General features: G+C 65.9%; 50 protein-coding genes (1 of these 50 running past the window's edge). 33 read left to right on the top strand and 17 right to left on the bottom strand.

What is annotated here, in order from left to right; translation table 11 throughout:
- The 3 genes in view from RPC_RS00250 to RPC_RS00240 are tightly spaced (at most 56 nt apart) and all read right to left on the bottom strand, a layout consistent with a single transcriptional unit that may run on beyond the window.
- Positions 1–547, bottom strand: the start of a protein-coding gene (locus RPC_RS00250) for a heme biosynthesis protein HemY (RefSeq protein ID WP_011470536.1). Its footprint begins 1,139 nt before the window's first position; the window shows 547 of its 1,686 coding nt (coding positions 1–547); its start codon is at positions 545–547; its stop codon lies beyond the left edge, outside the window.
- A 7-nt stretch (positions 548–554) separates the two neighbouring features.
- Positions 555–1,946, bottom strand: a complete 1,392-nt coding sequence (locus RPC_RS00245) for a COG4223 family protein (protein ID WP_011470535.1) — start codon at positions 1,944–1,946, stop codon at positions 555–557.
- Positions 1,947–2,002: 56 nt separating this feature from the next.
- Positions 2,003–2,749: a uroporphyrinogen-III synthase gene (locus tag RPC_RS00240; RefSeq protein WP_011470534.1), complete on the bottom strand. Its 747-nt coding sequence runs from the start codon at positions 2,747–2,749 to the stop codon at positions 2,003–2,005.
- A 127-nt stretch (positions 2,750–2,876) separates the two neighbouring features.
- Here RPC_RS00240 and tsaD point away from each other — a divergent pair, with 127 nt between their 5' ends.
- The 5 genes from tsaD to acs all read left to right on the top strand — a co-directional run bounded on the left by tsaD (position 2,877) and on the right by acs (position 9,007).
- A complete protein-coding gene (gene tsaD / locus RPC_RS00235; protein WP_011470533.1) occupies positions 2,877–4,022 on the top strand; it encodes a tRNA (adenosine(37)-N6)-threonylcarbamoyltransferase complex transferase subunit TsaD in 1,146 nt (381 codons plus the stop codon).
- A gap of 295 nt (positions 4,023–4,317) precedes the next feature.
- Complete coding sequence (locus RPC_RS00230) at positions 4,318–5,307, top strand: NAD(P)H-dependent glycerol-3-phosphate dehydrogenase (RefSeq protein WP_011470532.1); 990 nt, start codon at positions 4,318–4,320, stop codon at positions 5,305–5,307.
- 3 nt (positions 5,308–5,310) lie between these two features.
- Complete coding sequence (locus RPC_RS00225) at positions 5,311–5,724, top strand: EVE domain-containing protein (RefSeq protein ID WP_011470531.1); 414 nt, start codon at positions 5,311–5,313, stop codon at positions 5,722–5,724.
- Positions 5,725–5,802: 78 nt separating this feature from the next.
- Entirely contained in the window at positions 5,803–6,465 is a 663-nt protein-coding gene (locus tag RPC_RS00220; RefSeq protein WP_041802259.1) for a class I SAM-dependent methyltransferase, read from the top strand.
- Positions 6,466–7,063: 598 nt separating this feature from the next.
- Positions 7,064–9,007 (top strand): acetate--CoA ligase, encoded by a 1,944-nt coding sequence (gene acs / locus RPC_RS00215; RefSeq protein ID WP_011470529.1) that lies wholly within the window; start codon positions 7,064–7,066, stop codon positions 9,005–9,007.
- Between the two features lie 375 nt (positions 9,008–9,382).
- On the opposite strand, the gene RPC_RS00210 is transcribed toward acs, so the two are convergent.
- From RPC_RS00210 to RPC_RS00190, 5 genes are all read right to left on the bottom strand, one after another.
- Positions 9,383–10,864, bottom strand: a complete 1,482-nt coding sequence (locus RPC_RS00210; RefSeq protein WP_011470528.1) for a M20 family peptidase — start codon at positions 10,862–10,864, stop codon at positions 9,383–9,385.
- A gap of 39 nt (positions 10,865–10,903) precedes the next feature.
- Positions 10,904–11,449, bottom strand: coding sequence for an inorganic diphosphatase (gene ppa, locus RPC_RS00205; protein WP_011470527.1), 546 nt, complete (start codon positions 11,447–11,449; stop codon positions 10,904–10,906).
- Positions 11,450–11,529: 80 nt separating this feature from the next.
- On the bottom strand, positions 11,530–12,039 hold the full coding sequence (locus RPC_RS00200) for a GNAT family N-acetyltransferase (protein ID WP_041802258.1): 510 nt from the start codon (positions 12,037–12,039) through the stop codon (positions 11,530–11,532).
- Between the two features lie 168 nt (positions 12,040–12,207).
- Positions 12,208–13,449 carry a flavin monoamine oxidase family protein gene (locus RPC_RS00195; RefSeq protein ID WP_011470525.1) on the bottom strand — a complete coding sequence of 414 codons (1,242 nt, stop codon included), beginning with the start codon at positions 13,447–13,449 and terminating at the stop codon, positions 12,208–12,210.
- Positions 13,450–13,549: 100 nt separating this feature from the next.
- Positions 13,550–14,524 carry an NADPH:quinone oxidoreductase family protein gene (locus RPC_RS00190; protein WP_011470524.1) on the bottom strand — a complete coding sequence of 325 codons (975 nt, stop codon included), beginning with the start codon at positions 14,522–14,524 and terminating at the stop codon, positions 13,550–13,552.
- A 323-nt stretch (positions 14,525–14,847) separates the two neighbouring features.
- Between RPC_RS00190 and RPC_RS00185 the strand changes: the two genes are divergently transcribed.
- From RPC_RS00185 to RPC_RS00155, 7 genes are all read left to right on the top strand, one after another.
- Positions 14,848–15,477: an invasion associated locus B family protein gene (locus tag RPC_RS00185; RefSeq protein ID WP_011470523.1), complete on the top strand. Its 630-nt coding sequence runs from the start codon at positions 14,848–14,850 to the stop codon at positions 15,475–15,477.
- Between the two features lie 200 nt (positions 15,478–15,677).
- Positions 15,678–16,877, top strand: coding sequence for a 23S rRNA (adenine(2503)-C(2))-methyltransferase RlmN (rlmN, locus tag RPC_RS00180; protein WP_011470522.1), 1,200 nt, complete (start codon positions 15,678–15,680; stop codon positions 16,875–16,877).
- Positions 16,878–16,887: 10 nt separating this feature from the next.
- On the top strand, positions 16,888–17,481 hold the full coding sequence (locus RPC_RS00175) for an HD domain-containing protein (RefSeq protein ID WP_041802257.1): 594 nt from the start codon (positions 16,888–16,890) through the stop codon (positions 17,479–17,481).
- Complete coding sequence (locus tag RPC_RS00170; protein WP_011470520.1) at positions 17,481–17,954, top strand: hypothetical protein; 474 nt, start codon at positions 17,481–17,483, stop codon at positions 17,952–17,954. Before RPC_RS00175 ends, RPC_RS00170 begins: the two co-directional genes overlap by 1 nt.
- Positions 17,955–18,103: 149 nt before the next feature.
- The gene (locus RPC_RS00165; protein WP_011470519.1) at positions 18,104–18,886 is read left to right on the top strand and encodes a phosphatase PAP2 family protein; all 783 of its coding nucleotides are present in this window, start codon (positions 18,104–18,106) and stop codon (positions 18,884–18,886) included.
- Positions 18,887–18,990: 104 nt separating this feature from the next.
- Entirely contained in the window at positions 18,991–20,328 is a 1,338-nt protein-coding gene (gene argG / locus RPC_RS00160) for an argininosuccinate synthase (RefSeq protein ID WP_011470518.1), read from the top strand.
- Between the two features lie 275 nt (positions 20,329–20,603).
- Positions 20,604–22,352 carry an alkaline phosphatase gene (locus RPC_RS00155; RefSeq protein WP_011470517.1) on the top strand — a complete coding sequence of 583 codons (1,749 nt, stop codon included), beginning with the start codon at positions 20,604–20,606 and terminating at the stop codon, positions 22,350–22,352.
- A 2-nt stretch (positions 22,353–22,354) separates the two neighbouring features.
- Here the strand turns inward: RPC_RS00155 and RPC_RS00150 are convergent, their stop codons facing one another.
- Positions 22,355–22,945, bottom strand: a complete 591-nt coding sequence (locus tag RPC_RS00150; RefSeq protein ID WP_011470516.1) for a thermonuclease family protein — start codon at positions 22,943–22,945, stop codon at positions 22,355–22,357.
- 120 nt (positions 22,946–23,065) lie between these two features.
- Between RPC_RS00150 and RPC_RS00145 the strand changes: the two genes are divergently transcribed.
- The gene (locus tag RPC_RS00145; RefSeq protein WP_011470515.1) at positions 23,066–23,326 is read left to right on the top strand and encodes a type II toxin-antitoxin system Phd/YefM family antitoxin; all 261 of its coding nucleotides are present in this window, start codon (positions 23,066–23,068) and stop codon (positions 23,324–23,326) included.
- Between the two features lie 10 nt (positions 23,327–23,336).
- Positions 23,337–23,603 (top strand): Txe/YoeB family addiction module toxin, encoded by a 267-nt coding sequence (locus RPC_RS00140; protein ID WP_011470514.1) that lies wholly within the window; start codon positions 23,337–23,339, stop codon positions 23,601–23,603.
- 18 nt (positions 23,604–23,621) lie between these two features.
- On the opposite strand, the gene RPC_RS00135 is transcribed toward RPC_RS00140, so the two are convergent.
- The gene (locus RPC_RS00135; protein WP_011470513.1) at positions 23,622–23,855 is read right to left on the bottom strand and encodes a succinate dehydrogenase assembly factor 4; all 234 of its coding nucleotides are present in this window, start codon (positions 23,853–23,855) and stop codon (positions 23,622–23,624) included.
- A 289-nt stretch (positions 23,856–24,144) separates the two neighbouring features.
- On the opposite strand from RPC_RS00135, the gene RPC_RS00130 reads away from it, so the two are divergent.
- The 3 genes from RPC_RS00130 (at position 24,145) to purH (ending at position 29,305) form a co-directional block, all read left to right on the top strand.
- Positions 24,145–25,497, top strand: a complete 1,353-nt coding sequence (locus RPC_RS00130) for an RsmB/NOP family class I SAM-dependent RNA methyltransferase (protein WP_011470512.1) — start codon at positions 24,145–24,147, stop codon at positions 25,495–25,497.
- A 277-nt stretch (positions 25,498–25,774) separates the two neighbouring features.
- Positions 25,775–27,553: a heparinase II/III family protein gene (locus tag RPC_RS00125; RefSeq protein ID WP_011470511.1), complete on the top strand. Its 1,779-nt coding sequence runs from the start codon at positions 25,775–25,777 to the stop codon at positions 27,551–27,553.
- 159 nt (positions 27,554–27,712) lie between these two features.
- On the top strand, positions 27,713–29,305 hold the full coding sequence (gene purH, locus RPC_RS00120) for a bifunctional phosphoribosylaminoimidazolecarboxamide formyltransferase/IMP cyclohydrolase (protein WP_011470510.1): 1,593 nt from the start codon (positions 27,713–27,715) through the stop codon (positions 29,303–29,305).
- Between the two features lie 137 nt (positions 29,306–29,442).
- On the opposite strand, the gene RPC_RS00115 is transcribed toward purH, so the two are convergent.
- Complete coding sequence (locus tag RPC_RS00115; protein WP_011470509.1) at positions 29,443–30,834, bottom strand: MFS transporter; 1,392 nt, start codon at positions 30,832–30,834, stop codon at positions 29,443–29,445.
- An 84-nt stretch (positions 30,835–30,918) separates the two neighbouring features.
- Between RPC_RS00115 and ggt the strand changes: the two genes are divergently transcribed.
- Both ggt and RPC_RS00105 read left to right on the top strand, forming a co-directional pair.
- On the top strand, positions 30,919–32,682 hold the full coding sequence (gene ggt / locus RPC_RS00110; protein WP_041801207.1) for a gamma-glutamyltransferase: 1,764 nt from the start codon (positions 30,919–30,921) through the stop codon (positions 32,680–32,682).
- A 118-nt stretch (positions 32,683–32,800) separates the two neighbouring features.
- A complete protein-coding gene (locus tag RPC_RS00105; RefSeq protein ID WP_011470507.1) occupies positions 32,801–33,697 on the top strand; it encodes an SDR family oxidoreductase in 897 nt (298 codons plus the stop codon).
- A gap of 233 nt (positions 33,698–33,930) precedes the next feature.
- On the opposite strand, the gene RPC_RS00100 is transcribed toward RPC_RS00105, so the two are convergent.
- Positions 33,931–34,599, bottom strand: a complete 669-nt coding sequence (locus RPC_RS00100; protein WP_011470506.1) for a glutathione S-transferase — start codon at positions 34,597–34,599, stop codon at positions 33,931–33,933.
- Between the two features lie 212 nt (positions 34,600–34,811).
- Between RPC_RS00100 and RPC_RS00095 the strand changes: the two genes are divergently transcribed.
- The 14 genes from RPC_RS00095 (at position 34,812) to RPC_RS00030 (ending at position 47,904) form a co-directional block, all read left to right on the top strand.
- Positions 34,812–35,423: a 2-hydroxychromene-2-carboxylate isomerase gene (locus RPC_RS00095; RefSeq protein WP_011470505.1), complete on the top strand. Its 612-nt coding sequence runs from the start codon at positions 34,812–34,814 to the stop codon at positions 35,421–35,423.
- 233 nt (positions 35,424–35,656) lie between these two features.
- Positions 35,657–36,394: an SDR family oxidoreductase gene (locus tag RPC_RS00090; protein WP_011470504.1), complete on the top strand. Its 738-nt coding sequence runs from the start codon at positions 35,657–35,659 to the stop codon at positions 36,392–36,394.
- Positions 36,395–36,469: 75 nt separating this feature from the next.
- The gene (gene panE / locus RPC_RS00085; RefSeq protein WP_011470503.1) at positions 36,470–37,393 is read left to right on the top strand and encodes a 2-dehydropantoate 2-reductase; all 924 of its coding nucleotides are present in this window, start codon (positions 36,470–36,472) and stop codon (positions 37,391–37,393) included.
- Positions 37,394–37,646: 253 nt separating this feature from the next.
- Positions 37,647–39,299 carry a cytochrome-c oxidase, cbb3-type subunit I gene (gene ccoN, locus RPC_RS00080; protein ID WP_011470502.1) on the top strand — a complete coding sequence of 551 codons (1,653 nt, stop codon included), beginning with the start codon at positions 37,647–37,649 and terminating at the stop codon, positions 39,297–39,299.
- 11 nt (positions 39,300–39,310) lie between these two features.
- Positions 39,311–40,048 (top strand): cytochrome-c oxidase, cbb3-type subunit II, encoded by a 738-nt coding sequence (ccoO, locus tag RPC_RS00075; RefSeq protein ID WP_011470501.1) that lies wholly within the window; start codon positions 39,311–39,313, stop codon positions 40,046–40,048.
- Between the two features lie 9 nt (positions 40,049–40,057).
- Complete coding sequence (locus tag RPC_RS00070; RefSeq protein ID WP_011470500.1) at positions 40,058–40,222, top strand: cbb3-type cytochrome c oxidase subunit 3; 165 nt, start codon at positions 40,058–40,060, stop codon at positions 40,220–40,222.
- 6 nt (positions 40,223–40,228) lie between these two features.
- On the top strand, positions 40,229–41,110 hold the full coding sequence (gene ccoP / locus RPC_RS00065) for a cytochrome-c oxidase, cbb3-type subunit III (RefSeq protein WP_011470499.1): 882 nt from the start codon (positions 40,229–40,231) through the stop codon (positions 41,108–41,110).
- Between the two features lie 116 nt (positions 41,111–41,226).
- Positions 41,227–42,684 carry a cytochrome c oxidase accessory protein CcoG gene (ccoG, locus tag RPC_RS00060; protein WP_011470498.1) on the top strand — a complete coding sequence of 486 codons (1,458 nt, stop codon included), beginning with the start codon at positions 41,227–41,229 and terminating at the stop codon, positions 42,682–42,684.
- A gap of 21 nt (positions 42,685–42,705) precedes the next feature.
- Positions 42,706–43,206: a FixH family protein gene (locus RPC_RS00055; RefSeq protein WP_011470497.1), complete on the top strand. Its 501-nt coding sequence runs from the start codon at positions 42,706–42,708 to the stop codon at positions 43,204–43,206.
- Between the two features lie 9 nt (positions 43,207–43,215).
- Positions 43,216–45,423: a heavy metal translocating P-type ATPase gene (locus tag RPC_RS00050; RefSeq protein WP_011470496.1), complete on the top strand. Its 2,208-nt coding sequence runs from the start codon at positions 43,216–43,218 to the stop codon at positions 45,421–45,423.
- Complete coding sequence (gene ccoS / locus RPC_RS00045; protein ID WP_011470495.1) at positions 45,414–45,593, top strand: cbb3-type cytochrome oxidase assembly protein CcoS; 180 nt, start codon at positions 45,414–45,416, stop codon at positions 45,591–45,593. Before RPC_RS00050 ends, ccoS begins: the two co-directional genes overlap by 10 nt.
- A gap of 480 nt (positions 45,594–46,073) precedes the next feature.
- Positions 46,074–46,298 carry a hypothetical protein gene (locus RPC_RS00040; RefSeq protein ID WP_041801205.1) on the top strand — a complete coding sequence of 75 codons (225 nt, stop codon included), beginning with the start codon at positions 46,074–46,076 and terminating at the stop codon, positions 46,296–46,298.
- A gap of 211 nt (positions 46,299–46,509) precedes the next feature.
- Positions 46,510–47,019: an Lrp/AsnC family transcriptional regulator gene (locus RPC_RS00035; protein ID WP_011470494.1), complete on the top strand. Its 510-nt coding sequence runs from the start codon at positions 46,510–46,512 to the stop codon at positions 47,017–47,019.
- Between the two features lie 264 nt (positions 47,020–47,283).
- Positions 47,284–47,904: a Uma2 family endonuclease gene (locus RPC_RS00030; RefSeq protein WP_011470493.1), complete on the top strand. Its 621-nt coding sequence runs from the start codon at positions 47,284–47,286 to the stop codon at positions 47,902–47,904.
- 31 nt (positions 47,905–47,935) lie between these two features.
- On the opposite strand, the gene gyrB is transcribed toward RPC_RS00030, so the two are convergent.
- The 5 genes from gyrB to dnaA form a co-directional block, all read right to left on the bottom strand.
- Positions 47,936–50,377, bottom strand: a complete 2,442-nt coding sequence (gene gyrB, locus RPC_RS00025) for a DNA topoisomerase (ATP-hydrolyzing) subunit B (RefSeq protein WP_011470492.1) — start codon at positions 50,375–50,377, stop codon at positions 47,936–47,938.
- A 251-nt stretch (positions 50,378–50,628) separates the two neighbouring features.
- On the bottom strand, positions 50,629–51,873 hold the full coding sequence (locus RPC_RS00020; RefSeq protein WP_011470491.1) for a hypothetical protein: 1,245 nt from the start codon (positions 51,871–51,873) through the stop codon (positions 50,629–50,631).
- A 198-nt stretch (positions 51,874–52,071) separates the two neighbouring features.
- Positions 52,072–53,211, bottom strand: coding sequence for a DNA replication/repair protein RecF (gene recF / locus RPC_RS00015; RefSeq protein ID WP_011470490.1), 1,140 nt, complete (start codon positions 53,209–53,211; stop codon positions 52,072–52,074).
- A 174-nt stretch (positions 53,212–53,385) separates the two neighbouring features.
- Positions 53,386–54,504 (bottom strand): DNA polymerase III subunit beta, encoded by a 1,119-nt coding sequence (gene dnaN, locus RPC_RS00010; RefSeq protein ID WP_011470489.1) that lies wholly within the window; start codon positions 54,502–54,504, stop codon positions 53,386–53,388.
- 295 nt (positions 54,505–54,799) lie between these two features.
- Positions 54,800–56,221, bottom strand: a complete 1,422-nt coding sequence (gene dnaA, locus RPC_RS00005; protein WP_011470488.1) for a chromosomal replication initiator protein DnaA — start codon at positions 56,219–56,221, stop codon at positions 54,800–54,802.
- Positions 56,222–56,978: the final 757 nt, after the last annotated feature.

The following is a 56,978-nucleotide window of genomic DNA, read 5'->3' as shown; positions in this document are numbered from 1 at the left end:
GCGATAGCCGCAGCGCCTCTTCGGCGATGGTCAGCGCGGCGTAGGGGTCTTCGGCGCGTTGCGCCTCGATGAACAGCCCGCGCATACCGAGCGACTTGGTGTCGTCGCGCCCGGCCATCGCCAGGAAGGCGCGCTTGGCGCCGTCACGATCGCCGTCGAGCTGGGCGGATTGCGCCTGCAGCAACAGCGCCAGCGGATCCTGCGGCGCATGCCGCTTGGCGGCATTGGCGTGGGCGCGGGCGATGGCGGCGTCGCCATGGCCGACCGCGAGCAGCCCCTGGGTGATGGCGCGGCGGGCGCGGGCCTCGCGGCGCGCACGGCGGCTGCGCCTGAGCCGGCCGGGCGAGCGCAACACCCCGGCGAGGATCGTCCAACCGAGCGCGACCGCGACGATGGCGGAAAGCAGCGCCAGCGCGGCCACCGCCAGCGTCATCTCGGCCTGCCAGCCGCGCCAGGACAGCACCACATTGCCCGGCTGCTCGGCAAGCCAACCGGCTCCCGCCGCAGCCGCGGCAATCACGACAAGAAACAGAATGATACGGAGCATCGGAGTCCTATGGCGATTTTTTCGGGAGCGCCGCCATCGCGGCGGCAGCGAACTGACGGGAAACGGCGAGAGCGGCGTCGCGCGCGGCGACTTTGTCGAGCCAGGGCTGCGCCGGCGCGCGATCGGCCGGCTCGAGCAGATTGAGTTCGCGCACCGCTTCGGCGAGATCGCTGCGTTGCGCCGCGACCGCGATGCGGGCGACGATCGCGCCACGGTCCTTGGCGGTGGCGGCGTCGGGCCGCTGAATCCGAACCATGCGATCGGCGCCGGCCTGCAGCCGCTCGATGATGCTGGCGGTGCTGTCCGGGCCGCTCGGGCCGGGCGCAAGCTTCGGCAGCAGCGCCACCAGTTCGCGGGCGAGCACGGTGATGCTCGGCACGCCGGTGGATGCGAAGGCGTCGAGCGGCTTCAGCGTTGCGGCGTCGGGCGAAAGCGGCTTGGCGACGGTCAGCACGCCGGCATAGGGCTCGCCCTGCCGCACCGAAACGTCGAGCAGCATCGCCGCCACCACGCGGCGCAGCGCGGTGTCGTCCGGCGCTGCCGGCACCGCCACCGGCGTCGTGGCGGCGCGCTCCAACTTGTCGAGGCGTTCGTCGAGCGGCGCTAGATCAATCGTCGGCGCCGGCGTCTTGACCGCCTGTTCGAGCTGGCTGAGCCGCTCATTGAGCGGCGCGAGATCGACCGCGGCCGGCGTCTCGCCGGTGGCCACCGCGGGCGCGGAGCCATCGGTCGGCGCGGTTTTCAGCGCATTGACGGCGGCAGACAATTGCGCGGATTGGGTGCGGGCGGCGGCGAAATCGTCGCGTAGCGCTGCGATGGATTTCTCCACCGCGTCAATTCGGGGAGCCAGCGTGGCATCGGCCGGCGCCGCCGAGGCGGCTGGCGTCGCCGCAGCGCTCGACAACGCCGCGACTTTGGATTCCACACCGGCGACCCGCGCGGTCAGGGCACCGAGCGCGGCATTATCGTTTTGCACGACCACGGGGGCGGCCGGCGGCGGCGCCAGATTGGGACCGAGCGCGAACCAGGCCGCACCGACCACGATCGCGGCAGCCACCGCGCCGGTCAGCGCCGGCACTGCGATCGACGGCGACCGCGGGGCTGGCTCGGACACAGGGCTCGGCGACTCCGCGGCCAAGCGTTCGCTCTCCGCAGCTTCGGCCTGTTGTGTTACGGCGGGCTCGGCAGCCTCGGGCGCGACCTCGTCGCCGCCAGGCGGCAGCACCGCCTGCGGTGCGATCTGCTGATCGATCTCGGGCGCCGGTTGCTCTGCTGGCGTCTCGGCGTCGACCGCCGGCGCGGAATCTTGCGGCGGCTGGGAATCCTCCGGCGGGGTCCGATGTTCCGACCGGTTCGCGTCCGTCGCAGAGCGATTGTCGTGGGGCCTGACCTTGACCATCGTAACCTTCCTCATCAGCGTCGCGGCCGAATCCGTGTCGATTCGCCGTCTCTTCCTTAGCGTGCCAGCGGGCTCAGCGCACGATCTAGCACGTCGAACAACGCGGCCTCATCCGGCCTGCGCGCCTCCATCACCCGGGTCGCCCCGGCTTCGCGCACCACCCCGGCGACCGCCGCCGACAGGCAGCATTGCGGCACCGCCAGCGCCGAAATCTCGATCCCCGCGCTCCGCGCCGCTTCCAGAAACGAGCGCGCACTGCGTCCCGAATAATGCAGCACGGCCTCGATGCGATTTGCGGCAAAGGCGTCGCAGACCTCGTCGGGCAGATCGCGTACCGGTATCATCTTATAAGCGGTCTGTGTGGCGATATTGAACCCCAGCGCGCGCAGCTCACCTGCGAGATCGCGGGCGACCTCGGCTCCGGACAGATACAATAGGGTGTCGGCCTTTTGCAGCTGTTTGGCGCGGGCGGCGGCGACGATCTTGTCGCGCAGCGCGCTGGCGTCGCCATCGGCGACGATGACGTTGCGAAATCCTGCATCGCGCGCGCTTTGCGCGGTGCGCGCGCCAACCGCGAACAACGGCAGATCGAGCAGCCGGGCAATGCCGGTCTGGCCGGCGACGGCGCGCAGCGCATTGGCGCTGGTGACGATCACCGCGCCGTAGCGCGCCTCGGGATCGTCCTTCACCGCGACCGCTTCGAACCGCAGCATCGGCGCCAGCAGCACCTCGTATCCCTTGGTCCGCAACGCCACAGCGGTGGTCTCGTTGTCGGGTTGCGGGCGGGTGACGAGCAGGGCCACGCTCAGATCTCCGCGCGCGACTGCAAGATCATCGCACGGCGAAAACCTGGCCGGAGTGCGGGCGCTGCGGCCACGGCTGCTCCAGCGGGGGATAGCAAACCTGACGATTGCATACACAGACCCCGCAATGCTACGCCGGGCAAGGAAAACGCCGTATTGGCGGCAAACGCAAGGGCTCAATTTGGCTACCGATACAGCGTCTCTGGTGCTGGGGATCGAGACCACTTGCGACGAAACCGCGGCCGCCGTGGTCGAGCGCCGCAGCGATGGCAGCGGCCGCATCCTGTCCAACATCGTGCACTCGCAGATCGAGGATCACGCGCCGTTCGGCGGCGTGGTCCCCGAGATCGCGGCGCGGGCGCATGTCGACCTGCTCGACGGCATCATCGCGCGTGCGATGCAGCAGGCCGGCCTCGGCTTCAAGGATCTTTCGGGCGTCGCCGCCGCCGCCGGGCCCGGCCTGATCGGCGGCGTCATCGTCGGCCTCACCACCGGCAAGGCGATCGCGCTGGTGCACGATACGCCGTTGATCGCGGTCAACCATCTGGAAGCCCACGCGCTGACGCCGCGGCTGACCGACGCGCTGCAATTCCCCTATTGCCTGTTTCTCGCCTCCGGCGGCCACACCCAGATCGTCGCGGTGCTCGGCGTCGGCAACTACGTCCGGCTCGGCACCACCGTCGACGACGCGATGGGCGAGGCCTTCGACAAGGTCGCCAAGATGCTCGGGCTGCCCTATCCGGGCGGGCCGCAGGTCGAGCGCGCCGCGGCGGCCGGCGACGCTGCGCGCTTTGCGTTTCCGCGGCCGATGCTGGGCCGCGCCGACGCCAATTTTTCGCTGTCCGGTCTGAAGACCGCGGTGCGCAACGAGGCCAGCCGGCTATCGCCGCTTGAGCCGCAGGACGTCAACGATCTGTGCGCTGGATTCCAGGCCGCGGCGCTGGAATCCACCGCCGACCGGCTGCATGTCGGCCTTCGGATATTTCGCGAGCGGTTCGGCGCGCCGCACGCGCTGGTCGCCGCCGGTGGCGTCGCCGCCAATCAGGCGATCCGCGGCGCGTTGCAGCAGGTGGCCTTGGCCGCCGGCACTCAATTCATGATCCCCCCGCCGGCGCTATGCACCGACAACGGGGCGATGATCGCCTGGGCCGGCGCCGAACGGCTGGCGCTGGGGTTGACCGACAGCCTCGAATTCGCGCCGCGGGCGCGCTGGCTGCTCGACGCCAACGTCATCACGCCGGCGCAATTCGCCAACACCCGCGCGGGCTTCTAGAGCAGAGTCATCGTGATGAACGTTCCAGTGCCGCGAGCACGGCTTCACCTCTCCCCGCTTTGCGCGGGGAGAGAGCCTGCCCTCGGGCGACGACCCGAGGGTCGATCGGCGGTGCGTAGCGACGCCGGTCGGGTGAGGGACCGGGCACTGCAGTTCATCCCGTTTCACTCCTCGAGGGTCGGCAAGAGCCCCTCACCCCACTCTTCTCCCCGCAAGAGCGGGGCGAGGGAGCAGGCTGCCGGCGGCCTAGATTCTCAACCCACAATTCACGCAGTCGATTCCATGAGGCCTTTCCATGCTGTCCTATGATTCCGTGGCGGTGCTCGGCGGCGGCGCCTGGGGCACCGCGCTGGCGCAGACCGGCGCCCGTGCCGGCCGCGACGTCGTGCTCTGGGAGCACGACGCCAACAATGCGCAACAATTGCAGCAGAAGCGCGAGAGCCTTTATCTGCCCGGCGTGACGTTGGACTCCTCGATCAAAGTCACTCGCGATTTGAGCGAAGCCGCAAGGGCGCAGGCCATCCTGCTGGTGGTGCCGGCGCAGGTGCTGCGCCAGGTGGTCACTTCATTGGCGCCGCTGATCGCCGACCGCACGCCGCTGGTCGCCTGCGCCAAGGGCATCGAGCACGGCACTCATAAATTCATGACCGAGATCATCGCCGAGGCGGCGCCGCAGGCGACGCCGGCGATCCTGTCGGGGCCGAGCTTCGCCGCCGACGTGGCACGCGGGCTGCCGACCGCGGTGACCATCGCGGCGACCGACGCCGGCATCGCCCAGGCGCTGGCGCAGGCGATGAACTCCGGCACCTTCCGGCCCTATCACTCCACCGACGTACGCGGCGTCGAACTCGGCGGCGCCACCAAGAACGTGCTGGCGATCGCCGCCGGCATCGTCGAAGGCCGCAAGCTCGGCGCCTCGGCGCTGGCGGCGATGACCACGCGCGGTTTCGTCGAGCTGATGCGGTTCGGCAAGGCCTATGGCGCCCGCATCGAAACCATGCACGGCCTGTCCGGCCTCGGCGATCTGACGATGTGCTGCAGTACGCCGCAATCGCGCAACTTCTCGTTCGGCGTGGCGCTCGGCCGCGGCGAGAGCGCCTCGGAGGCCTCGCACGGCAAGCTCGCGGAAGGCGCCTTCACCGCGCCGGTGCTGTTGGAGATGGCGCGGCTGAAGAACGTCGAGATGCCGATCTCGACCGCGGTCGCCGCCATCCTCGCCGGGCAAATCAGCGTCGACGCCGCGATCGAATCGCTGCTGACGCGACCGCTGAAAGCCGAGGAATAGCCGATGGCGTTCTGGCTGGTGAAGTCGGAGCCCTCGACCTGGTCGTGGGAGCAGCAGGTGGCGAAGGGCGCCAAGGGCGAGGCCTGGACCGGGGTGCGCAACCACAGCGCCAAGCTGCACATGATGAAGATGAAAAAAGGCGACCGCGCCTTTTACTATCACTCCAACGAGGGCAAGCAGATCGTCGGCATCGCGGAAATCATCCGCGAGGCCTATCCCGATCCCACCGACGACAGCGGCAAGTTCGTCTGCGTCGACATCAAGGCGCTGACGCCCTTGAAAACCCCGGTGACGCTGGTGGCGATCAAGGCGGAAAAGTCGCTGGCCGAGATGGCGCTGCTGAAACAGTCGCGACTCTCGGTTCAGCCGGTCACCGCTGACGAGTGGAAGATCGTCTGCAAGATGGGCGGCGTATAGCGCGGCGGGCATCGCCCGGACGCCAAGTTCCAGCGCACCCCCATGGACATCGCCGCGGGATCCGCGCAAGACCCGGCGATGAGCTCCTCCGCGATCGCCGATCCGACCGCCTTCATCGCCGCCAATACGCGGCTGCGGCCGGTGCCACTGGTGCCGGAGGTGATGCTGCATGTCGCCGACGAGGCGCTGCCACTGTGGAGCCGGACCGAGGAGGAACTGGGCGAGGTCGGATTGCCGCCGCCATTCTGGGCGTTCGCCTGGGCCGGCGGCCAGGCGCTGGCGCGCTATCTGCTCGATCATCCCGACAGCGTCGCCGGGCGCGAGGTGATCGATTTCGCCTCCGGCTCCGGGCTGGTGGCGATTGCGGCGATGAAGGCCGGGGCGCAGAGTGTCACCGCATTCGACATTGACGGCTTCGCGCGCGAGGCGATCGCGATCAATGCACGGGCCAATGGCGTGACCATCGCGATCAGCGGCGACGATCTGCTCGCCGCGCCGCATGTCGCGCCGGCGCAGACCGTGCTGGCCGGCGACATCTTCTATCAGCGCGACATCGCCGCGCTGGCCTTCGCATTTCTGCAGCGCCGCGCGGCGCAAGGCGCCACCGTACTGATCGGCGATCCCGGGCGGACGTACTTGCCGAAGCACCAGCTGACCCAGCTCGCCAGCTACAGCGTGCCGGTGACGCGCGAACTCGAGGACGCCGAGATCAAGGCGACCGGGGTGTGGACGCTGAAGTAGCCCCGGCTTGACGCTCCTGCTGACGCGTCAGTCGGCGACGGACGGTTGCCGTTCCCCGCCGTCCCATCATGGTGTTGCACGCCTCCTCGGAGCCTGTCGCGGTCATGCGGCGGCCGGCCGACTGGTTCCGAACGGGCGGTTGCGCCGCAGCGCATCCGGCTGGGGACGCTCCCGGACCATGCGATCGGGAGCCCTGGAATCCGGCACCCCCCGTACCTTTCGGAGGCCTTCCGGCGATCACAGCGGCGGCATTGGGTCGCGCCGGACGGCACCGGAAACGCCGCCGGGCGCGCCGCAGAAGCTTGACGACGCGCCGATGACCGCGGCCAAGGCCAAAAGTCCAATGCATCACCGCTTGTCGCGGCCCCAGGCACCGACGCATAATCGCGCAACAAGAAAAGCCGGACGGTGCAGCGATCGATATCGCTCGTCGCCGGCGACGCTAATCCTGGAAGGCCGATTCGCACCCACACGGACTTTGGTCTCCGGGAGCGGATCGGAAGTTCTCTTTCGGGGATGTGCCGCCGCGACCTGACTTCGACGTGAGGGCACTGACGGCAATGCGCGGCAATGGCCGCTTTTTGGGGTGGAGGAACGAATGTCCGAGAAGATCTATGACGTGTCCCCGGAATGGGCGGCGCGCGCCTTCATCGACGACGCAAAATACCAGGAAATGTACGCCCGCTCGGTGAGCGATCCGAACGGATTCTGGGGCGAGCAGGCGCAGCGAATCGGCTGGATCAAGCCGTTCACCAAGGTCGAGGACACCTCGTTCGCGCCCGGCCACGTCTCGATCAAATGGTTCGAGGACGGCGTGCTCAACGTCGCCTGGAATTGCATCGATCGGCATCTGCCCGATCGCGCCGAGCAGACCGCGATCATCTGGGAAGGCGACGATCCGTCGGAATCCCGCGAGATCAGCTATCGCGAGCTGCACGACGAAGTCTGCAAATTCGCCAACATCCTGCGCAGCCGCAACGTCCAGAAGGGCGACCGCGTCACCATCTATCTGCCGATGATTCCCGAAGCCGCCTTCGCCATGCTGGCCTGCGCGCGGATCGGCGCGATTCATTCGGTGGTGTTCGCCGGCTTCTCGCCGGACTCACTTGCCCAGCGCATCACCGACTGCCAGTCGAAGATCGTGATCACCGCCGACGAAGGCCTGCGCGGCGGCCGCAAGGTGCCGCTGAAGGCCAATGTCGACGCCGCCTTGAAGAAGTGCGAGGGCGTCGACTGGGTGGTGGTGGTGAAGCGCACCGGCGCCGACGTGTTCATGGATGACGTGCGCGACTTCTGGTACGCCGAAGCCGCCGAGATGGTGACCACGGAGTGCCCGTGCGAGCCGATGCACGCCGAAGACCCGCTGTTCATCCTCTACACCTCGGGCTCCACCGGCCAGCCCAAGGGCGTGCTGCACACCTCCGGCGGCTACCTGGTGTTCGCCGCGATGACGCATCAATACGTGTTCGACTATCACGACGGCGACATCTACTGGTGCACCGCCGACGTCGGCTGGGTCACCGGCCACAGCTACATTCTCTATGGGCCGCTGGCCAACGGCGCCACCACGCTGATGTTCGAAGGCGTGCCGAACTATCCGACCAACTCCCGGTTCTGGGAGGTGATCGACAAGCATAAGGTCAACATCTTCTACACCGCGCCGACCGCGATCCGCGCCTTGATGCAGGGCGGCGACGAGCCGGTGAAAAAGACCTCGCGCAAGAGCCTGCGGCTCTTGGGCTCGGTCGGCGAGCCGATCAATCCGGAAGCCTGGGAATGGTATCACCGCGTGATCGGCGAGGACCGCTGTCCGATCGTCGATACCTGGTGGCAGACCGAGACCGGCGGCATCCTGATCACGCCGCTGCCCGGCGCCACCAAATTGAAGCCCGGCTCGGCGACAAGGCCGTTCTTCGGCGTGGTGCCGCAGATCCTCGACGCCGAAGCCAACGTGCTGGAAGGCGAATGCCAGGGCAATCTGTGCCTGGCGCGGTCCTGGCCGGGGCAGATGCGCACCGTCTATGGCGATCACGCCCGTTTCGAGAGCACCTACTTCTCGGCCTATCCGGGCAAGTACTTCACCGGCGACGGCTGCCGCCGCGACGCCGACGGCTACTATTGGATCACCGGCCGGGTCGACGACGTCATCAACGTTTCCGGCCACCGCATGGGCACCGCCGAAGTCGAGAGTTCGTTGGTGGCGCACGCCAAGGTCTCGGAGGCCGCAGTGGTCGGCTATCCGCACGACATCAAGGGCCAGGGCATCTACGCTTACGTCACGCTGATGGACGGCACCGAGCCGACCGAGGAGCTGCGCAAGGAATTGGTCGCCTGGGTGCGCAAGGACATCGGTCCGATCGCCTCGCCCGATTTGATCCAGTTCGCCCCCAGCCTGCCGAAGACCCGCTCCGGCAAGATCATGCGGCGAATCTTACGCAAGATCGCCGAGGACGAGCCGTCGACGCTCGGCGACACCTCGACGCTGGCCGATCCGGCGGTGGTCGAGGATCTGGTCGAGCACCGCCAGAACAAGCGGGTGTGAAGCGTCGCAGAAGTCGGCACCGCCCGAATAAGGGCTGGTGTCCCGGACGCGGCGCAGCGCGCAAGCGCTGCGCCGCGAGCCGGGACCGTTCCAGATTCCGCGTTCCGTAACCGCCCCGGCTCTGCGGCGCACCACGCCGCGAAGTGCGGCGCGCTGCGCCACGTCCGGGGCACGTTTCTGATCGCCGGGCTTGCCCCGCCCGCGGCTTCCCCCACCCCCAACCCTCCCCCGCAAGCGGGAGAGGGCGTTCTGCTGCCGGCGGGGCACGGCTTTCGTTCATCGGCTTCCGGTCATCATTGGCGGTTGGAAAGATAGCGCGCAACAGCCGCTGCCTGCCGCCTCTCCCGCTTCGGCCGCAAGCGGGGAGGAAGAAAGCTATCCCGCGGTGTTCTCGATCAGCCGCCGATAGAATCGGATCATGTCGGCGTAGTTGGCGATGCTGAGCCGCTCATTGGTGCCGTGGAAGCGCTTCAGATCCTCCGACGTTGCCCGCACCGGCGAAAACCGCAGGATGTTGTCGGCGACCTCGGCATAGTGCCGCGAGTCGGTGGCCGCCACCATCAGCCCGGGCGCGACCACGACGTCGGGAAAGATCTCGCGGATGGTCTGGTTGAGCTGCCGATAGGCCGCGCTCTTGCTGCCGGTCACCGGCGGCGGGTCGAAATTGCCCTCGGATCCACCAATCGCGATGTTGTCGTTGGCGATGGTCTCGCGGACGTGGTCGGTGATGCTGGCCTGGGTGTCGCCCGGCACCAACCGGAAATTCACGCTGGCCTCGGCGACGCCGGGCAGCACGTTGTCCTTGTCGCCGGCATTGAAGATGGTCAGTGCCGTGGTGGTGCGCACCATCGCCTCGGTCGGGCCGGTCTTTTCGAATTCGCGCAGCAATAGCGGCTTGAACAGCCACAGGTTCGACAGCACGACGCGATAGATGCCGCGCATTTCCGGCGCCAGGGTATCGAACATTTCCGCCACCGTGCCGCGGATCTGCATCGGCAGCCTTTTGTCCTCGAGATGGCTGAGCGCCGCGCTCATCATGCCGATCGCGGTCTGTCGCGGCGGCATCGAGGAATGTCCGGGTGTCGCCCGCGCCGTCAGCACCAGCGTGGCGTAGCCCTTCTCGGCGACGCCGATCAGCGCCGCCGGCCGCGGCAGCCCGGTCATGATGCCCTCGGTGATCAGCAGGCCCTCGTCGAGCACGAAATCGAGCTTCACGCCGCGCGAGGCGAGCAGCTTGGCGATGGCCCCGGCGCCGCGCAGGCCGGAGACCTCTTCGTCATGGCCGAAGGCGAAATACACCGTCCGCTTCGGACGGAAGCCCTGCCTGGCCATCGCCTCGGCGGCTTCCAGCATGGCGTAGAGGTTGCCTTTGTCGTCCCAGGAACCGCGGCCCCAGACGTAACCGTCGGCGATGACGCCATCGAACGGCGGCTGCTGCCAGTCCTGTTCGGTCTTCGGCGCGATCGGCACCACGTCCTGATGCGCCAGCAGCGCGAACGGCTTCAGCGTCGGGTCGCTGCCCTCCCAGGTGTAGAGCAGGCTCTTGCCGTTCACGACCTCGCGCTGGGCCGCGGCATGAAACGCCGGGAAACTCGCCACGATATGGGCTTGCAACGCGGCGAGCGCCGCGGCGTCTTGCTCGGGATTGAGGAAATTGGAGATGGTTCGAAACCGGATCGCCTCTGACAGCCGCTTGGCGGCGCCGGCCTCGTCGACCTGAACCGGCGGCACCGCTGCGACCTGCAATTGCCGCGAGCCGTGTCGGAAGGCGTTGAATGCCAGCACGCCCGCGAGCACGACGGCGGCGGCGACGAGCGCCGCCACCAGATTGCGGATCACCCGAAGCAGCCGGCGCATCGCGATCTCCTTCGCGGCCAATCGGCTCGGGCGGAGACGTTAGGCCTTCGCCGCCTTCGCCGCCTTTTCCCGCTCGATGCCTTCAATGATCAGTCGGCGGGCCTCGTCGGCATCGCCCCAACGCGTGATCTTGACCCATTTGTTGGGCTCCAGATCCTTGTAGTGCTCAAAGAAATGCTGAATTTGTTGCAGCGTGATGTCGGGCATATCGCTGTAGTTCTGGATGCGGTCGTAACGCTGGGTCAGCTTCGACGACGGCACCGCGAGGATTTTCTCGTCGCCGCCGGCCTCGTCTTCCATCAACAACACGCCGACCGGCCGCACGCTGATGATCGCGCCCGGGACGATGCCGCGGGTGTTGGCAACCAGCACGTCGCAGGGATCGCCGTCGTTGGACAGCGTGTGGGGGATGAAGCCGTAATTGCCGGGATAACGCATCGCGGTATAGAGAAACCGGTCCACCACCAGCGTGCCGGCGGCCTTGTCCATCTCGTACTTGATCGGCTCGCCGCCGACTGGCACCTCGACGATCACATTGACGTCATACGGCGGGTTGGCGCCGAGCGAAACTGCGTCGATGCGCATCGAAAAAACTCCAGATTGGTCGTGTTGAAATGAAAGACGCCGCCGGGCTGGCGCCGCGGCGGGTCAGGGGATTCGCGGTGTCAGTTTGTCCAGGCGAACGCCACCTTGTCGAGTGACTTCGCACCGAATCGCTCCGAGGAGCGCGCCACCATACGGCCGCCGAGCGCGCGATAGAACTCGGTCGCCGGTTCGTTGTCGGACAGCGCCCAGATCACCATGCTCTTCAAGCCGCTCTGCACCAGATCGCGCTTCGCCGCGGTGAACAGCCTGCGGCCGAAGCCGAGGCCCTGGAATTCCGGCCGCAGATAGAGTTCGTAGATCTCGCCTTCGAACTGCAGGCTGCGGGCGCGGTTGCGACCGTAATTGGCGTAGCCGGCGACCTTGTCGCCGAAGCACAGCACGCTGACGCGGCTGCCTTTGCGGATCGCCGAGTCCCACCAGTGCGGGCCGCGCCGATTGATCAGCTTTTCGAGTTCGGCGCCCGGGATGATGCCCTGATAGGCGGACCGCCAAGCCTCGTCATGGGTGGCAGCCACCGCGGACGCATCCGCAGCTTTGGCCGGTCGAACCTCGATCAGTGTTGTGCTCATGGCGCTGATCAAAGCAAGGTCCGGCCCCGGCATCAAGGTCCATCGTTAATTATCGGTTAACGTGTGGATTTTTGGCATCAGTCGGCCCGCTTGCGTGCCAAAATCGGACAGACTGCGCTGCGATCGGGAGGCGGAGGCCGGGTCGGCGGCAATTTGCGGGTCGCGGAACTAGCCGATCGCCTGCCGCGCCGCGCGCGCGCCTGAGTCGCGGGCGCCATGCGCGGTGGAGAAAATGTCCGGCGAGGTGGCTTCGCCGGCGAACAACAGCCGACCGTCGACCGGTTCCGCGAGCACGGCGCGGGCGCCGGCATGGCCGGGCAGCGCGTGCGAATAGGAGCCGCGCGCCAAGGGATCGCGCAGCCAGCGCGACTGCGCCAGCGGCCGCAGCCGGTTGCGGTAATCCGACCCGAGCAAACCGACCAGTTCGTCGATCGCCGCCTGGGCCAACGCGTCGCCGCCCTGCTCGATCAGGTCGCGCGCGTATCGCCCGCCGAAGAACCCGGCGATCACCGGCAGGCCGCGCGGCCGTAGATCATAGCTCCCGGTGCCGACCCGGTCGGTGGCGCCGCGCAGATGGCCGTCGATCGGCAGCGCGTGATGCGCTTGCGTCGGCTCGTCGAGCGCCAGCATCACCTTTTCCGCTACACCGAGCGGCAAGCCGCGCGCGGCCTCCACCTTGTCGGGCAACGGCGGGTCGAAGCGGATCGCTTCGTCGGCGATCAGATTGGTCGGCACGGTGATAATGACTTTGCCGGCCGACAGCGTGCCTTGCGAGGTCGCGAGTTTCACGCGCGGGCCGGAGTGATCGATCAGCGTCACTTCGGTGTTCAGAGCGATCGGGCAGGGCGCCCCGTAGGCCGCGATCAGCGCGCCATAGCCTAAGTGCAGCCGCCAATTGATATCGCTGTCCTCATAGGCGGCGGTGTCGTAGCTCGACACCCGGTCGAGCTCGCAGCCGTTGATATAGGTCGAGATCGCGTCGATCAGCGGATTCCAACGGTTGCCGGGCTCCAGCCAGTCGCCCGCCGCGGTGTCTTGCGCTAGTTCCGCCGCAGCCTCGACCCGAGCATAGAACGCGTCCTGCGCTGCGTAGTAAGCGGCATGCGCCTGCGCCGGAAAACCGACGTCGAAAGAATGATCGCGCCAGGAGCCGCGCGAACGGTCGATCGCGATGCCGAGCGAGGTTGCGATGCCGACGAAACTGTTGCGGTCGGCCGAATGCAGCCATTCGCAGCCGACGTCGAACGGAATGTCGGGCGCGGCGAGAATGGTATGGCCGCGGCCGCCGATGCGGTCGCGGGCTTCCAGGATGATCGCGGAATGCCCGGAGCCTTGCAGCGCATGCGCGGCGCCGAGCCCGGCGGCGCCGGCGCCGATGATCGCGATATCGATTTCGGACGGCAGTGACATCGGCGCAAGCTCCGAGTTCGGTCGGCATCGATCTTACAGCAGGCGGGGTGGCGCATCGATGACGGCGAGCGGGTGGCCTGAGTTGCCGTTGCTCGCTTGCCTACGGATGCAGGATCACCTTGCCCATCGCCTGGCGTCCGGCCAGCACCTTCAGCGCGTCGGCGGTCTGCGCCAGCGGGAAGCTGCGGTCGACATGCGAGGAGATCTTGCCCTCGGCGGTCCATTGCACCAGCTTTTCCAGATTGGCGCGGTTCTTCGCCGGGTTGAGCTTGGCCCAGGCGCCCCAGAACACGCCGCGGATGTCGCAACCCTTGAGCAGCGCCAGGTTGAGCGGCATCTTGGGAATCTCGCCGGCGGCAAAGCCGATCACCAGGAAGCGGCCTTCCCAGGCGATCGCGCGTAGTGCTGCTTCGGCATAGCTGCCTCCGACCGGATCGAAGATGATATCGGCGCCGCGGCCTTCGGTCAGCCGCTTCAGGCCGTCTTTCAAATCCTCGGCGGCGTAGTTCAGCGTCAATTCGGCGCCGTGTTGTTTGGCGAAGTCGAGCTTGGCGTCGGAGGAGGCGCAGGCGATCACCTTCAGCCCCATCAACTTGCCTAGTTCGCAGGCGGCCAAGCCGGTGCCGCCGGCTGCTCCCAGCACCGCCAGCGTCTCGCCGGGCTTCGGGTGTGCGCGGTCCTCCAGCGCATGCAGCGCGGTGCCGTAGGTGATGATGATGCCCGCGGCGCGGTCGAAATCGAGGTTGTCGGGGATCTTCACGATCGACTGAGCCGGCAGTGCGATCTTGTCGCGCGCGCCGTTGAAACCGCAGGACGCCACCACGCGGTCGCCGACTTTCAGATCGCTGACGCCGTCGCCCAAGCTCTCGATGACGCCGGCAACTTCGGCCGCGGGCGAGAACGGGAACGGCGGTTTGATCTGGTACTTGCCCTGGATCATCAGGATGTCGAAGAAATTCAGCGCCGCGGCTTTAATCGCAATCACCGCTTCGCCGGGGCCGGCAACAGGATCGGCGATGTCGGCGAGCACCAGATCGTCGGGGCCGCAATATTCGGAGCACAGAACAGCCTTCATGAATCCACCCAGATGTTTTTTTAATCGCGCCTTGCTTCTTGCCGGATTTGCCGGCACCGGACAAATGGATTCGCAAGGCGGCGCGGGCGTCGGCATTCCGTTGCGCGGCATCACCAAAACACCGATCGACGCTGCAATTGACGCGGCGGCCGTCGCGCGCGATGCGCCGCGAGCGGATCGCTGCGCCGGCGGTTTGGCATCGGCTGCGGACAACCTGCCGCGCCGGCTTTCCAGAATCGTCCATTCCGGATATGGCAGGGCACAGAGTGTCGCTGTGGGTGCCGGGCCATTATGCAGTCACAATGATGAGGGACGAGGCTGCTATGTGCGTGCGGCGATTGCTGATAGGTCTGGCGGCGGGTGGGCTGGTGTGCGGGGTATCGACCCTGGCGCTGGCGCAGACGGCGTCTCCGAAGGGGGCCAAATCGGCGCCGGCCAAGCCGGCTGCGGCGAAGCCCGAGTCGAAGAAGCCCGCGCCCGCTGCGGCCTCCACCGGGGGTGGTGCCGAGCCGCAATTGATCGGCCAATTCGGCACCTGGGGCGCTTATGTGGCCAATCCGAACGGCCGCAAGGTCTGTTTCGCGCTGGCCAAACCGTCGTCGTCGAAGACCAATCCGCCGAACCGGCCGCGCGACCCGGCCTATGCCTTCATCTCCACCCGGCCGGCCGAAAAGGTCGTCAACGAGGTCTCGGTGATGATCGGCTACACGCTGAAGCCGGGCTCGGAATCCACCCTCGAGGTCGGCGGCGCCAATTATGCGATGTACACCCAGGGCGACGGGCTGTGGATCAAGAACGCCGCCGAAGAGGAACGCATGGTCCAGGCGATGCGCAAGGCCGCCGACGTCACCGTCAAGGGCGTCTCCGCCAAGGGGACCGCAACCATCGACACCTTCTCGCTGAAGGGCCTGGCCCAGGCGCTCGACCGGCTGGCGCAGGACTGCCAGCGGTAAAGGGTCGCAATTCGCCGTCCTGCTTGCTATATGAACCGTGAAAACCATCGTCATGGCCGGCCCGGTGCCGGCCATCCGCATTTTGCGCGGGGCGATGGCCGTGAGTCTCCGTAGGCTGGGCCAAGGCGCGTTGCGCCGCGCCCACCTCTATTGCGGTCGGTGGGCACGCTGCGCTTTGCCCGCCTTACAAATGTGATGCGATGACCCTGTCGACTTCCCAGTCCCTGCTCGAAAAGACCGCGCTGGAAACCTATGTGCCGCCGGCGAGACCGTCGCTGATCGGGCTGTCGCGCGCGGAACTCGCCGAGGCGCTGGGCGGCATCGGCGTCGCGGCGTCGCAGCGCAAGATGCGGGCGCAGCAGCTGTGGCACTGGATGTATTTTCGCGGGGTTCAGGAATTCGCCGAAATGACGAGCATCTCCAAGGAGATGCGCAGCCAGCTCGCGGAGCATTTCACGGTGGCGCGGCCGGAAGTGGTGGCCGAGCAGATCTCCAATGACGGCACCCGGAAGTGGCTGCTGCGGCTGCCGAGCGGCGTCAGCGGCGAAAAGGCCCATGAGGTCGAGTGCGTCTACATCCCGGAGACCGACCGCGGCACGTTATGCGTGTCCTCGCAAGTCGGCTGCACGCTGAATTGCTCGTTCTGCCACACCGGCACCCAGAAACTGGTGCGCAACCTCACCGCCGGCGAGATCGTCGGCCAAGTCATGGTCGCGCGCGACCGGCTGAATGATTGGGCGGATCGCGAGACTCCGAACGGCAACCGCCTGGTCACCAACGTGGTGATGATGGGAATGGGCGAGCCGCTGTACAATTTCGACGCGGTGCGCGACGCGCTGTTGATCGTCTCCGACAATGAAGGCATCGGCATTTCGCGGCGCCGGGTGACGCTATCGACCTCCGGCGTGGTGCCGAACATCGTGCGTGCCGGCGAAGAGATCGGCGTGATGCTGGCGATTTCGCTGCATGCGGTGCGCGACGAATTGCGCGACGAGCTGGTGCCGCTGAACCGGAAATACCCGCTGGCGGAACTGCTGCAGGCCTGCCGCGACTATCCCGGCGCTTCCAATGCGCGGCGCATCACCTTCGAATATGTGATGCTGAAGGACGTCAACGACTCGCTCGACGACGCCAAGCTGTTGGTCAAGCTGCTGAGCGGGATCCCGGCCAAGATCAACCTGATCCCGTTCAACCCGTGGCCGGGCACCGCCTACAAATGCTCGGACTGGGACCAGATCGAAAAGTTCTCCGAATACATCTTCAACGCCGGCTATTCCTCGCCGGTGCGCACGCCGCGCGGCCGCGACATTCTCGCCGCCTGCGGGCAGTTGAAGTCCGAAACCGAGAAGCTGACGGCGCGCGAACGCGAGGCGCTGCGCGCGATGGCGATGACGGATTGATGCGATGGCGATGCTTCCGCCGGATCAGATCAAGGGCGCCTTGGCGTTTCTGCGCGAGGCGGAGCGCCTGAAGGACGTGCTGCGCAGCGGCCACACCTCGAACGGCCGGCCGGAAAGCACCGCCGAACACACCTGGCGGCTGTGCCTGATGGCGGTGCTGTTCGCCGATGATCTGGGCGATATCGACATCGCCAAGCTTCTGAAAATCTGCATCGTGCACGACCTCGGCGAAGCGCTGCACGGCGACATCCCGGCGATTGATCAATCCGCCGACGGCAACAAGGCGGCGCAGGAGCGCGCCGATCTGGAAGCCCTGACGCGGCCGCTCGACGCCAAGCGTCGCGCCGAGATCCTGGCGCTGTGGCAGGACTACGCCGCCGCCGCCTCGCCCGAGGCACGGCTGGCCAAGGGGTTCGACAAGCTGGAGACCATCCTGCAGCACAATCAGGGCCGCAACCCGGCGGATTTCGACTACGCCTTCAACCTCGGCTACGGCGTCAAACAGACCGCGGCGCATCCGTTGCTGGCGGCGCTGCGCGCGGTGCTCGACGACGACACCCGCGCCCGGGTGGCGGCGCAGCAATCTGCCGGCGGACGGGGCTGATGGCGCTGATCGGGCGATCGTTCGTGATTCTGTTCGGCTTCCTCGGCGCCTCGCTGGTCGCCGGGATGATCGTGGTGGGCGCGATGCTGTATCCGGAATTCAGCGACATGGGCGTCGAGCCGATCGATCCCGACGCGCTCAATATCATTTTCGGCTTCGGCTTCATCTTCGTCTCCGGCTTTGCGCTGTTGCCGGCGCTGGTCGTGGTGCTGATCACCGAGGCGTTCTCGATCCGCAGCGTGCTGGCCTATGCGCTCGGCGGCGCCGCGGTCGGGCTCGCCTGCTATCTCGGGCTGGTGCCGTTCGATTCCGCATCGATGCGGTTCGACGGCATCGTGCGCCGCCACCTCGAGATCATGACCGGTGCCGGCATCGTCGCCGGCCTGGTGTATTGGGTGATCGCCGGCCGCAACGCCGGCGCCTGGCGCGAGCCGCCCCGGCCGCTGCCGCCGGCGCCTCGACCAACGGCCTGAGCGGGCCGTCCGCTCCGCTGGACCCATGCAAGGCGTCATCCTGAGGAACCCGGCGAAGCCCGAAGGGCGAAGACGGGTGTCTCGAAGGATGTGCCACGGACGACGTCGCCGGCTTTTCTTGTCGCCTCCGCTCGGCTAAACCGCAGCCCATGAACCGGACCGGACTTCTCATCGCGCTCGGGCTGTTTGCCGGGATTGGCCTGCTGTTCGGGATCTTTCCCGGGCTCGACCTCTGGCTGGCCGGGCTGTTTTACGACGCCGAGACCAAGAGCTTCCCGCTGAAGGCGGTGGCCTGGGCGAGTTTTGCGCGTGACGCCGCGATGTGGATCGCCTGGGCGTTCGCGGCCCCCTCGATCGTGGCGCTGATCATCAAGCTGGGATGGCCGGACAGACCGCTATTGGTGCGCGGCCGCACCGTGATGTTCCTTCTGGTGTCGATCACGCTGTCCGCCGGCATCCTCACCAATCTCACCTTCAAGAGCCATTGGGGCCGGCCGCGGCCGATCTTCGTCACTGAATTCAGCGGCCAGAACCACTTTGTGCCGTGGTGGGACCCGCGCGGCGATTGCCCGAAGAACTGCTCGTTCTTCTCCGGCGAGGGCGCCACCGCGTTTTGGACCTATGCGCCGGCGGCGCTGGCGCCGGCGCCGTGGCGGCCCGCCGCCTATGCCGCCGCCACCGTGTTCGGCGTCGTCACCTCGGGCTTGCGGATGGCGTTCGGCGGGCATTTCTTCACCGACGTCGCGATCGCCGGTCTGGTGACGTTTCTGGTGATCTGGCTGCTGCACGGACTGATCTACCGCTGGGCGCCGACCCGGTTCTCCGATGCAAGGATCGACGCCGCGCTGACGCGGTTCGCTTGGCCGGGCTATCGCTGGCGGCAAAAACGCCGCGGCCGCGACGTCGGCCCGGCGCCGGTGGCATCGGCGTGAGCGACATTCCTGACCAGGGCCGCGATTAAACGCGTGCCCAGGGCTGCGAAGTTTGATATGCGCGCACTCAAATTCCCAAATGAACTCAGCCGATTGGAAGTTTCATGTCTACGATCTTGAAAAGCCTGCCCAAGGGGGAAAACGTCGGCATTGCTTTCTCGGGCGGGCTCGACACCAGCGCGGCGCTGTTGTGGATGAAGCAAAAGGGCGCCCGGGTGTTCGCCTATACGGCGAATCTCGGCCAGCCCGACGAGGCCGATTACGACGAGATCCCGCGCAAGGCGATGGAGTTCGGCGCCGAGAAGGCCCGCCTGGTCGATTGCCGCAGCCAACTGGTGCACGAAGGCATCGCCGCCATTCAATCGGGCGCGTTCCATGTTTCGACCGGCGGCGTTGCCTACTTCAACACCACGCCGCTCGGCCGCGCCGTCACCGGCACCATGCTGGTGTCGGCGATGAAGGAAGACGGCGTCAACATCTGGGGCGACGGCTCGACCTACAAGGGCAACGATATCGAGCGGTTCTACCGCTACGGGCTTTTGACCAATCCGGATCTGCGGATCTACAAGCCCTGGCTCGACCAGCAATTCATCGACGAATTGGGCGGCCGCGCCGAAATGTCGGCGTTCATGACCGCCCACGGCTTCGCCTACAAGATGAGTTCGGAAAAGGCCTACTCGACCGACAGCAATCTCTTGGGCGCCACCCACGAGGCCAAGGACCTCGAACACCTCGATAGCGGCATCCGAATCGTCAACCCGATCATGGGCGTGCCGTTCTGGCGCGACGACTGCGCCGTTGCGGCCGAGACGGTTTCGGTGCGGTTCGCGGAAGGCCAGCCGGTCGCGCTGAACGGGAAGACCTTCACTGATCCGGTCGCGCTGTTCCTCGAGGCCAACGCGATCGGCGGCCGCCACGGTCTCGGCATGAGCGACCAGATCGAGAACCGCATCATCGAGGCGAAGAGCCGCGGCATCTACGAAGCGCCGGCGATGGCGCTGCTGCACATCGCCTATGAGCGTCTGGTCACCGGCATCCACAACGAGGACACCATCGAGCAGTACCGGATCAGCGGCATGCGGCTTGGCCGCTTGCTCTACCAGGGCCGCTGGTTCGATTCGCAGGCCTTGATGCTGCGCGAGACCGCGCAGCGCTGGGTGGCGCGCGCCATCACCGGCGAGGTGACGCTGGAGCTGCGCCGCGGTAACGACTACTCGATCCTGAACACCCAGAGCCCGAACCTGACCTATGCGCCGGAGCGGCTGAGCATGGAGAAGGTCGAGGACGCGCCTTTCACGCCGGGCGACCGCATCGGCCAATTGACCATGCGCAACCTCGACATCACCGACACCCGCGCCAAGCTCGATCTCTACGCCAAGTCGGGCCTGCTCTCGGCCGGCGAGGGCTCGCACATTCCGAAACTCGAGAGCGACAAGGGCTGAAGCGGGCGTCCGCCGGCGCACGTTCCGCCGGCGCAAGCGCGGCTATCAGGCCGCATTCAAATTTGTCATTCCGGGGCGCGAGCCGCGCCAGCGGCAAGCGCCCCCGGAATCTCGCCCGGTATTCGGCCTTGATACTCCTTGCCGCAAGATTCCGGGTTCGCTCGGGCTGCGCCCTCCCGCCCCGGAATGACGCGTCGTTTGCGTCATCGGCCGCGTAATCGAACCGTCACAAAGCCATCCTAGGCTTCGCGCTTTCTCAGCTCGGAGCTCTTCCGATGATCAAACCGCTTGCCGCCACCTTTGCCCTTCTGATGTCGGGAACGGCCGCGTTTGCGCAGACCATCTATCCGATCGATCGCGCGGACATCCTGGCGGGCAGCCGGTTCGACTTCAAGGTCGAGTTTCCCGGCGTCGTCGATCCCGCCAAGCTGAAGGTCACCGTCAACGGCGCGGACACCACCGGCGCCTTCGGCCGCGCCGCCGAGTTCATCGTCCGCGAGGACGGCAAGGAGCAATCGGCGCTGCTGTTGCGCGAGGTGGCGCTGACGAAGCCCGGCCGCTACGTGATCGAGGCCAGCGACGGCAGCTTGAGCCGCAGCGTCGCCTGGAATGTCTACGACACCGGGCCGCGCAAGGCCAAGAACGTCATCCTGTTCATCGGCGACGGGCTGTCGCCAGCGCACCGCATCGCGGCGCGGCTATTATCCAAGGGCATCGTCGAGGGCAAGAGCCTCGGCAAGCTTGCGATCGACGACATGCCGCAGATGGCGCTGGTGGCGACAGCGGGCTCGGATTCGATCATCACCGATTCGGCCAATGCCGCTTCGGCCTACGCCACCGGCCACAAGGCCGCGGTCAATGCCATGGGCGTTTACGCCGACCGCACCGCGAGCCCGTTCGACGATCCGCAGGTCGAGACCATCGGCAGCTTGGCCAAGCGCAGGCTCGGCCTGGCGGTCGGCATCGTCACCAATACCGAGATCGAGGACGCCACCCCGGCGGCGATGCTGGCGCATACCAGGCGGCGCGCCGCCTATGACGAAATCGTCGCGCAATATTTCGCCGCCAAGCCCGACGTGCTGATGGGCGGCGGCGCTGCGAATTTCCTGCCGAAAGGCGCGCCGGGCTCGAAGCGCCGCGACGACGCCGACTACGTCGCGAAATTCCGCGACGCCGGCTACACGGTGGCGACCAATGCGGCCGAACTCGGCGCCGCCAAACCCGACACCCAGAAGCTGCTCGGGCTGTTCGCGCCCGGCAATATGGACGGTGTGCTCGACCGCAAACTCCTCAAGGGCGGCGGGGTGAAGAAGAATCCCAACCAGCCGGATCTCACCGAGCAGCTCGGCGCGGCGCTTTCGGTGCTGTCGAAAAATCCCAACGGCTTCTTCCTGATGGTGGAATCCGGGCTGATCGACAAATACGCCCACGCGCTCGACATGGAACGGGCGGTGTACGACACTATCATGCTCGATAACGCGGTGCGCCAGGCGCGCGACTGGTCGGCGGCGCGCGGCGACGACACGCTGATCCTGGTGCTGGCCGATCACAACCATCCGAACGCGCTGGTCGGCACCATCAACGACGATATGACCACGGTGCCGAACGTGCCGCTACGTGAGCGCGTCGGGGTCTATGAGAAAGCCGGCTTCCCGGACTATCCGGCGCCCGACAAGGACGGCTATCCGTCGCGGGTCGACGTCAACCGCCGGCTGGCGATCTTTTCGGCGAGCCTGCCTGACCACTACGAAACCTATCGGCCGAAGCTCGACAATCCGAACGAGCCGACCGAGAAGGCCGAGGCTGGCACCTTCAAGGCCAACGAGAAATACAAGGATGTGCCCGGCGCGGTGCTGCGGTTCGGCAATCTGCCGGCGATGATGAACGCCAGCGTGCATTCCGGCGAAGACGTGATCCTGACCGCGGTCGGCCCCGGCAGCGACCGCGTGCATGGTTCGATGGACAATACCGAGGTGTTCCGGGTGATCGCCGACGCGCTCGGTTTGGCGCCGGCGAAGGATTAAGCTCAGCGCCCGGCGCACCAGCCGTTGCGGTGGCCGCCCTCATAGGCTCGGGCGTAGCCGCCCGCCAACAGGGCCGCGGACAGGTTCGGGGTGCGCTTGGTGGCGGCATCGGCGACCACGCGACCCTGATACTTGTCCGGCCCGATATTGTAGATCGTCACCTCGCCCTCGCCGAGCAGGGCGTGCAGCGCTTCGCCGGCGGCCTCCGCCTGCTTCAGCTCCTGCGCGCATTGCGCCTTCAATTCCGGCGCGTCGATGCCGCGCAGCCGCACCCGCGTCGTCATGTCGAGCCCGGGCCACAGATGCACCCGCGCCTCGAAGGTGTCGCCGTCGATGGTGCGGATCACATCGACCGGATGCCGCGCACCGGCACTGCCGGCGCGCTGCCAGATCGCTTCAGATTCGCGGTCGCGCTGCGCCGATGACGACGAGTCGGTCGCGCTCGGAAACGGCCAGTGGATCCAGTGCCGCGCCGGCAGCATGGTCCCTGCCGCCATGCCCAATACGAAGACCCAGGGCAGGGCCGCGGAAAACCGTCCGCGCCAGGGCGAGCGGGCGATGCGTGCCGGGTTCGTTCTGAAATATGGGTACATATTCCTAAGGTAGATCGATTCTGCGGTCGAGGCAAGTGCAATCTGTGGTTGCGTCAACCATGGCCCATCTTGACAAAACCGACCTTTGTACAAATATTGGTACGGCTAGGGGAGCGCGAAATGTCCCATATTTCTTACAGTGAGTTGCGAAAAAACCTCGCCAGTTACATGGACGAGGTGTGTGATAGCCGCGCACCGCTTCACGTCACCCGTCAAAATGCCAGAACCGTGGTGATGATGGCAGAGGATGATTACGACGGTCTGATGGAGACGGTGCATCTGTTGAAAAGCCCGGCCAACGCGGTTCGACTGTTGCGATCGATCGAAGAGGCCGATGCCGGTCGTTTAACCGCGCGCGAGTTGATCGAGCCGACCGAGTAGTGCGCGGTTCATGAAGCTGGTCTGGACCGAGGATGCCTGGCGGGATTACCTGCATTGGCAAGCCACAGATCAAAAGCTGATGGCCGCGATCAACGATCTTATCCGGGATATCAAGCGCGACCCTTTCAAGGGCATAGGGAAGCCCGAACCACTCAAACACACCCTCAAAGGTTGGTGGTCGCGGCGAATCTCAGGGGAGCATCGTTTGATCTACCGGGTGGTGGGCAAGGCGGAAGATCAGCAAATCGAAATCGCCCAATGCCGTTACCACTATTGAGCGCATCCTAACGCCCGCTCAAAAATCCGAGGCGATGCCTTTGGTTTCCCAGTCGCCGTAGCGGGTCGGTTCCGGCCCCTTCGGGCCGTTGACCTCCTGGGTGGGATGCGCCGCTGACCCGGCTAAGGCTTTTGCGTCGGCCGCGGCGCGCCGGGCCGCGGCTTCGGCGAGCGCGCGCTGCGCCGCCGGCGGCAGCTCCTTGCGCGGCGGTGCGGCGGTGTCGGCGGCGGTGGTCTCGGACTCATCGGTCATCGGCAGGTCGTCCAGATCGCAAACCGTTTCGCAATATCGGTGTCGCACAACGGTCAGGCACGAGTTTCTGATCGTCGCCGGCAATTCTTGAAGGGCCGGCGCTTCTGAATAAGCCCGCCGCGCTGCGATCGCAAACCGGGTTTCAACCCGATCGGCGGATTGCTGTGCAAGCCGACCATCGGACGCCGCGGGATTCTTACATTTGGCATATTCGCGTGGCATCAAGGCCGGCCGCACGATGGCGCACGCCGTCGTCCCGTTGCCAGCTCTCACGTGATAATCTCAACCCATGTCGTCAACCCGATTCGCACCCCACGCCGAGGTGCCCGGTCTAGCAGCGCGTCGTATTGCCGCCGACATTCTCGACGGCGTGCTGCATAAGCACCGCACGCTCGACGATCAGCTGGAGGGCGCCGCCGCCCATCCGGGGCTGAAGACGCTGTCGGACCGCGACCGCGCGCTGATGCGCCGGCTGGTCGCCACCATCCTGCGTCGGCTCGGAACGCTGGGCCATGTGCTGTCGCGAATGCTCGACCGCGGCCTGCCGACCGATGCGCCGCGGGCGCAGAGCGCGCTGCTGATCGGCGCGGCGCAGATTCTGTGGATGGAGGTGCCGGATCACGCCGCGGTGGATCTCTCAGTGCGCCTCGTGCAATCGGATCGGCGCGCGGCGAAATATGCCGGACTGGTCAACGCCGTGCTGCGGCGTTGCGCCCGCGAGGGCCAGCCGTTGATCGACGAGGTGCAGGGCCAGTCGCTCGACGTGCCGCCGTGGCTGCTGGCGCGCTGGAGCGCGCATTACGGCGCCGACACCGCGCGCGCCATCGCCCGCGCAATCGGCGAGGAACCCTCGCTCGATCTCTCCGTGAAGTCCGACGCCGAGGCTTGGGCGAGCCGGCTGCATGGCGAAGTTCTGCCGACCGGCACGGTGCGGACGCTGTTGCAAGGCTCGGTGAAAATGCTGCCGGGCTTCGACGACGGCCAATGGTGGGTGCAGGACGCGGCCGCAGCGTTGCCGGCGCGGCTGTTCGGCGATCTCACCGGAAAATCCGTGGCCGATCTTTGCGCCGCGCCCGGCGGCAAGACCGCGCAACTCTGCAATGCCGGCGCCTGGGTGACCGCGATCGACCGCTCGCAGAGCCGGGTCGCAAGGTTGCGGGAAAACCTCGGCCGGTTGGGGCTGCCGGCGGAGACCGCGGTGGCGGATGCCGCCGAATGGCCGGGCAACGGCGGCGACGGCTTCGATGCCGTGCTGCTGGACGCGCCGTGCTCGTCAACCGGCACCATCCGTCGCCATCCCGACGTCGCCTGGCTCAAGCAGGAGGCCGACATCGGCGCGCTGGCGGCGCAACAGCAGCGGCTGTTGCACAAGGCGGTGTCGTTGCTGAAGCCGGGCGGAACCCTGGTCTACTGCACCTGTTCGCTGGAGCCGGAAGAGGGCGAAGTCGCCATCGCGGCGCTCTTGGCGGGCAATTCCGGGATGCGCCGCGCCCCGGTCGATTCCAGCGAAGTGGCCGGGCTCGGCGACCTGATCACCCCCGACGGCGCGTTGCGCACCCTGCCGTGCCACCTGCCGCACCCCGATCCGCGGCTCGGCGGGCTCGACGGGTTCTATGCGGCGCGGCTGGTCAAGCCGCTGTAGGACTTCATTTTTTCCAAAGCCCGCGCCGCATCGCCGGGGTTTTCCCGCGGCGTTGCGGCGGGATGGTGTGCCCGCCCGTTTCCGGATTAAAAGATTTGCAGAGAATTTTCGTTAACTCTGCTTGGTTCTGGTTCACAACGGTCTTGGTCTTTGCGTGGGTCCCCCCGGTTGAGTTCGTCAGGCCGGTCAAGCGGGCGTCAAGCCTCCACTTGAATCGAATGCCGTAAGAGAGGGTGCCGAACGTGAAGCGAACTTCGGATTCGGGGCACTAACGCAGGTGTCGGTAGCCTATCGCAGACGATTGTCGACGCTGATCCTGGGCCGTTTTGCGCGCAACCTGATGGCGCGCGCCTCGGCGGGCTCGGTGGCGTTGTCGCGGCTGTGGCCCGGTCGCACCGACCGGCTGATCATCGCGCCGCACGATCTGCGCACCGCCGACGCCACGCGCGCCGCCGAAATCTACGCCGGACGTTTCGTGTTCGCCGGCAAGATCGTCACCTGCCACGGTCGTTCGATCTTCGATTACGCGCCGCCCTCGGACGACTGGGAGGTGGCGTTGCTCGGCTTCGGCTGGCTGCGCCACCTGCGTGCCGCCGACACCGCGATCACCCGCGCCAATGCCCGCTCGCTGGTCGACGACTGGATCTCCAACATGTCGCACAACCGGCCGGTCGGTCGGCGGCCCGACGTGCTGGCGCGCCGGGTGATCTCGCTGTTGTCGCAGGCGCCGTTGGTGCTCAGCGACACCGACGGCCGGTTCTATCGCCGCTATCTGCGCGGGTTGACCCGCGAAATCCGCAGCCTGCGCTACATCACCCCGGACATCGCCGACGGCGTGCCGCGGCTGCAGGTCTTGATCGCGCTGTGCTACGCCTCGCTCTGTCTCGCCAACCAGGCGCGCCATATCCGCGCCGCCTCGCGCAAATTGTCCGACGAGCTGCAGCGGCAGATTCTGGCCGACGGCGGCCACATCTCGCGCAATCCCGGCGCGCTGATCGAACTGATGATCGACCTGCTGCCGCTGCGCCAGACCTTCGCCGCGCGCAACATCGCGCCGCCGCCGGCGCTGTTGAACGCGATCGACCGGATGATGCCGATGCTGCGGTTCTTCCGCCACGGCGACGGCAGTTTCGCGCTGTTCAACGGCATGAGCAGCGCGCCGTCGGATCTCTTGGCGACGCTGCTGGCCTATGACGATACCCACGGCAGCCCGATGTCGAGCATGCCGCACACCGGTTTCCAGCGGCTCGACGCCGGCACCATGACGGTGATCGTCGACACCGGCCCGCCGCCGCCGCCGGCCGTCAGCGACGAGGCCCATGCTGGCTGCTTGTCGTTCGAAATGTCGGTGGCCGGCTGCCGCGTCGTGGTCAATTGCGGCATCCCCGCCACCGGCCGGGAGAACTGGCGCAGCTTCGCCCGCGGCACCGCGGCGCATTCCACCGTGACCTACCGCGAAACCTCGTCGTGCCAGTTCGTCGAGCGCTCCTCGATGAAACGTTTCCTGAACGGCGCGCCGATCGTCTCCGGGCCGGTCCATGTCGAGCATTATCGCGAGGTCGGTGCCGAGGGCGTGATGCTGAACATGTCGCATGACGGCTATCAGTCGCGGTTCGGGGTGACCCATCGCCGCGTGCTGATGGCTTCCGTCGACGGCTCGCGGCTGGACGGCGAGGACACCGTCGCGGCGGCGCCGGGCGCGCGGATCAAGGGCAATGACGCCAGCTATGCGGTGCGGTTTCATCTGCACCCTGCGGTCAAGGCCAGCCGGCTCACCGACGCCCGCGGCGTCATGCTGGTGCTGCCGAACCGCGAGGTCTGGACCTTCGAGGCGCTCGACGACAAGGTCGAGCTCGAGGACAGCGTGTTTCTTGCCGGCAATGACGGGCCGCGCCGCACCGTGCAGATCGTGATCCGGCAGGACGCCCGCCACACCTCCTCGATCCGCTGGAACTTCGTCCGCTCGCCGAGCTCGCCGGCGGCCACCGCTGCGCGGCGCAATAACCGCGGCCAGGCCGAGTTGCCGCTGCCGCCGCCGACCCCATCGCGATCTTGACGGGCGGAAGCATCGCGCGCGAGCCGCGTAACCGCCGCTTCTCCGGCGATCCGAGGTTTCACCGCCCGGCAAACCGTGCTACGGCGCGCGCTTGAATTCGGCGCCCGCCGCAACCGGCCGGCCGCCCGTAACCCACATTATTATACCGGGATTCTCCTCATGACCGACCACCCGCGCCGCGTGACCCGCGCTCTTCTGTCCGTTTCCGATAAAGCGGGCCTGATCGACTTCGCCCGCGCGCTGGTCGACCACGGCGTCGAACTGGTCTCCACCGGCGGCACCGCCAAAGCGATCGCCGCTGCCGGGCTCGCGGTCAAGGATGTCTCCGAGCTCACCGGCTTTCCGGAAATGATGGACGGCCGGGTCAAGACCCTGCATCCGAAGGTGCACGGCGGCCTGTTGGCGGTCCGCGGCAATGCCGAGCACGTCAAGGCGATGGCCGACCACGACATCGCGCCGATCGACCTGTTGGTGGTCAACCTCTATCCGTTCGAGGCCACCGTCGACAAAGGCGCCGGTTACGAAGACTGCATCGAGAACATCGACATCGGCGGGCCGGCGATGATCCGCGCCGCTGCGAAAAACCACGACGACGTCGCGGTGGTGGTGGAAGCCGCCGATTATCAGGCGGTGCTCGACGAACTCGCGGCCAACAAGGGCGCAACGACACTGACCTTGCGCAAGAAGCTCGCCGCCAAGGCCTATGCGCGCACCGCGGCTTACGACGCGGCGATCTCCAACTGGTTCGCCGATCAGCTGAAGACCGCGGCGCCGGATTTCCGCGCCATCGGTGGCCGGCTGATCCAGAGCCTGCGCTACGGCGAAAACCCGCACCAGAGTGCTGCGTTCTACCGCACCCCGGATCACTGCCCGGGCGTCGCCACCGCGCGGCAGATCCAGGGCAAGGAACTATCCTACAACAACATCAACGATACCGACGCCGCCTATGAGTGCATCGGCGAGTTCGACGCCACGCGCACTGCGGCCTGCGTCATCGTCAAGCACGCCAACCCCTGTGGTGTGGCGGAGGGCTCGAGCCTGCTGGCCGCCTATCGGTCGGCGCTGGCCTGCGATTCGACCTCCGCGTTCGGCGGCATCGTGGCGCTGAACCGCACCCTGGATGCCGAGGCCGCGCGCGCCATCACCGAGATCTTCACCGAAGTGATCATCGCGCCCGACGCCACGGACGAGGCGATCGCGATCGTTGCCGCGAAGAAGAATCTGCGGCTGCTGCTGGCCGGCCAATTGCCGGATCCGCGCGCGCCTGGGCTCACCTACAAGACGGTGGCCGGCGGTCTGTTGGTGCAGTCGCGCGATAACGCCGTGGTCGAGGATATGGCGCTGAAGGCGGTTACCAAGCGGCAGCCGACCGAGGCCGAGCTGCGCGATCTGAAATTCGCCTTCCGGGTCGCCAAGCACGTGAAGTCCAACACGATTGTGTATGCGAAAGACCTCGCCACCGTCGGCATCGGCGCCGGCCAGATGAGCCGCGTCGACTCCGCGCGGATCGCCGCGCGCAAGGCCGAGGATGCGGCGGCCGAGCTGAAGCTCGCCGCGCCGATGACCAAGGGCTCGGTGGTGGCCTCCGATGCGTTCTTCCCGTTCGCCGACGGCATGCTGGCCTGCATCGAGGCCGGCGCCACCGCGGTGATCCAGCCCGGCGGCTCGGTGCGCGACGACGAGGTGATCAAGGCCGCCGACGACGCCGGCATCGCCATGGTGTTCACCGGCGTGCGGCATTTTAGGCATTGATAACTGACCTCTCCCCGCTTGCGCGGAGAGGTGCACTTTTTTAACAAGAAGTCATTCCGGGGCGCGAGCAGCGTGAGCTGCGAGCGAGCCCGGAATGACGGCTTCGTTCGGTTGTGGCGCGTCAATCACCGAAGCAATTACTTGTTCCGCACCTTCGCCAACAACACCAGGCCGGCGACGAAGAACAGCACCAACACCGCCATCCCGGCCTTCTGGCTCATGGTGATCGCGGTGACCGCGCCGATCAGCATCGGGCCGATGAACGAGGTGACCTTGCCGGTCAGCGCGAACAGCCCGAAGAACTGCGCGATGCGCTGCTTCGGCGCCATGTGGATCAGCAGCGAGCGCGACGCCGCCTGCAGCGGCCCGCCGGCGATGCCTATCAGGCAGCCGAGCAGGAGATAAGCGCGCTCGGCGGGAGCTGCGAACAGCGCGCCGCCGGGCTGCGGCGGCGTCACCGCAATGAACAAAATCGAATCCCGCTCGACCAGCAGGATGCCTAGCACCGCGATCAGCAGCAACATCATGCTGCCGGCGATCACCCGCTTCGGCCCCAGCGCGTCGTCGAGCTTGCCGCCGAGATAAGCGCCGAAGGTGGCGGCGATCGCCAGCAGGATGCCGAAGCTGCCGATCTGCAAGGTGTGCCATCCGAACGTGCCGGCGGCATAAATGCCGCCGAACGCAAACAACGAGACCAGCCCGTCGGTGTAGATCATGTTGGCGAGCAGGAACGTCGCCATCGAGCGGTGCTTCGGCAATTCGCGCAGCGTCTGCCCGAGCTCGCGCAAGCCCTCGCGCACCGCGGCGCCGAGCTTGCGCTTGGCCGGAAAATCCGGCGTCAGCAGAAACATTGGCAGGACGAAGACAACGAACCAGATGCCGGTCAGCGGCCCGGTGATGCGGTCGCCCTGATGCGTCAGAGGATCGAGCCCGAACCATGGCAACAGGCCAAACAGCGTGCGGCCGGTGTCGGGACTGCCGGCGAGAAATCCCAGCACCAGGATCAGCGACAGGATGCCGCCGACATAGCCGGTGGCCCAGCCGGTGCCGGACAATCGTCCGATCTGATCGGGCGGCACCAGATGCGGCATCATCGCATTGTTGAACACGGTGGCGAATTCGACGCCGATGGTCGCCACGCCATAGGCAATCAACAGCGGCAGGATCACGGTTGGGTCACCGGGACGGCCGAACCACATCGCGCAGGAGCCGATCACCAGCAATGCGCCGAAGCCGAAGATCCACGGCTTGCGCCTTCCGCTGGCATCCGCAATCGCACCGAGCACCGGCGAGGCCAGCGCGATGATCAGCCCGGCGGCGCCGGTGGCAAAGCCCCACAGCGATTGGCCTTGCGCCGGATCGGCGGCGACAAAAGTGGTGAAATACGGCGCGAAGATGAAGGTGGTGATCAGCGTGAAATAAGGCTGCGCCGCCCAGTCGAACAGGATCCAGCCGACCACCGCGGAGCGCCGCGGATAGCGTGGTGCGGCGGCCGCGCGGGTCGCGCCGGCGGCGAGGCTGTCCGCCATGCCCAAGTTCCTCCCGAATGATGGTCGAGGTTTTGCTTCTCGCATCGAAAGCAATATAGCATCCCCGGCAATGAGAAGGTGTTCATGGTGAGATTAAGTCCGCCGAGGTCGCGCTGCATTCTGGCGCTGCTGCGTGGCGTAGTGGTGACGGCGCTGCTCGCGCTCGCCGGCGCAAGCGCGCAAGCCCAGGACATTCGCGGCGGCGCGCTGCCGGCGGTCGCCGCGCCCGCGGTGGTCGGCTCGCGCGGCATGGTGGTTGCGCAGGAGCGCATCGCCGCAACAATCGGCCGCGATGTCTTGGCGAAGGGCGGCAACGCCGTGGATGCCGCTGTGGCAACCGGGTTCGCGATGGCCGTGACTTATCCCCGCGCGGGAAATCTCGGCGGCGGCGGCTTCATGGTGATCCACCGCGCCAAACAAAACGACGACATCGCGCTGGACTATCGCGAGACCGCGCCGGCGGCGGCGACGCGCGACATGTTCCTCGGCGCCGACGGCAAGCCCGATCCGGCGAAGTCGCGCGACTCCGCGCTCGGCATCGGCGTGCCCGGCACCGTCGCAGGGCTTGCGCTGGCGCTGGAGAAATACGGCTCCGGCAAATTCTCGTTGGCGGAGATTCTGCAGCCGACGATCGCGCTGGCGCGCGACGGCTTCGAGATTGCCGACGACACCGCCGATACGCTGCCGGATTGGCACAAGCGGTTGGCGCGTTGGCCGGCGACGCAGAAGATTTTTTCGCGGGACGACGGCACCTCGCTGCAGGGCGGCGACCGCCTGGTGCAGCGCGATCTCGCCGTGACGCTCGGCGCGATCGCCGCGCAGGGGCAGCGCGGCTTCTATCAGGGCGAGGTCGCGGAAAAGCTCGCGCGTGGCATCGCCGCGGCCGGCGGCCTCATCACCGTGGACGACCTTAAATCCTATCAGCCGGTGATCCGCACGCCGCTGCGCGGGACTTATCGCGGCTATGACATCGTGGCGATGCCGCTGCCGTCGTCCGGCGGCACCGTGCTGATCGAGACGCTGAACCTTCTCGAGGGCTTTCAACTGCGCGAACTTCCGCAAGGCTCGGCCGCCTCGTTGCATCTTCTCATCGAGGCGATGAAGCGCGGCTATGCCGACCGCGCGCGCTATCTCGGTGATCCGGCTTTCGTCAACGCGCCGCTCGCGGCGTTGCTATCAAAGGACTATGCGAAGAAGCAGCGTGCCGGCATCGATCCGCAGCGCGCCACGCCGTGGACCGAAGCCCTGCCGGCGCTGCCGCCGCGCGAGGGCGAAAACACCACGCATTACTCGGTGGTTGACGCCGACGGCAACGCGGTCAGCAACACTTACACGCTGAATTTCAGCTACGGGATCGGCCTGATCGCCGCCGGCACCGGCGTGCTGCTCAACAACGAGCTCGACGATTTCACCGCGGCGCCGGGTGCCTCGAACGCGTTCGGGCTGGTCGGCTTCGAGGCCAATCTGCCGGGGCCGGGCAAACGGCCGTTGTCGTCGATGTCGCCGACGCTGGTGCTGAAGGACGGCCGCGTGGTGCTGGTCACCGGCTCGCCCGGCGGCAGCCGGATCATTTCGACAACGCTGCAGGTGATCGTCGACGTGCTGGATTACGACATGGATATCGCCGCCGCGGTGGCGGCGCCGCGGCTGCATCATCAATGGCTGCCGGATGAGGTGCGAATCGAGCAGGGATTTCCTGAAGCTGTGATCGCCGCGCTGCGCGCCAAGGGCCACGTCGTCGTGGCGCCGCTCGGCCAGACCTCGGCGAATTCGATTTTCGTGGCTAAGGACGGCGTCCGCGGCGCGCCCGACCCGCGGACCCGCGGCGCCGCGGCGGTCGCGGAGTAGCACCGGCTCTCCCCCGCAAGCGGGGGAGGGAGCAGGCCATGCTTGGCGCGGGACTGATTTCGAATTACAGCGAAGCCATCAACACGCGCCGAAGGCGCTGACTGCAAGGGGACGAAACATGGCTTCACTGAAGGGCAAGACGCTGTTCATTTCCGGCGGCAGCCGCGGCATTGGGCTGGCGATCGCGCTACGTGCGGCGCGCGACGGCGCCAATGTGGCGATCGCCGCCAAGACCGCCGAGCCACATCCCAAACTCCAGGGCACGATCTATACCGCGGCGGACGAGGTGCGCGCCGCCGGCGGCAACGCGCTGCCGATCCTGTGCGACATCCGCGACGAGGCCCAGGTGATCGCCGCGATCGACAAGACGGTCGGCGAGTTCGGCGGCCTCGATATCTGCGTCAACAATGCCTCTGCGATCAGTCTCACCAACTCACAAAATACCGACATGAAGCGGTTCGACCTGATGATGGGGATCAACACCCGCGGCACCTTCATGGTGTCGAAATATTGCATTCCGCATCTGAAGAAGGCCGAGAACCCGCACATCCTGATGCTGTCGCCGCCGCTCGACATGAAGCCAAAATGGTTCGAGCACTCCACCGCCTACACCTTGGCCAAGTTCGGCATGAGCATGTGCGTGCTGGGATTGTCCGGCGAACAAAAGCGCGCCGGCATCGCCGTCAACGCGCTGTGGCCGCGCACCACCATCGCCACCGCGGCGGTCGGCAATCTCTTGGGCGGCGACGCCATGATGCGCGCCAGCCGGACGCCGGAGATCATGGGCGACGCGGCCTATGAGATCTTTCTCAAGCCGTCGCGCGAGTTCACCGGGCAGTTCTGCATCGACGACAAAGTGCTGTATGAAGCGGGCGTCACCGATTTCGAGCGCTACCGCGTCGATCCCTCGGTGCCCCTGATGTCGGATTTCTTCGTGCCCGACGACGATGTGCCGCCGCCCGGCGTCAGCGTGAGGACGCTGCCCTCGGTCGATGCGGCGAAGGCGAAGGGGTAGGCGGGTAGTTTCTGCGTCGGTTCGGACCTGCTGCCCATGCTACGAAGGCAGCGCGCTCCCTCTCCCGCTTGCGGGGGAGGGTTGGGGAGGGGGCGCTCCGCACACCAGCCCCTCCACGATGATCAAGTCGGTTCGCACGAGCGCAGTGCTCGCGGCTTTCCCCCACCCCAGCCCTCCCCCGCAAGCGGGAGAGGGGGCAGGCAGCGGCCGCGGCGGATGCCGTGCTCGGTCGGCTACGCCTTGCCGATCGTATACGGCCCGCCTTTTTCCAGCGCGCGGGCGTAGGCCGGGCGGGCGTGGATGCGTTCGAGCAGCGCCCGCGTCTTCGGATATTCTCCGTCGAGCCCGCCGCGCGCCGACGCGGCCTCCAGAGGAAAGCTCATCTGCACGTCGGCGGCGGTGAACTCGGAGCCTGCGAACCACTCACTCTTGCCGAGCTCGCTTTCCCAGAACGCCATGTGCTGCTTCAACTGCGGCTCGATGAACGTCGTCAGCACCGGCGTGGTGATCATCCGCACCAACGGCCGCAGCAGCGCCGGCGCGCGGGTCGGGATCATGGTGAACAGCAGCTTCAACAGCAGCGGCGGCATCGCCGAGCCTTCGGCGTAGTGCAGCCAATAGGTGTAGCGCAGCCGCTCCGGGGTGTCCGGCGGCGGGATCAGCCGGCCGTTGCCGTAGGCGGCGATGATGTAGTCGATGATCGCGCCGGATTCGGCGATGGTGGCGCCGTTGTCGGTGATCACCGGCGATTTGCCGAGCGGATGGACGGCGCGCAATTCCGGCGGCGCCAGCATATCGGGCTGCCGCTGATAGCGCACGATCTCGTAAGGCACGCCGAGTTCTTCCAGCAGCCACAGCACGCGCTGCGAGCGCGAATTGTTCAAGTGATGGACGGTGAGCATGACGTTTCCTCCATTGCCGGCCGATGATCGGTGGTGCCATCGGCACCGGTAAAAGTCGAGCCGCGCCAGCAAATATATCACGACGCGTTCGCGATGCCGCCGAGCGGCGGCGCGGCGGCCGGTTGATCATGGCGGCGGCACGGGCTAGGCTGCGTGACATGATTATGATCATATAAAGCTGCGATGCAGCGCCGGAGCCCAGGGAGAGAGCGATGAGCCAGCCGCCGCCGCAATTCTTGTTCGATTTCGGTAGCCCGAACGCCTATCTGGCGCATCAGGCGATCCCTGAAATCGAACGCCGGATCGGCGTAAAATTCGACTACGTGCCAGTGCTGCTCGGCGGCATCTTCAAGGCCACCAACAACAAATCACCGGCGGAGACGTTGGCCGGGATCAAGAACAAGCGCGAGTTTCATGAGCTGGAAACCCAGCGTTTCATCCGGCGCTACCACGTCGAGCCCTATGTGTGGAATCCGCACTTTCCGGTTAACACGCTGAACTTGATGCGCGCCGCGGTGGCGGCACAGTTGGACGGCGTGTTCGAGCCATATATCGCAGCCGCGTTCCGTCACATGTGGGCGGAGCCGAAGAAGATGGATGATCCCGAGCTGGCGTTGCAGGCGTTGAAAGCGTCGGGGCTCGATGCGGACAAGCTGTTCGCGCGGGCGCAGCAGCCGGAGGTCAAGGCCAAACTGATCGACAACACCCAACGCGCGGTGGAGCGCGGCGCGTTCGGTGCGCCGACCTTCTTCGTCGGCGACGAGATGTTCTTCGGCAAGGAGCAACTGCGCGAGGTCGAGGAAATGTATGGGGAGTTGGATTGATTAACGCTCCGCTCTTAGGCTGAAACGATACGTGTCCCGGACGCGGAGCAGCGCTCTTGCGCTGCATCGCAGATCCGGGACCGTTCCAAGCGCTGCGCTCCGTAACGGCCCCGGCTCTGCAGCGCACCACGCCGCAAGTGCGGCGCGCTGCGCTGCGTCCGGGGCACCCAATCCAACGCGGTGGTGCGAATTCAGTATCGCCGAGATAGCGAAAGACATTCAGGAGAAACCCCGTGCAGCAACGCAACGCAACCGTCGCGGTGATCGGCGCCGGCGACTATATCGGCGCCGAAATCGCCAAGAAATTCGCCTGCGAAGGTTTCACCGTGTTTGCCGGGCGACGCGACGGCGGCAAGCTCGAACCGTTGGTGCAAGAGATCGAGGCCGCCGGCGGTTCCATCGTCGCGCGTTCGCTGGATGCCCGCCAAGCCGATCAGGTCGCGGCCTTCCTGGAGGAGGCCGACGCCCATGCGCCGCTCGATGTCTGCATTTTCAACGTCGGCGCCAACGTCAATTTTCCGATTCTCGACACCACCGATCGGGTGTTCCGCAAAGTCTGGGAAATGGCCTGCTGGGCCGGCTTTCTCGCCGGGCGCGAATCTGCGCGGCTGATGATTCCACGCGGGCGTGGCAACATCTTCTTCACCGGCGCCACCGCGAGCCTGCGTGGCGGCTCGGGTTACGCCGCGTTCGCCTCGGCCAAATTCGGGCTGCGCGCGGTGGCGCAGGCGATGGCGCGCGAATTGGGGCCGAAGAACATCCACGTCGCGCATCTGGTGATCGATTCCGGCGTCGACACCGCCTGGGTCCGCGAGCGCCGCGAACAGTTGTGGGGCAAAGAGGCGCTGGACAATCCCGACCTGCTGATGCCCCCGGCGTCGGTCGCTTCGTCGTATTGGCAGCTCTACCAGCAGCCGAAAAGCGCCTGGACCTTCGAGATGGAAATCCGCCCGTTCGGCGAGAAGTGGTAGGGCGCCGCGCTTGTCCTTGGTGCAAAGATTGTCCGGCAGTAAAAGCGATCCGCGAATCCAACAGGGAGTGGGACGATGCGGATACTCGTGGTCGGCGCCGGAGCGATCGGCGGCTATTTCGGCGGACGGCTGCTGCAGGCCGGGCGCGATGTGACGTTCCTGGTGCGGCCGAAACGCGCCGCCGAACTGCAAACGCACGGCCTGGTGATCAACAGCCCGCACGGCGACGTCACGCTGCGAGACCCGCCGGTCGTCCTGGCGACGGAGTTGAATCAGCCGTTCGATCTGATCCTGCTGAGCTGCAAGGCATTCGATCTCGACGATGCCATCGCCTCGTTCGCGCCGGCGGTCGGTCCCGGCACCGCGATCCTGCCACTGCTCAACGGCATCGCGCATCTCGACGTGCTGGACCGCAAATTCGGCGCCGACCGGGTGCTCGGCGGGCAATGCGTGGTGGCGGCGACGCTGAACGCCGTGCGCCAGGTCGTGCAGCTCAACCCGATGCATTCCATCACCTTCGGCGAGCGCGACGGCACGGTCTCGGCCCGGGTCGAGGCGATCGCCGCGATCCTGTCCGGGGCGATGTTCGAGGTTCACGCCTCGCCGCTCATCCTGCAGGAGATGTGGGAAAAATGGGTGTTTCTGGCGACGCTGGCCGGGGCGACCTGCGCGATGCGGGCGACGGTCGGCAACGTGCTGGCAGCGCCGGGCGGCGCCGATTTCATCCTCGGCGTGCTCGACGAATGCACCGCGGTGGCCTCTGCCTCAGGCTATGCGCCGCGCGGACCGTTTCTGGAGCGGACCCGCGGCATGGTGACGGCGGCCGGTTCGCCGCTAACGGCCTCGATGTTCCGCGACATCCAAGCCGGCGCGCCGATCGAATCGGAGCACGTGATCGGCGATCTGATCGCGCGCGGCGACGCCGCCAAGACCCCTTTACCGCGACTGCGCGTCATCTTCACGCATTTGCAGGCCTATCAGTTGCAGCGTGGCGGATAGACACGTGAGAAAATTGCGCTGCGCCGTAAGACTTTGGTCGCAATATTTGATCTAGATCACACTAAATTGTCGCAGTTCGCTCGGCGAACGGCGGAACTTGCTGCAATTGCGAAAGAATTTGACGCATTCCAGTAATTCCCGGATGAGTTGTGGGGCGTTGCCCAAGATTCGAGCAATTTGATTTCGATCAAACTGAGTGCCATGAAACTCAGGTTGGTGACCCTCAGCTCCCGCCTTGAAAAAGAACCAAACGATGAATCAGGCCCTCACTTCGAAACGGATGACCATCGGCGAAGGGGGCTTGCTCGCCCTGTTCACCGTCATGGTGGCGCTTTGTGTCCTCGCCGTGATCAAAGCTCAGGACTCCGCCTTTGCCTTCCACGCCGCCATCGGTGCTGCGGTCAGCGCCTGGGCGGTGTTCGCGATCTTCACCCGGTTCTCCGGCCGCCCGGCAGCCCGCCCGCCGCAGGAGATCAACGGCGTGCCGAACTACAATTTCGGCCCGGTCAAGTTCTGCTCGTTCATGGCGATGTTCTGGGGCATCGCCGGCTTCAGCGTCGGGCTGATGATCGCCCTGCAGCTGGCCTTCCCGCTGCTCAATTTCGACATTCAATGGATCTCATTCGGCCGGCTGCGGCCGCTGCACACCTCCGCGGTGGTGTTCGCGTTCGGCGGCAACGTGCTGCTGGCGACCTCGCTCTACGTGGTCCAGAAGACCTCGCGGGTGCGGCTCGCCGGCGATCTGGCGCCGTGGTTCGTGGTGATCGGCTACAACGTCTTCATCCTGATCGCCGGCACCGGCTATCTGCTCGGCGTCACCCAGTCCAAGGAATATGCCGAGCCGGAATGGTACTCCGACGCGTTGCTCACCGTCGTCTGGGTCGCCTATCTCTTGGTGTTCCTGATGACGCTGGTGAAGCGCAAGGAACCGCACATCTTCGTGGCGAACTGGTTCTACCTCGCCTTCATCATCACCATCGCGGTGCTGCATCTGGGCAACAATCCCGCGGTGCCGGTGTCGTGGTTCGGCTCGAAATCCTACATCGCCTGGGGCGGCGTGCAGGACGCCATGTTCCAGTGGTGGTACGGCCATAACGCGGTCGGCTTCTTCCTCACCGCCGGCTTCCTCGCCATCATGTACTACTTCATCCCGAAGCGCGCCGAGCGGCCGATCTATTCCTATCGGCTGTCGATCATCCACTTCTGGGCGCTGATCTTCCTCTACATCTGGGCCGGCCCGCATCACCTGCACTACACCGCGCTGCCGGATTGGACGCAGACGCTCGGCATGACCTTCTCGATCATGCTGTGGATGCCGTCTTGGGGCGGCATGATCAACGGCCTGATGACGCTGTCGGGCGCCTGGGACAAGCTGCGCACCGATCCGGTGCTGCGCATGCTGGTGGTCTCGGTGGCGTTCTACGGCATGTCGACCTTCGAAGGTCCGATGATGGCGATCAAGGTCGTCAACTCGCTCAGCCACTACACCGACTGGACCGTCGGCCACGTCCACTCCGGCGCGCTCGGCTGGGTCGGCTTCGTCTCGTTCGGCGCCTTGTACTGCCTGGTGCCGTGGGTCTGGAACCGGAAGCAGCTGTATTCGCTGAAGCTGGTGAACTGGCACTTCTGGATCGCGACGCTGGGTATCGTGCTCTACATCTCGGCGATGTGGGTGTCGGGAATTCTGCAGGGCCTGATGTGGCGCGCCTACACCTCGCTCGGCTTCCTGGAATATTCCTTCATCGAGAGCGTGGAAGCGATGCATCCGTTCTACATGATCCGCGCGGCCGGCGGCGGCCTGTTCCTCTGCGGCGCGCTGATCATGGCCTATAACCTCTGGATGACGGTCCGTACCGGCGAGTCATCGGAAACGCAGCCGAGCGTTGCGCTTCAGGCAGCCGAATAAGGAGCGTTGCGATGACAACATTCTGGGATCGTCACAAGATCTTCGAGAAAAATTCCATCGTGCTGATCGTCGGGATTCTGGCGGTCATCGCGATCGGGGGGCTCGTCGAAATCACCCCGCTGTTCTACCTCAAGAGCACCATCGAAAAGGTCGACGGCGTCAGGCCCTACACCCCGCTCGAACTCGCCGGGCGCAACATCTTCGTCCGCGAGGGCTGCTATCTGTGCCACTCGCAGATGATCCGGCCGCTGCGCGACGAGGTCGAACGCTACGGTCACTTCTCGCTCGCCGCCGAGAGCATGTACGACCACCCGTTCCAGTGGGGCTCCAAGCGCACCGGACCGGATCTGGCGCGGGTCGGCGGCAAGTATTCCGACGACTGGCACGTCACCCATCTGAAGAACCCGCGCTCGATCGTGCCGCAGTCGGTGATGCCGGGTTACGCCTTCCTGGCGCGCACCGAAGTCGATACCGACCATATCGCCGATCATCTGCGCACCAACCGCATCGTCGGCGTGCCCTACACCGACGACGAGATCGCCAACGCCAGCGCCGACATGAAGGCGCAGGTCAATCCGGACACCCCGGAGGCCGCCGAACTGCTGAAACGCTATCCCAAGGCCGTGGTGCGCAATTTCGACGGCAAGGACGGCAATCCGACCGAACTCGACGCGCTGATTTCCTACCTGCAGATGCTGGGAACGCTGGTCGACTTCAAGCTGTACAATGAAAAAGCCAACCTGCGCTGAGGCACTGACATGAAAGCGATCGTCACCGCCGACAATTGGGTTTCCGATTTCGTGCTCACGCTTTGGACGCCGTTGTTCGTCGCCATCTTCATCGCCATCGTGGCTTACGCGCTGTGGCCCAAGAACAAGTCGAAATTCGACGCGGCCGCCAGCATGCCGCTGCGAGAGGAATGATCGGTCATGGCTGAGCACGACAAGCACGGAACGTTCGACGAAGTCACCGGCAAGCACACCACCGGCCACGAGTGGGACGGCATCGAGGAACTCAACACGCCGCTGCCGCGCTGGTGGGTACTGACCTTCTATGCCTGCATCATCTGGTCGTTCGCCTATTGGGCGGTGTATCCGGCCTGGCCGCTGGTGCAGAGCTATACCACCGGCTGGTTCAACTATTCGTCGCGCGCCGAAGTCGCGGTGGAACTCGGCAAGCTCGAGGCGATCCGCGGCGACAAGATGGCGGCGCTGGCCACCGCGCCGCTCGCCGACATCGAAAAGGACCCCGGCATGTTCGCGATGGCGCGCGCCCGCGGCAAGGCGGTGTTCGGCGACAATTGCGCCGCCTGCCATGGCAGCGGCGGCGCCGGCTCCAAGGGCTTCCCCAACCTCAACGACGACGACTGGCTGTGGGGCGGCACCCTCGAGCAGATCGAGCAGACCCTGAAATACGGCGCCCGCAACGGTCATCCGGAAGCGCATGAGGGCCAGATGCTGGCGTTCGGCAAGGAAGGCGTGCTGAAGCCCGAGGAGATCGCCACGGTAGCCAATTACGTGCGATCGCTGTCCGGCCTGTCGACCCGGCCCGGCGTCGATGTCGCGGCAGGCGGCAAGATCTTCGCGGAGAACTGCACCGTCTGTCACGGCGAGGACGCCAAGGGCAATCCGGATATCGGCGCGCCGAACCTGACCGACCGGATCTGGCTGTACGGCTCCGAAGAGGCCACCATCATCGAGACCATCACCAACGGTCGGGCCGGCGTGATGCCGGCTTGGATTGATCGGCTCGACCCTGGTACGATCAAGGCGATGGCGGTGTACGTACATTCCCTCGGTGGCGGCAAGTAAAAGCGCGGGGTTCGCGCCCCGTGCCATAATGCGAGCCAATACCTGAGGTTAATCAATTTCGCCCATGAGAGTGAGCCTAAGGCTCACGCTCAAACGATGCGAGATGTATCCTCATCATGAATAAGCCCGTGCTGCCGAAAGACCTGCAAACGGACCCCGATGGGCCGCTTTACGTGGCGCAGAAGAAGATCTATCCGCAGAGTGTTTCGGGAACGTTCCGGCGCATCAAGTGGTACCTGATGGCGATCTGCCTCGGGATCTACTACTTCCTGCCGTTCGTGCGCTGGAACCGCGGTCTCGGCGCGCCGGATCAGGCGGTGCTGATCGATCTTCCCAACAGTCGGTTCTATTTCTTCTTCATCGAGCTGTGGCCGCAGGAAATCTACTACTTCACCGGCCTGTTGATCGTCGCCGCGATCACGCTGTTCCTGATGAACTCGTTGGGCGGCCGGGTATGGTGCGGGTATCTGTGCCCGCAGACGGTGTGGACCGATCTGTTCTACGCGGTGGAACGGCTGATCGAGGGCGACCGCCGCGAGCGGATGAAGAAGGCCGCCGAAGGCCTGACGCTGCAGCGCGGCGCCGAGCTGGTGCTGAAGCACTCGATCTGGATCTTGATCGCGTGGTGGACCGGCGGCGCCTGGGTGCTGTATTTCGCCGACGCACCGACCCTGGTGAAGGAGCTCGTCACCTTCCAGGCGCCGATGATCGCCTATATCTGGATCGGCATCCTGACCTCGACCACCTATCTGTTGGCCGGCTTCATGCGCGAACAGGTCTGCGTCTACATGTGCCCGTGGCCGCGGATCCAGGCGGCGCTGACCGACGAATGGGCGCTCAACGTCACCTATAAATACGACCGCGGCGAACAGCGGACCTCGCTGAAAAAGGCCGAGCAGGCCCGCGCGCAGGGCGAAAAGGTCGGCGACTGTGTCGACTGCAATCAGTGCGTCGCGGTGTGTCCGACCGGCATCGACATCCGCAACGGCTCGCAGCTCGACTGCATCCAATGCGGGCTGTGCATCGACGCCTGCGACGCGGTGATGACGAAGATCGGCCGCGAGACCCGGTTGATCGGCTACGATAACGACATCAACATCCACCGCCGGATGGAAGGCAAGCCGGAAGTGTTCCGGATGATCCGGCCACGCACCATGGTGTATTCGGCGCTGATCGTCGGCGTCGGCGCGATCATGCTGTATGCGCTGCTGACCCGAACCTTGCTCGATGTCAATGTGCTGCATGACCGCAATCCGTTGGCGGTGCGGCTCAGCGACGGCTCGGTGCGCAACGCCTACACCATGCGCCTGCTCAACAAACGCGGCTTCGATCGGGTGGTTGCGATCGACGTCGAGGGACCGGCCGATGCCACGGTCAGCGTCGTGGGCATGGATTCGATCACCCCGGAACGCCCGATGATCGTGCTGGGCCGCGACCAGACCACCGAATTGCGGGTGCTGGTGACCTCCAGCCCCGACGCCAAGCTCGCGCCGTCGACGCCGGTCATATTCCACATCACCGATATCGGCCTCGGCGAAGTGGCGTCGGCCGCCGACAATTTCGTCACGCCCTGAATTGCAACCGCGGAGTCTCCCATGAGCAAGCCAGTGACGTCGCCGCGGCCGTTGACCGGAGGTGTCGTTCTTGCGTCGCTGCTCGCCTTCTTCGCGGTGGTGCTCGGTGTCAACATGACGATGATGCTGCTGGCGATCGAGACCCTGCCGGGGACCGAGGTCGACAGCGCCTACAGCGCCAGCATCCGCTATTCCAACGAGATCGCCGCGGCGCGCGACCAGGCGCAGCGCGACTGGCGCGTCAACGCCCGCGTCGAACGCCAGCCGGATGGCTCGGCGTCGCTGCGCGTCGAGGCTCGCGACCGCAACGGCGCGCCGCTCGCCGGCCTGACGTTTTCCGGCCGGTTGGAACGGCCGGCCGACAAGCGTGCTGACAAGGAAGTGATCCTCGCCGAGATCGGCGACGGGGTCTATCGTGGTAACGCTGTCGGCGTCTCCCCCGGACAATGGGACCTGGTGATCGAGGGCGACTCCACCGGCAACAGGATGTTTCTGTCGAAGAATCGCCTGGTCCTGAACTAGGAGACCGCCATGACCACCACGCTGCTGACGCGTGATTTTTCGCACTACGTCAAAGACGTCGATGCGGAGATCGCCCACCTCGACCTCGCGGTCGAAGGCGTCAGCTGTGCCGGCTGCATGGCCAAGATCGAACGCGGGCTGTCGGCGATGCCCGACGTCACCCGGGCCCGCGTCAACCTCACCGATCGACGTCTCGCCATCGAGTGGAAGAAGGGCGCGCTCGATCCGTCGCAATTCATCGATCGCTTGGCCGAGCTTGGCTACAAAGCCTATCCGTTCGAGCCGGTGCGCGCCGAACTCGACGAGGCCGACCGCTCGAAATTCCTGCTGACTTGCCTCGGCGTCGCGGCGTTCGCCGCGATGAACGTGATGATGCTGTCGGTGGCGGTGTGGGCCGGCTCGGACATGACGCAGGACACCCGCGATTTCTTCCACTGGCTGTCGGCGCTGGTGGTGCTGCCCTGCGCCGCCTATGCGGGCCAGCCGTTCTTCACCTCGGCATTCCGGGCGTTGCGCGCGCGCAGCGTCAACATGGATGTGCCGATCTGCATCGGCGTCACGCTGGCGCTGGCGATGTCGGTGGTCGAGACCATCAACCACGCCGAGCACGCTTACTTCGACGCAGCGATCATGCTGCTGACCTTCCTGTTGGCCGGACGGTTCCTCGACCAGAAGATGCGGCAGCGCACCCGCGCCGTCGCCGGCAACCTCGCCGCGCTGAAGGCCGAGACCGCGACCAAATTCTTCGGCGCCGATGAAATCCGCGAGGTGCCGATCGCCGCGATCGAGCCCGGCGATATCGTGTTGCTGCGGCCGGGGCAGCGCTGCTCGGTCGACGGCCAAGTCATCGAAGGCCGCTCTGAACTGGACCAGAGCCTGATCACCGGCGAAACCCTGCACGCCCAGGCAGAGCGCGGTACCCAGGTTTACGCCGGTACGTTGAACATCTCCGGCACCCTGCGGGTCCGGGTGGCGGCGGCGGCCGAAGGCACGTTACTGTCCGAAATCTCCCGGCTGCTGGAAAACGCGCTGCAGGCGCGCTCGCACTATGTCAGGCTTGCCGACCGCGCCTCGCGGCTCTACGCGCCGCTGGTCCATGCCGCGGCGCTGTTGACTATGCTGGGCTGGGTGGCGTGGGGCGCCTCTTGGCACGACGCAATCGTCACTGCGATCGCGGTCTTGATCATCACCTGCCCCTGCGCGCTCGGGCTGGCGATCCCGGCGGTGCAGACGGTCGCAGCCGGCGCCATGTTCCGCGCCGGCGTGCTGTTGAATTCCGGCGATTCGATTGAACGCGTCGCGGGCATCGATACCATCGTGTTCGACAAGACCGGCACGCTGACCTTGCCGGAGCTCGACGTCGTCAACGCGGCCAGCGTACCCGACGAGGTGTTCAGCCTCGCCGGCCAGTTGGCGCTGGCCAGCCATCATCCGGTGGCGGCGGCGGTCGCCCGCGCCGTCGGCGCCAAATCGCCGCTCGCCGAGGTGGTGGAAGAGCCCGGGCAGGGCGTGCGCGGCTTCGTCGGCGGCCAAGAGCTCCGGCTCGGCAGCCCGGCCTATTGCCATGCCGAAGCGCTTGCCAATGAAATCCTCAGCCAGGATCCGGAAGTTTCGGTGGTGGCGTTCAGTCGCGGCAGCTCCGAACACTACGTCTTCGCGGTCCGGCAGCGGCTGCGGCCGGATGCGGTGTCGGTGATCGCCGCGCTGCAGAAGCAGGGCATCGCCATCGAGATGCTGTCCGGCGATCGCGAGCCGGCGGTGCGCCACGCCGCCGACACGCTCGGCATCAGCATCTGGCAGGCCGGCGTCAAGCCCGCCGACAAGATTGCGCATATCGAAGCGCTGAAGCAGCAGGGCCGCAAGGTGATGATGGTCGGCGACGGCATGAACGACGCGCCGTCGCTCGCCGCGGCCTCGGTGTCGATGTCGCCGATCAGCGCCACCCATCTCAGCCAGGCCACCGCCGACCTGGTGTTCCTCGGCAAGGAACTTGCGCCGGTGCTGGCCGCGGTGGACTATTCGCGCAAGGCGATGAGCCTGATGCGGCAGAATCTGGCGCTGGCGATCGGCTACAACGTGCTCGCCGTGCCGATCGCGATCGCCGGACTGACCACGCCGCTGATTGCTGCGATCGCGATGTCGGGATCGTCGGTGCTGGTGATGCTGAACGCGATTCGCGCGCGTCACGCCGGCCGGAGAGACTCGCTATGGAAGTAATGGTGTTTTTGGTGCCGCTGGCGCTGTGCCTCGGCCTGGTCGGCCTGATCGGCTTTCTGTGGTCGCTGCGCAGCGGTCAATACGAGGATCTCGATGGCGCGGCGTGGCGGGCGATTTTCGACGACGAGCCGCCGCAGCCGCCCGCTCCGGTCGTGCCGCACAAGGAGTAGTCCGGACCGGCTTCGCGCCGGTCGCGCGGTCGGGTGTTTTGCGAGTGGGTGTTTCGGGCTGAAATTGCGGTCGGGATGCGCAGCAGGTGATTTCGTAATTCGGCGTTCGCTACGACTAATTATGTCGCGCCGTGGGCCGGCTGCGGAATGATCAGCTTATTTTTCAGGCCGTGTTGACTTCATAGGCGAGATCGGACGAAATCCGCACATCCGGTCGATCGATGAGCCGCTCAGGCGGGTGTGCGGTCGGACAGAAACGATCATGCCCGTGGATGTGTCTCACGGGCGCCGGTCGGATGGGGATCTGCGATGTCGTTGCGACGAAGGATTTCAGCGCTGCTGTCGCGTGTTGTCACCGCCATCGGTGAAGCGCGCTGGCCGAGCTGTTGTTGTTGAAGCCGCCGCTTCGACCGCCTCACCGCTTTCCATCTGCTACGAACCAGAAAGGCGCCGGCCTCTGAGCCCGGCGACGGGTTTGTCATGTCCAGTGCATTCATCATCGAAGTTCGATCGCGCGCCGCCGGCATTGTGGTCCGCGACGGCCGTTACTTCCGCTTTCACGCCGCCACCCACGACTTCAACGATCTCGACGGCCGAGGCTTCCGTTCGCCGAGCGCCGCCCACAAGGCGGCGCTGCGTCATGCCTCGGCGCTCGACACAAGGCGCGGCCGGCCCGCGATCGGCGACCGGCGCATCGCCAGCTGACAAATAGCCGGCGATGCCGCGCATTGCTCACTGCCGCAACCGGCCGGACGTCCCGCGTCCGCGCGGCTGCGCGCGGCCGCGTTGGGCGGGCTCCCGCCCGCGATCGCAGCTTTGCTGGCCTTTCCAATCCATCGGCGCAAAATAGGCTTGCGAGAAATAATCTCCCAAGTATGATGCCAGTTGCCCGTGAATTTAGAAGAAAGTTCTACCTATGGCCGAACTCGCGCTGCCGCCGGTTGAATCGCATCGCCGGATCGATGCCATTGACCGCAAGATTCTGACCGTGTTGCAGCAGGATGCGTCGCTCTCGGTGGCCGAGATCGGTGACCGCGTCGGGCTTTCGTCGACGCCGTGCTGGAAGCGGATCCAGCGGCTGGAGAGCGACGGCGTCATCATGCGACGGGTGGCGTTGGTCGATCAGAACAAGATCGGGCTTGGGCTGTCGGTGTTCGTGTCGATCGAAAGCGGCGATCACTCCGACGCCTGGCTGAAGAAATTCGCCGACGCGGTCAGCGCGATGCCGGAGGTGATCGAGTTTTACCGGATGGCCGGCGACGTCGACTACATGCTGCGCGTCGTGGTCGCCGATATGCGCGCCTACGACGTGTTCTACAAGAAGCTGATCAGCGCGGTGGCGCTGAAGAACGTCACCTCGCGCTTTGCGATGGAGAAGATCAAGTCGGTCACCGCGCTACCGGTGCCGGCGCTGGAAGTGGCGTAGCCGCCGGCGACGCTTCGGCGCGGCCGGTCGGCTGTCGTGTCCGGCGGCGGCTCTGACTCGCCTATGTGCAGTTGATCCATGGAACAGAGCGAACCGGGAATCTCGCAACACGAGCGGATTCTCCTCTGCTCGGCGGCGAGATTCCGTGTTCGCTCGCAGTTCACGCTGCTCGTGTCCGGTATAACAGCGTCTCAGGCGCGCGGACCGAACCCCCACAAAGGCTCCGAGTTGTCGTCAATCGGGATGGATGGTATCTAACGAGCCATGCGGCCGTCTCACATTCCCAAGATTGCGCCGGAAGCGTTCTTCGCCTGGATCGCCGGGCAGGAAGGGCGATACGAACTCGTCGATGGCGAGGTCGTCATGATGGCCGGCGCCGGACGCAGGCACGATCATATCGTCGTCAATCTCATCACCGCGCTCAACCTGCAAACCCGTGGCGGCCGGTGTCAGACCTTCACCGGCGACACCTACGTCGCGACGTCGCCAGCGACCCGGCGAATGCCCGATCTCGGCGTCGATTGCGGCACGGCGGATGATGCCTCGCTGGTCGCCGACCAGCCATCGCTGGTGGTCGAGGTTTTGTCTCCCACGACCGGGGGCATCGACGTGACGATCAAGCTTGCGGAATATCAGTCGCTTCCGACGCTTGACTACATTCTGTTGGTGGACACCGCCAGTCCGAAAGTGCATTTTCATTATCGCGCCCAGGACCGGATCTGGACGGCCATTGTCGTTGAAGGGCTGGACGCCGCGATCCGTCTCGACCGATTGGAGGTCCGGCTGGAGTTGCGAGACATCTACGCGGGGTTGGAGTTTCGACCTAAGCCGAAACTCGTCGAGCCTGCCTCCGAAGCCTACGAACCAGGCGGGTCTGATCCGTAGTGATCGAGCGATCGGGTTCGGCAGCCGCCGCCTACACGTCGACGTTGGCGCTGAGCGAGTTGTCCTGGATGAACTCGCGGCGCGGCTCGACCACGTCGCCCATCAGCTTGGTGAAGATGTCGTCGGCCTCGTCGACCTCGCGCACCTTCACCTGCAACAAGGAGCGCGCATTGGTGTCGAGCGTGGTGTGCCAGAGCTGCTCCGGGTTCATCTCGCCGAGGCCTTTGTAGCGCTGCAGCGCCACGCCCTTGCGGCCGGCGTCGGTCACCGCCTCGAACAGACTGACCGGGCCGTGGATCGGGGTCTCGGTATCCTTGCGGCGCAAGATCCCCGGCCGCGGATAGGCCTCCTGCAGATTGACGGCGTATTCGTCGAGCTTGCGGGCATCGGCGGAGGACAACAGCGCGGCGTCGATCATCGCCACGTCTTTCACACCGCGCACGGTGCGTTCAAAGGAAAAACCTTCGCCTTCGACGAAGCGGCCGACCCAGCCGCGCTCGACCTCGTCGGCGAGCGCATCGAGCCGCCGCGCGATATAGGCCGCGGCCTCGTTGGCGGTGGCGAGATCGGCGGTGACGCGCGGGTTGAGCACGCCGGCGATCGCCGCTTGTTCGACCACGCTACGATTGTAGCGGCTGTGCAGATTGTGCAGCGTGCCGCGGATCTGCCGGGCATCCTCCACCAGCGCCAACAGGTCGCGGCTGCTGCGGTCTTCGCCCGACGCCAGCTTGAACACACAGTCGTCGAGCCCGGTCTCGATCAGGTAGTCTTCCAACGCGCGCTCGTCTTTGAGATATTGCTCGGACTTGCCGCGCGTCACCTTGTAGAGCGGCGGCTGCGCGATGTAGAGGAAACCGCCCTCGATCAAGGACGGCATCTGCCGGAAAAAGAACGTCAGCAACAGCGTGCGGATATGCGCGCCGTCAACGTCGGCGTCGGTCATCAGAATGATCTTGTGATAGCGTAGCTTGGAGATGTCGAAATCGTCGCGGCCGATGCCGGTGCCCAATGCTGTGATCAGCGTGCCGATCTGCTCGGAGCCGAGCATCTTGTCGAACCGGGCGCGCTCGACGTTGAGGATCTTGCCGCGCAGCGGCAGCACCGCCTGGAATTCGCGATTGCGGCCCTGCTTGGCGCTGCCGCCTGCGGAGTCGCCCTCGACGATGAACAGTTCGGACTTTGCCGGATCGCGTTCCTGGCAGTCGGCGAGTTTTCCCGGCAACGAGGCGATATCCAGCGCGCCCTTGCGCCTGGTGAGTTCGCGGGCTTTTCGCGCGGCTTCGCGTGCGGCGCCGGCTTCGATCACCTTGCCGACGATGATCTTGGCCTCGGCGGGGTGTTCCTCGAACCACGCGGCGAGCGCCTCGTTCAAGACGTTCTCGACCACCGGCCGAACCTCGGAGGAGACCAGCTTGTCCTTGGTCTGCGAGGAGAATTTCGGATCCGGCACTTTCACCGACAGCACTGCGGTGAGGCCCTCGCGGCAATCGTCGCCGGTCAGCGCGATCTTTTCCTTCTTGGCGATGACGTCCGCATAGCCGTTGACCTGGCGGGTCAGCGCGCCGCGGAAGCCGGCCAGATGGGTGCCGCCGTCGCGCTGCGGGATGTTGTTGGTGAAGCACAGCACGTTCTCATGATAGCTGTCGTTCCACCACAGCGCCGCCTCGACGCCGATGCCGTTCAGTTCCGCCGCGATCATGATCGGCGCGGGCACCATCGCTTTCTTGTTGCGATCGAGATATTTGACGAATTCCTCGACGCCGCCGCGATACATCATCTCCTCGCGCTTTTCGACCGGGTGGCGCAGGTCGGACAGCACGATGGTGACGCCGGAATTCAGGAACGCGAGCTCGCGCAGCCGATGCTCCAGCGTGGCGAAGTCATATTCGATATGGGTGAAGGTTTCCGGCGAGGCCAGGAACGTCACCTCGGTGCCGCGCTTGCCGTTGGAATCGCCGACCACCACCAGCGGCGCCACCGCGTCGCCATGGGCGAATTCGATGAAGTGCTCCTTGCCGTCGCGCCAGACCCGCAGCTGCAGCTTGCTGGACAGCGCGTTGACCACCGAGACGCCGACGCCGTGCAGACCGCCGGAGACCTTGTAGGAATTCTGATCGAATTTTCCGCCGGCGTGCAGCTGGGTCATGATGACCTCGGCCGCCGAAATGCCTTCGCCCTTGTGGATGCCGACCGGGATGCCGCGGCCGTCGTCGCGCACCGTCACCGAGCCGTCGGCGTTCAGCACCACCTCGACCGCGGTGGCGTGGCCGGCCAGCGCCTCGTCGATGGCGTTGTCGACCACCTCATAGACCATGTGGTGCAGGCCGGAGCCGTCATCGGTGTCGCCGATATACATGCCGGGCCGCTTGCGCACCGCGTCGAGACCCTTCAGCACCCGGATCGATTCCGCGCCATATTCGACGGGAGCAGAGGCTTCGGGTTCGGCAATCGGCTGCCGGGCGGGTTCTGTCATGAGGGGCCTTTGGGATGCGTCGAATCAACGCGAAAACTTCGTCTTAACCGCGCCTTTGTGCCACGAAAGAGGGTCTACGCCTAGCGCAAAGTCGCAGGCAACAAGTTATTGAATAAATGGGATTTTTTGCGGGTTTTTCAAGACCCGGACGGGCCGTTTTGGAACCCTGGAAACAGCGCTGTGCGCGGGTTTAAAAGCGGCCTTGGCCGGCCCGCGAGGCGCGCCGCCGCGGCGCCGTTCGCGTTACGATTTTACGCGCTGACGTTCAGCGTCGAATGGTCGGCAAAGCTCAGCTTCGCCGACCCATTGCCGGCGAGATCGAGCACGATCGAATCCTCGGAACCCTTGAAACTGATCACCGCGGTGCCGTCCTTGCGCGTCACGGTGACGTCGGATTGCGAATAGCCGCTGATGGCCAGCGTCAGGTCGCGGCCGGAGCGAATCGTGTCGTGGCCGTCGCCCTGGCCGAACGCCACGGTGGCGGCCCAACCGTCGATCTGGATCGAATCGTCGCCACGGCCGCCGGTGATGGTGGAAAAGCCGCCGGCGGTGATGACGTCGTTGCCGGCGCCGGCGTCGATGGTGGAGTGGTTGGAGGTGCTGATGACGTCGTTGCCGGCGCCAGCGTCGATGGTGGAGTGGTCGTAGGTGCTGATGACGTCGTTGCCGGATCCGGTGGCGACGGTGGAATGGTTGTAGGTGCTGACCCTGTTGTTGCCGTCGCCGGCATTCACGGTGGACCAGCCATAGGTGCTGATAACGTCGTCGCCGGCGCCGGTCGCAACGGTGGAATGGCTGTAGGTGCTGACCGTGTTGTTGCCGCCGCCGGCGTTCACGGTGGACCAGCCATAGGTGCTGATAACGTCGTCGCCGGCACCGGTGGCGACGGTGGAATGGTTGTAGGTGCTGACCGTGTTGTTGCCGTCGCCGGCGTTCACGGTTGACCAGCCATAGGTGTTGATGACGTCATTGCCGGCGCCGGTCGAGACGGTGGAATGATCGTAGGTGCTGACCCGGTTGTCGCCGCCGCCGGCGTCGATGGTGGCGTAGCCGTAGCTATCGATCGCGTCGTTGCCTGCCCCGGTACTGATCGTGGCATAGTCGTAGGTTGAGATCGTGTTGTTGCCGTCGCCGGCATTGATGGTGGCGTAGCGCGCGGCTTCGATGACGTCGTCGCCGGACCCGGTGGTGATCGTGGCGTAGTCGCCGGGGCCGCTCGGGGCGCCGACCGACGACGTGCCGTGCCGGAGCGCGTTGATCTGCGCCAACAGCTGCGCCACGACGGCTTGCTCGGCGCTGGCACGTGCCAATAAGCGGCGGGCGTAGCTCGATATTTCGATCCTGGTCGCCGGGTTGGCTGCGGCTTTCGACGAAGCTGCGTCGTTGGCCGGGCCGTCCGACGCGCCGCTGCCGGCCTTCTGCCGCGCCGGTTGGTCCGCCGCCTGGCTTTGGATGGAGCTATTGCCGGCGCTGCTGTTCGAGGAGGCGATGTACATCGGAAGCGTCCACCATCACGGGGGCTAAAACGGCTGCCGCATGGTTCGCCTAACATGGTGAAGACATTGTAAATGCTGCGGCATCGCCTTCGCGACATTTTGTCATGCATCGCTGGTATCAATGGTATCGGGTAGCACTTGGCGTGCGCGTCGGGATGCCGCGGTCGAAGTAGCAGGATCGGGCGATCGGACGATGCGCTAACCGCCGTGCGGCGCGATGCGGCCGTTATCGACCTCGAACAGCTCGCCGCCTTCGCCGAGATCGACGAACGCCGCGGGGTCGGCGCCGGTCATCCAGACCTGCGCGCCGAGTCGCGCCAATTCGCCGAACAGCGCCTTGCGGCGAGACGGATCGAGATGCGCCACCACCTCGTCGAGTAGCAACAGCGGCGTGATGCCGGTCATCTCGGCGACCAGGTAAGCGTGCGCCAGCACCAGGCCGATCAGCAGCGCCTTCTGTTCGCCGGTGGAGGCGTCCCGCGCCGGCATGTTCTTCGGCGTGTAGATCACCCGCAGATCGGTGAGATGCGGACCGTCCAAGGTGCGTCCGGCGGCGGCGTCGCGCGCGCGGTTGTCGCGCAATGAGGTGCGATAGCGGTCTTCCACCGCGGTGGCGGGCTCGGAACGAAGCGCGTTTTCCATCCAGCCGTCGAGCGCGATGGTCGCCGACGGAAACGCCGAGTCGGCGCTGCGTTGCGCCAGGGCCGCGGCGAGCCGGGTCACGGTCTCGCCGCGCATTGCCGCCACCGCGACCGCGAGTTCGGCGGTTTCGCGCTCGATCGCATCCAGCCAGTGGCTATCGTGGCTGCGCTGCTCCAGCAGCCGGTTGCGCGAACGCAGGCTGCGGTCGAGTGCGGAAACGCGCGAGGAATGCTGGCTGTCGATCGCCAGCACCAGCCGGTCGAAGAACCGCCGCCGCTCGGAGGCCGCGCCGAGAAACAGCCCGTCCATCGCCGGCGTCAGCCACACCATCCGCAGATGATCGCCGAACGCCGCCGCCGAGCCGACATTCTCGCGGTCGATCCGGCAGCGCCTTGTGGTCGCGGCGGCCTCGGTGCGCGGATCGATGCCGGTGCCGAGCGTGGCGAGGCCGAGCGCGCCTTCGACTTCGGCGGAGACCGCCCAGGAGCCATCGCCATGGTTGTCGGCGATGTCGTCGAGCGTGGCGCGGCGCAAGCCGCGGCCCGGCGACAACAGCGAGATCGCCTCCAGGCAATTGGTCTTGCCAGCGCCGTTCGGCCCCACCAGCACCACGACGTCGCCGCGCACCGTCACGCTCGCCGCGCGATAATTGCGGAAATGCGTCAGCGTCAGGCGATGGATCTTTGAGACGGTCATTGGCAGGTCTTGGACTTTGTCAAAGTCGTTGCAATGAGCCGCGGCAGTTTCTGCTGTCACCCTGCGCGACAGCGGAGGGCCCAGTATTGCAGAGCGACAGTACCGGAGCGAAACGCTCTGCAATACCGAGTCGCCCGGTCAAGCCGGGCGATGACCGCCTATTGTATGGCAGGCTTACACCCGCATCGGCATCAGCACGTAGAGCGCGCCCTTGGCGTCGCGGTCCTGCACCAGCGTCGGCGAGCCGGGATCGGCGAGCTTCAGCACCGCGACTTCGCCTTCGATCTGGGCGGCGATGTCCAAAAGGTAGCGCGAGTTGAAACCGATATCGAGCGCGTCGGAGGCGTATTCGACCTCGAGCTCTTCGGTGGCGCTGCCGGAATCCGGATTGGTCACCGACAACACCAGCTTGCCCGCACTCAAGGCCAGCTTCACCGCGCGGCCGCGTTCTGAAGAGATGGTCGAGACGCGGTCCACCGCGGCCTCAAAGTCCTTCTTGTCGACGACCAGTTCCTTGTCGTTGTTCTGCGGGATCACCCGGCCGTAATCCGGGAAGGTGCCGTCGATCAATTTCGAGGTCAGCACCACGTCGCCGAGCGTGAAGCGGATCTTGCCGACCGACAATTCGATGCCGACGGCGGCCTCGGTGTCCTCGATCAAGCGCTGCACTTCGCCCACCGTCTTGCGCGGCACGATCACCCCGGGCATGCCGGCGGCGCCCGAGGGCAGCGGCAGGTCGACCTGCGCCAAACGATGGCCATCGGTGGCGACCGCGCGCAGCGTCGCCGCCGCAGCGGTGCCGGCGCCGTGCAGATAAATGCCGTTGAGGTAGTAGCGGGTCTCTTCGGTGGAGATCGCGAACTGGGTGCGATCGATCAGCCGTTTGACGTCGGCGGCGGTGAGCGTGAAGGAATGCGTCATCTCGCCGGCGGCGAGATCGGGGAAGTCGTTTTCCGGCAGGGTCTGCAGCGTAAAGCGCGAGCGCCCGGCGCGAATCGCCAGTACGGCGCGCTCGCCGTCGCTTTCCAGCACGATCTGCGAGCCGTCCGGCAGCTTGCGGACGATGTCGTAGAACATGTGCGCCGGCACCGTGGTGGAGCCGCCGGTTGCGGTCTCCGCCGGCAGGGTTTCGGTGACCTCGAGGTCGAGGTCGGTCGCCTTCAGCGACAGCCGGCCCTTTTCGGCGCGCAGCAGCACGTTGCCGAGGATCGGAATCGTGTTTCGCCGCTCGACTACGCGATGGACGTGGCCCAGCGATTTCAACAGTTGCGCGCGTTCGACGGTGACCTTCATTGCAAAACCCGCCCGATCCAGATCCACATCATGTTTGGACATGTGATGGAAAGCCCGACCGCCCGGAGGGGGCGTCGTGGCGATTGACACCGAAGGCGCAAGCAAAGGGATTTCGCTCACGCCTGCGGGGGATCGCAAGGTGACGTGGTTGCGCGCCAAGTGCAAGAGTGAGCAGGCGGGGTCCCCACGTTTTGCCGATCCGGCGGCGCGCCGCCACAACGCGGCCGCAGTCGCGCGGGCCGCGGCGCCGACCGCGGCGTCGGTGCCGCTGTTGCCGAGGGCGCCTCCCTTGAGGTTATTCCTGGAGCTGGCGCTTCAGCAGTTCCACCTCGTCGGACAACGCCGTATCCTTGGCGACCAGCCCTTCGATCTTGCGAACCGCGTGCAACACCGTGGTGTGGTCGCGGCCGCCGAACCTGCGGCCGATCTCCGGCAGCGAGCGTAGCGTCAGCGTCTTGGCCAGATACATCGCCACCTGGCGCGGCCGCACCACATTGGCGGTGCGGCGGGATGACAGCAAGTCGGAGCGGCTGACATTGTATTGCCGTGCCACCACGCGCTGAATGTCTTCGATCTTGATCCGCTTCGGCTCCTGCGGACGGACCAGGTCGCGGATTTCCCGCTCGGCCATTTCCAGCGTCACCGGCTGGGCGTTCAGCTTGGAGTGCGCCAAAAGGCGATTGATCGCGCCTTCGAGGTCGCGGCCGTTGTGGGTGATGGTGCGGGCGAGATATTCCAACACCGGTAGCGGCACGTCGAAGCTCGCGTGATGCGCGCGGGCCGCGGTGACCCGCGATTTCAGGATACCGAGCCGCAGATCCTCGCCGAGCGAGGCCATTTCGACGACGAGGCCGCCGGCGAGCCGCGAGCGCACCCGCTCGTCGAGGCTCTCCAGGTCCGACGGCGGCCGATCGGCGGCGATCACCACCTGGCGGCCGGCATCGATCAGCGCGTTCAGGGTGTGGCAGAACTCCGCCTGCGTGGTCTTGCCTTGCAGGAACTGCAGATCGTCGATCACCAGCACGTCGATGCCGCGCAGCGCTTCCTTGAAGGCCAGCGCGGTCTGCGATTTCAGCGCCGCGACGAAGCCGTACATGAATTTCTCGGCGGTGAGATACAGCACCTTGCGTTCGGTGCCGGAATTGCCGGCCCAGGTCACCGCCTGCAGCAGATGGGTTTTGCCGAGACCAACGCCGGAGTGAATGTAGAGCGGATTGAACATCACCGGATCGCCGCGGCGGCCTTCCGCGACCTGTCTTGCTGCGGCATGCGCCAGCGTGTTGGAGCGGCCGATCACGAAGCTGCCGAAGGTCAGCCGCGGATCGAGCGGCGAGCCGCCGAGCGCTTCATGTGTGGCGGACACCGGCGCGATCGCTGTGGCGCGCAGCTCGGGTGCCGGGCGGCCATCGTCGCGGCGCGGCTCGGCGTGCGCCGGCGCGTCCTTGGCGGGCGCGGCACAGCGCATCGCGGTGCGCACGGTGAGGTCGACGCGATGCACCTGCGGCATCTCGGCCTGCCAGCAGCTCAGCACGCGATCGGAATAATGCGTCTGGATCCAGCTCTTCAGGAATCGCGTCGGGACCGACAGGTGCACGCTTTCGGGCTGCACGCTTTCCAGATCCATCCGGGCGAACCAGCTCGAGTAAACGTCTTCACCGACGCTTGAGCGCAAGCGGCCCTTAACCCGTGACCAGCGATCCTGTTCGATGTTTGTCATTTGATCGGCGACTTTTCAGAAAGAGGAATGTTCCGGGATGATGGCGCGGGCGAGCCGCAAGGCGGCCATCGCCGCGCGCCAAAAGCGCCCTTCGGCCAGAGATCGACCGCTCGGCGGAGTGCCGCTGGCAGCCATCAAGTGCAGGAAGGGTGTGTCGCTCGTTTAGAAAGGACTGAGCGGTCCGCCCGGGGAAATGGTGGGGGGGCGTGCGCAATGCGCGTCGTCGAAGAAAACCGCGGCCGTCAATGAGTCCGGAACGGTCAATGAGCCTCGATCAAATGAAGCAGCCAGTTCGTTGCGCATAAAGCCTCCCCCTCTCGCCGCGCACCGCGCGGCAAGCTGTCGTCTTACCAACTCAAAATTCTAGCCCGCGACGGACCACTTTCGTTCAGGAGCACAGCGCGCTCCCGTCCTTACGCTTTCGGCTCGATCGGCTGCGGAGGGCCGCTGCGTCTTTCCCGGTGGCGAACTGTTCGGTTGAGAACACTTCGTTCGAGAATTTCGGCATAGGTCAACCGTCCTCACATTGCTATGAGTTGCAATCCGTCCTTCGCTTGGAAAGCGTCGCTAACCCGCATACCGCCGCCGATTTGCGTGTCCGCCCCAGGTTCTCAAACCGCGCTGATCTGAAGAGCCGTGGGCGTCGCGAACGGGTTAAGAAATACACGACGTCCGGTTTCCCGCAACGGAATTGATTGTTGCTACACGGCGCCAAAATCGGCTTTGCGCCCGCTAAAACCTTCGTCAAATTTTAACC

Origin of the sequence: Rhodopseudomonas palustris BisB18, from assembly GCF_000013745.1 — a bacterium.
GTDB classification, from domain to species: domain Bacteria; phylum Pseudomonadota; class Alphaproteobacteria; order Rhizobiales; family Xanthobacteraceae; genus Rhodopseudomonas_A; species Rhodopseudomonas_A palustris_F.
Note: the sequence above shows the minus strand (reverse complement) of the source record. Positions and strands in the feature narration are given on the sequence as shown.

Excerpts from the sequence above, each read along its gene's own strand:
- RPC_RS00245 (WP_011470535.1), bottom strand. The coding sequence starts at position 1,946 with ATGGTCAAGGTCAGGCCCCACGACAATCGCTCTGCGACGGACGCGAAC.
- tsaD (WP_011470533.1), top strand. The coding sequence starts at position 2,877 with ATGCTACGCCGGGCAAGGAAAACGCCGTATTGGCGGCAAACGCAAGGG.
- RPC_RS00230 (WP_011470532.1), top strand. The coding sequence starts at position 4,318 with ATGCTGTCCTATGATTCCGTGGCGGTGCTCGGCGGCGGCGCCTGGGGC.
- RPC_RS00225 (WP_011470531.1), top strand. The coding sequence starts at position 5,311 with ATGGCGTTCTGGCTGGTGAAGTCGGAGCCCTCGACCTGGTCGTGGGAG.
- RPC_RS00220 (WP_041802259.1), top strand. The coding sequence starts at position 5,803 with ATGAGCTCCTCCGCGATCGCCGATCCGACCGCCTTCATCGCCGCCAAT.
- acs (WP_011470529.1), top strand. The coding sequence starts at position 7,064 with ATGTCCGAGAAGATCTATGACGTGTCCCCGGAATGGGCGGCGCGCGCC.
- RPC_RS00210 (WP_011470528.1), bottom strand. The coding sequence starts at position 10,864 with ATGCGCCGGCTGCTTCGGGTGATCCGCAATCTGGTGGCGGCGCTCGTC.
- ppa (WP_011470527.1), bottom strand. The coding sequence starts at position 11,449 with ATGCGCATCGACGCAGTTTCGCTCGGCGCCAACCCGCCGTATGACGTC.
- RPC_RS00200 (WP_041802258.1), bottom strand. The coding sequence starts at position 12,039 with ATGAGCACAACACTGATCGAGGTTCGACCGGCCAAAGCTGCGGATGCG.
- RPC_RS00195 (WP_011470525.1), bottom strand. The coding sequence starts at position 13,449 with ATGTCACTGCCGTCCGAAATCGATATCGCGATCATCGGCGCCGGCGCC.
- RPC_RS00190 (WP_011470524.1), bottom strand. The coding sequence starts at position 14,524 with ATGAAGGCTGTTCTGTGCTCCGAATATTGCGGCCCCGACGATCTGGTG.
- RPC_RS00185 (WP_011470523.1), top strand. The coding sequence starts at position 14,848 with ATGTGCGTGCGGCGATTGCTGATAGGTCTGGCGGCGGGTGGGCTGGTG.
- rlmN (WP_011470522.1), top strand. The coding sequence starts at position 15,678 with ATGACCCTGTCGACTTCCCAGTCCCTGCTCGAAAAGACCGCGCTGGAA.
- RPC_RS00175 (WP_041802257.1), top strand. The coding sequence starts at position 16,888 with ATGCTTCCGCCGGATCAGATCAAGGGCGCCTTGGCGTTTCTGCGCGAG.
- RPC_RS00170 (WP_011470520.1), top strand. The coding sequence starts at position 17,481 with ATGGCGCTGATCGGGCGATCGTTCGTGATTCTGTTCGGCTTCCTCGGC.
- RPC_RS00165 (WP_011470519.1), top strand. The coding sequence starts at position 18,104 with ATGAACCGGACCGGACTTCTCATCGCGCTCGGGCTGTTTGCCGGGATT.
- argG (WP_011470518.1), top strand. The coding sequence starts at position 18,991 with ATGTCTACGATCTTGAAAAGCCTGCCCAAGGGGGAAAACGTCGGCATT.
- RPC_RS00155 (WP_011470517.1), top strand. The coding sequence starts at position 20,604 with ATGATCAAACCGCTTGCCGCCACCTTTGCCCTTCTGATGTCGGGAACG.
- RPC_RS00150 (WP_011470516.1), bottom strand. The coding sequence starts at position 22,945 with ATGTACCCATATTTCAGAACGAACCCGGCACGCATCGCCCGCTCGCCC.
- RPC_RS00145 (WP_011470515.1), top strand. The coding sequence starts at position 23,066 with ATGTCCCATATTTCTTACAGTGAGTTGCGAAAAAACCTCGCCAGTTAC.
- RPC_RS00140 (WP_011470514.1), top strand. The coding sequence starts at position 23,337 with ATGAAGCTGGTCTGGACCGAGGATGCCTGGCGGGATTACCTGCATTGG.
- RPC_RS00135 (WP_011470513.1), bottom strand. The coding sequence starts at position 23,855 with ATGACCGATGAGTCCGAGACCACCGCCGCCGACACCGCCGCACCGCCG.
- RPC_RS00130 (WP_011470512.1), top strand. The coding sequence starts at position 24,145 with ATGTCGTCAACCCGATTCGCACCCCACGCCGAGGTGCCCGGTCTAGCA.
- purH (WP_011470510.1), top strand. The coding sequence starts at position 27,713 with ATGACCGACCACCCGCGCCGCGTGACCCGCGCTCTTCTGTCCGTTTCC.
- RPC_RS00115 (WP_011470509.1), bottom strand. The coding sequence starts at position 30,834 with ATGGCGGACAGCCTCGCCGCCGGCGCGACCCGCGCGGCCGCCGCACCA.
- ggt (WP_041801207.1), top strand. The coding sequence starts at position 30,919 with ATGGTGAGATTAAGTCCGCCGAGGTCGCGCTGCATTCTGGCGCTGCTG.
- RPC_RS00105 (WP_011470507.1), top strand. The coding sequence starts at position 32,801 with ATGGCTTCACTGAAGGGCAAGACGCTGTTCATTTCCGGCGGCAGCCGC.
- RPC_RS00100 (WP_011470506.1), bottom strand. The coding sequence starts at position 34,599 with ATGCTCACCGTCCATCACTTGAACAATTCGCGCTCGCAGCGCGTGCTG.
- RPC_RS00095 (WP_011470505.1), top strand. The coding sequence starts at position 34,812 with ATGAGCCAGCCGCCGCCGCAATTCTTGTTCGATTTCGGTAGCCCGAAC.
- panE (WP_011470503.1), top strand. The coding sequence starts at position 36,470 with ATGCGGATACTCGTGGTCGGCGCCGGAGCGATCGGCGGCTATTTCGGC.
- ccoN (WP_011470502.1), top strand. The coding sequence starts at position 37,647 with ATGAATCAGGCCCTCACTTCGAAACGGATGACCATCGGCGAAGGGGGC.
- ccoO (WP_011470501.1), top strand. The coding sequence starts at position 39,311 with ATGACAACATTCTGGGATCGTCACAAGATCTTCGAGAAAAATTCCATC.
- RPC_RS00070 (WP_011470500.1), top strand. The coding sequence starts at position 40,058 with ATGAAAGCGATCGTCACCGCCGACAATTGGGTTTCCGATTTCGTGCTC.
- ccoP (WP_011470499.1), top strand. The coding sequence starts at position 40,229 with ATGGCTGAGCACGACAAGCACGGAACGTTCGACGAAGTCACCGGCAAG.
- ccoG (WP_011470498.1), top strand. The coding sequence starts at position 41,227 with ATGAATAAGCCCGTGCTGCCGAAAGACCTGCAAACGGACCCCGATGGG.
- RPC_RS00055 (WP_011470497.1), top strand. The coding sequence starts at position 42,706 with ATGAGCAAGCCAGTGACGTCGCCGCGGCCGTTGACCGGAGGTGTCGTT.
- RPC_RS00050 (WP_011470496.1), top strand. The coding sequence starts at position 43,216 with ATGACCACCACGCTGCTGACGCGTGATTTTTCGCACTACGTCAAAGAC.
- ccoS (WP_011470495.1), top strand. The coding sequence starts at position 45,414 with ATGGAAGTAATGGTGTTTTTGGTGCCGCTGGCGCTGTGCCTCGGCCTG.
- RPC_RS00040 (WP_041801205.1), top strand. The coding sequence starts at position 46,074 with ATGTCCAGTGCATTCATCATCGAAGTTCGATCGCGCGCCGCCGGCATT.
- RPC_RS00035 (WP_011470494.1), top strand. The coding sequence starts at position 46,510 with ATGGCCGAACTCGCGCTGCCGCCGGTTGAATCGCATCGCCGGATCGAT.
- RPC_RS00030 (WP_011470493.1), top strand. The coding sequence starts at position 47,284 with ATGCGGCCGTCTCACATTCCCAAGATTGCGCCGGAAGCGTTCTTCGCC.
- gyrB (WP_011470492.1), bottom strand. The coding sequence starts at position 50,377 with ATGACAGAACCCGCCCGGCAGCCGATTGCCGAACCCGAAGCCTCTGCT.
- RPC_RS00020 (WP_011470491.1), bottom strand. The coding sequence starts at position 51,873 with ATGTACATCGCCTCCTCGAACAGCAGCGCCGGCAATAGCTCCATCCAA.
- recF (WP_011470490.1), bottom strand. The coding sequence starts at position 53,211 with ATGACCGTCTCAAAGATCCATCGCCTGACGCTGACGCATTTCCGCAAT.
- dnaN (WP_011470489.1), bottom strand. The coding sequence starts at position 54,504 with ATGAAGGTCACCGTCGAACGCGCGCAACTGTTGAAATCGCTGGGCCAC.
- dnaA (WP_011470488.1), bottom strand. The coding sequence starts at position 56,221 with ATGACAAACATCGAACAGGATCGCTGGTCACGGGTTAAGGGCCGCTTG.